The organism is Flavobacterium adhaerens, assembly GCF_040045115.1.
GTDB lineage: Bacteria > Bacteroidota > Bacteroidia > Flavobacteriales > Flavobacteriaceae > Flavobacterium > Flavobacterium adhaerens.
This window is the reverse complement of sequence record NZ_JBDLZX010000014.1, coordinates 1-57,671: the sequence shown is the minus strand read 5'-3', so window position 1 is coordinate 57,671 and position 57,671 is coordinate 1. Positions and strand designations below refer to the sequence as shown.

50 protein-coding genes and 1 pseudogene (1 of these 51 running past the window's edge) are annotated in these 57,671 nt (G+C 33.6%); 16 read left to right on the top strand and 35 right to left on the bottom strand.

What is annotated here, in order from left to right; all coding sequences use genetic code 11:
* The 8 genes from pyrG to pafA form a co-directional block, all read left to right on the top strand.
* A protein-coding gene (gene pyrG / locus ABEB18_RS15790; RefSeq protein WP_348800302.1) for a CTP synthase crosses the window boundary here: on the top strand, positions 1–1,215 show its 3' portion. Its footprint begins 399 nt before the window's first position; only the last 1,215 of its 1,614 coding nucleotides appear in the window; its start codon lies beyond the left edge, outside the window; it ends in the stop codon at positions 1,213–1,215.
* Between the two features lie 117 nt (positions 1,216–1,332).
* Positions 1,333–3,225: a membrane protein insertase YidC gene (yidC, locus tag ABEB18_RS15785; RefSeq protein WP_348800301.1), complete on the top strand. Its 1,893-nt coding sequence runs from the start codon at positions 1,333–1,335 to the stop codon at positions 3,223–3,225.
* A 145-nt stretch (positions 3,226–3,370) separates the two neighbouring features.
* Positions 3,371–4,084 carry a toxin-antitoxin system YwqK family antitoxin gene (locus ABEB18_RS15780; protein ID WP_348800300.1) on the top strand — a complete coding sequence of 238 codons (714 nt, stop codon included), beginning with the start codon at positions 3,371–3,373 and terminating at the stop codon, positions 4,082–4,084.
* Between the two features lie 209 nt (positions 4,085–4,293).
* Positions 4,294–5,481, top strand: coding sequence for a tRNA 2-thiouridine(34) synthase MnmA (gene mnmA, locus ABEB18_RS15775; RefSeq protein ID WP_348800299.1), 1,188 nt, complete (start codon positions 4,294–4,296; stop codon positions 5,479–5,481).
* Positions 5,482–5,505: 24 nt separating this feature from the next.
* Positions 5,506–7,113: a S8 family serine peptidase gene (locus ABEB18_RS15770; protein WP_348800298.1), complete on the top strand. Its 1,608-nt coding sequence runs from the start codon at positions 5,506–5,508 to the stop codon at positions 7,111–7,113.
* Positions 7,114–7,126: 13 nt separating this feature from the next.
* Entirely contained in the window at positions 7,127–8,071 is a 945-nt protein-coding gene (locus ABEB18_RS15765) for an NAD(P)H-dependent flavin oxidoreductase (RefSeq protein WP_348800297.1), read from the top strand.
* 35 nt (positions 8,072–8,106) lie between these two features.
* The gene (locus tag ABEB18_RS15760; protein ID WP_348800296.1) at positions 8,107–8,520 is read left to right on the top strand and encodes a hypothetical protein; all 414 of its coding nucleotides are present in this window, start codon (positions 8,107–8,109) and stop codon (positions 8,518–8,520) included.
* 239 nt (positions 8,521–8,759) lie between these two features.
* Positions 8,760–10,382, top strand: a complete 1,623-nt coding sequence (pafA, locus tag ABEB18_RS15755) for an alkaline phosphatase PafA (protein ID WP_348800295.1) — start codon at positions 8,760–8,762, stop codon at positions 10,380–10,382.
* Positions 10,383–10,636: 254 nt separating this feature from the next.
* Here the strand turns inward: pafA and lysA are convergent, their stop codons facing one another.
* The 3 genes from lysA to gltB all read right to left on the bottom strand — a co-directional run bounded on the left by lysA (position 10,637) and on the right by gltB (position 18,149).
* Positions 10,637–11,866: a diaminopimelate decarboxylase gene (gene lysA / locus ABEB18_RS15750; protein WP_348800294.1), complete on the bottom strand. Its 1,230-nt coding sequence runs from the start codon at positions 11,864–11,866 to the stop codon at positions 10,637–10,639.
* 297 nt (positions 11,867–12,163) lie between these two features.
* Positions 12,164–13,624, bottom strand: a complete 1,461-nt coding sequence (locus ABEB18_RS15745) for a glutamate synthase subunit beta (protein WP_348800293.1) — start codon at positions 13,622–13,624, stop codon at positions 12,164–12,166.
* Between the two features lie 4 nt (positions 13,625–13,628).
* Complete coding sequence (gene gltB, locus ABEB18_RS15740) at positions 13,629–18,149, bottom strand: glutamate synthase large subunit (protein WP_348800292.1); 4,521 nt, start codon at positions 18,147–18,149, stop codon at positions 13,629–13,631.
* Between the two features lie 411 nt (positions 18,150–18,560).
* Here gltB and sucC point away from each other — a divergent pair, with 411 nt between their 5' ends.
* Together sucC and ABEB18_RS15730 are read left to right on the top strand one after the other, a co-directional pair.
* Entirely contained in the window at positions 18,561–19,754 is a 1,194-nt protein-coding gene (sucC, locus tag ABEB18_RS15735; RefSeq protein ID WP_348800291.1) for an ADP-forming succinate--CoA ligase subunit beta, read from the top strand.
* Positions 19,755–20,843: 1,089 nt separating this feature from the next.
* A pseudogene (locus ABEB18_RS15730) lies at positions 20,844–21,041 on the top strand (LytTR family transcriptional regulator DNA-binding domain-containing protein); the annotation flags it as partial.
* Positions 21,042–21,064: 23 nt separating this feature from the next.
* Here the strand turns inward: ABEB18_RS15730 and ABEB18_RS15725 are convergent.
* Both ABEB18_RS15725 and ABEB18_RS15720 read right to left on the bottom strand, forming a co-directional pair.
* Entirely contained in the window at positions 21,065–22,255 is a 1,191-nt protein-coding gene (locus tag ABEB18_RS15725) for a thioredoxin family protein (RefSeq protein ID WP_348800289.1), read from the bottom strand.
* Between the two features lie 61 nt (positions 22,256–22,316).
* On the bottom strand, positions 22,317–22,877 hold the full coding sequence (locus ABEB18_RS15720; protein WP_348800288.1) for a 2'-5' RNA ligase family protein: 561 nt from the start codon (positions 22,875–22,877) through the stop codon (positions 22,317–22,319).
* A gap of 239 nt (positions 22,878–23,116) precedes the next feature.
* Here ABEB18_RS15720 and ABEB18_RS15715 point away from each other — a divergent pair, with 239 nt between their 5' ends.
* Genes ABEB18_RS15715 through ABEB18_RS15705 form a run of 3 tightly spaced genes read left to right on the top strand, consistent with a single transcriptional unit; the run spans position 23,117 to position 27,746 of the window.
* Entirely contained in the window at positions 23,117–25,294 is a 2,178-nt protein-coding gene (locus tag ABEB18_RS15715) for an HAD-IIB family hydrolase (RefSeq protein ID WP_348800287.1), read from the top strand.
* A gap of 8 nt (positions 25,295–25,302) precedes the next feature.
* Positions 25,303–26,799 (top strand): glycoside hydrolase family protein, encoded by a 1,497-nt coding sequence (locus tag ABEB18_RS15710; protein WP_348800286.1) that lies wholly within the window; start codon positions 25,303–25,305, stop codon positions 26,797–26,799.
* A 41-nt stretch (positions 26,800–26,840) separates the two neighbouring features.
* Complete coding sequence (locus ABEB18_RS15705) at positions 26,841–27,746, top strand: carbohydrate kinase family protein (protein WP_348800285.1); 906 nt, start codon at positions 26,841–26,843, stop codon at positions 27,744–27,746.
* Positions 27,747–27,808: 62 nt separating this feature from the next.
* Here the strand turns inward: ABEB18_RS15705 and ABEB18_RS15700 are convergent, their stop codons facing one another.
* The 28 genes from ABEB18_RS15700 to ABEB18_RS15565 all read right to left on the bottom strand — a co-directional run bounded on the left by ABEB18_RS15700 (position 27,809) and on the right by ABEB18_RS15565 (position 48,994).
* Positions 27,809–28,414 (bottom strand): hypothetical protein, encoded by a 606-nt coding sequence (locus tag ABEB18_RS15700; RefSeq protein WP_348800284.1) that lies wholly within the window; start codon positions 28,412–28,414, stop codon positions 27,809–27,811.
* A 49-nt stretch (positions 28,415–28,463) separates the two neighbouring features.
* Positions 28,464–28,952, bottom strand: a complete 489-nt coding sequence (locus ABEB18_RS15695; RefSeq protein ID WP_348800283.1) for a hypothetical protein — start codon at positions 28,950–28,952, stop codon at positions 28,464–28,466.
* Positions 28,953–29,192: 240 nt separating this feature from the next.
* Complete coding sequence (locus ABEB18_RS15690) at positions 29,193–29,420, bottom strand: helix-turn-helix domain-containing protein (protein ID WP_348800282.1); 228 nt, start codon at positions 29,418–29,420, stop codon at positions 29,193–29,195.
* A gap of 3 nt (positions 29,421–29,423) precedes the next feature.
* On the bottom strand, positions 29,424–29,960 hold the full coding sequence (locus tag ABEB18_RS15685) for a DUF2975 domain-containing protein (RefSeq protein WP_348800281.1): 537 nt from the start codon (positions 29,958–29,960) through the stop codon (positions 29,424–29,426).
* Positions 29,961–30,234: 274 nt separating this feature from the next.
* The gene (locus ABEB18_RS15680) at positions 30,235–30,633 is read right to left on the bottom strand and encodes a tautomerase family protein (RefSeq protein ID WP_348800280.1); all 399 of its coding nucleotides are present in this window, start codon (positions 30,631–30,633) and stop codon (positions 30,235–30,237) included.
* A 177-nt stretch (positions 30,634–30,810) separates the two neighbouring features.
* Positions 30,811–31,413: a methyltransferase family protein gene (locus ABEB18_RS15675; RefSeq protein WP_348800278.1), complete on the bottom strand. Its 603-nt coding sequence runs from the start codon at positions 31,411–31,413 to the stop codon at positions 30,811–30,813.
* Positions 31,414–31,604: 191 nt separating this feature from the next.
* Entirely contained in the window at positions 31,605–31,898 is a 294-nt protein-coding gene (locus ABEB18_RS15670; protein WP_348800277.1) for a type II toxin-antitoxin system RelE/ParE family toxin, read from the bottom strand.
* The gene (locus ABEB18_RS15665; RefSeq protein WP_348800276.1) at positions 31,891–32,142 is read right to left on the bottom strand and encodes a type II toxin-antitoxin system ParD family antitoxin; all 252 of its coding nucleotides are present in this window, start codon (positions 32,140–32,142) and stop codon (positions 31,891–31,893) included. The genes ABEB18_RS15670 and ABEB18_RS15665 overlap by 8 nt, the downstream gene beginning before the upstream one ends.
* 207 nt (positions 32,143–32,349) lie before the next feature.
* A complete protein-coding gene (locus ABEB18_RS15660; RefSeq protein WP_348800275.1) occupies positions 32,350–33,120 on the bottom strand; it encodes an HNH endonuclease in 771 nt (256 codons plus the stop codon).
* 197 nt (positions 33,121–33,317) lie between these two features.
* The gene (gene trpA / locus ABEB18_RS15655; protein ID WP_348800274.1) at positions 33,318–34,079 is read right to left on the bottom strand and encodes a tryptophan synthase subunit alpha; all 762 of its coding nucleotides are present in this window, start codon (positions 34,077–34,079) and stop codon (positions 33,318–33,320) included.
* Positions 34,080–34,151: 72 nt separating this feature from the next.
* Positions 34,152–34,472 (bottom strand): gamma-glutamylcyclotransferase family protein, encoded by a 321-nt coding sequence (locus tag ABEB18_RS15650; protein ID WP_348800273.1) that lies wholly within the window; start codon positions 34,470–34,472, stop codon positions 34,152–34,154.
* Positions 34,473–34,645: 173 nt separating this feature from the next.
* The gene (trpB, locus tag ABEB18_RS15645; RefSeq protein WP_348800272.1) at positions 34,646–35,827 is read right to left on the bottom strand and encodes a tryptophan synthase subunit beta; all 1,182 of its coding nucleotides are present in this window, start codon (positions 35,825–35,827) and stop codon (positions 34,646–34,648) included.
* Positions 35,828–35,839: 12 nt separating this feature from the next.
* On the bottom strand, positions 35,840–36,472 hold the full coding sequence (locus ABEB18_RS15640; RefSeq protein ID WP_348800270.1) for a phosphoribosylanthranilate isomerase: 633 nt from the start codon (positions 36,470–36,472) through the stop codon (positions 35,840–35,842).
* 74 nt (positions 36,473–36,546) lie between these two features.
* Complete coding sequence (trpC, locus tag ABEB18_RS15635) at positions 36,547–37,329, bottom strand: indole-3-glycerol phosphate synthase TrpC (RefSeq protein WP_348800269.1); 783 nt, start codon at positions 37,327–37,329, stop codon at positions 36,547–36,549.
* A 5-nt stretch (positions 37,330–37,334) separates the two neighbouring features.
* Complete coding sequence (locus ABEB18_RS15630) at positions 37,335–38,015, bottom strand: hypothetical protein (protein ID WP_348800268.1); 681 nt, start codon at positions 38,013–38,015, stop codon at positions 37,335–37,337.
* A gap of 4 nt (positions 38,016–38,019) precedes the next feature.
* The gene (gene trpD, locus ABEB18_RS15625; protein ID WP_348800266.1) at positions 38,020–39,015 is read right to left on the bottom strand and encodes an anthranilate phosphoribosyltransferase; all 996 of its coding nucleotides are present in this window, start codon (positions 39,013–39,015) and stop codon (positions 38,020–38,022) included.
* 93 nt (positions 39,016–39,108) lie between these two features.
* Entirely contained in the window at positions 39,109–39,516 is a 408-nt protein-coding gene (locus tag ABEB18_RS15620; protein ID WP_348800265.1) for a GNAT family N-acetyltransferase, read from the bottom strand.
* A 67-nt stretch (positions 39,517–39,583) separates the two neighbouring features.
* Entirely contained in the window at positions 39,584–40,426 is an 843-nt protein-coding gene (locus tag ABEB18_RS15615) for a c-type cytochrome (RefSeq protein ID WP_348800264.1), read from the bottom strand.
* Between the two features lie 36 nt (positions 40,427–40,462).
* A complete protein-coding gene (locus tag ABEB18_RS15610) occupies positions 40,463–41,029 on the bottom strand; it encodes an anthranilate synthase component II (protein ID WP_348800263.1) in 567 nt (188 codons plus the stop codon).
* Between the two features lie 89 nt (positions 41,030–41,118).
* Positions 41,119–41,565 (bottom strand): hypothetical protein, encoded by a 447-nt coding sequence (locus ABEB18_RS15605; RefSeq protein ID WP_348800262.1) that lies wholly within the window; start codon positions 41,563–41,565, stop codon positions 41,119–41,121.
* Positions 41,566–41,570: 5 nt separating this feature from the next.
* Positions 41,571–41,960 (bottom strand): tautomerase family protein, encoded by a 390-nt coding sequence (locus ABEB18_RS15600; RefSeq protein ID WP_348800261.1) that lies wholly within the window; start codon positions 41,958–41,960, stop codon positions 41,571–41,573.
* A 10-nt stretch (positions 41,961–41,970) separates the two neighbouring features.
* Complete coding sequence (locus ABEB18_RS15595) at positions 41,971–43,371, bottom strand: anthranilate synthase component I family protein (RefSeq protein WP_348800260.1); 1,401 nt, start codon at positions 43,369–43,371, stop codon at positions 41,971–41,973.
* Between the two features lie 275 nt (positions 43,372–43,646).
* The gene (locus ABEB18_RS15590) at positions 43,647–44,216 is read right to left on the bottom strand and encodes a YceI family protein (protein WP_348800259.1); all 570 of its coding nucleotides are present in this window, start codon (positions 44,214–44,216) and stop codon (positions 43,647–43,649) included.
* 256 nt (positions 44,217–44,472) lie between these two features.
* Positions 44,473–45,747: a beta-helix domain-containing protein gene (locus ABEB18_RS15585; protein ID WP_348800258.1), complete on the bottom strand. Its 1,275-nt coding sequence runs from the start codon at positions 45,745–45,747 to the stop codon at positions 44,473–44,475.
* 208 nt (positions 45,748–45,955) lie between these two features.
* Positions 45,956–46,522: a YceI family protein gene (locus ABEB18_RS15580; protein ID WP_348800256.1), complete on the bottom strand. Its 567-nt coding sequence runs from the start codon at positions 46,520–46,522 to the stop codon at positions 45,956–45,958.
* A 37-nt stretch (positions 46,523–46,559) separates the two neighbouring features.
* Positions 46,560–47,192 (bottom strand): NAD(P)H-dependent oxidoreductase, encoded by a 633-nt coding sequence (locus ABEB18_RS15575; protein ID WP_348800255.1) that lies wholly within the window; start codon positions 47,190–47,192, stop codon positions 46,560–46,562.
* Between the two features lie 9 nt (positions 47,193–47,201).
* Complete coding sequence (locus ABEB18_RS15570; RefSeq protein WP_348800254.1) at positions 47,202–47,657, bottom strand: MarR family winged helix-turn-helix transcriptional regulator; 456 nt, start codon at positions 47,655–47,657, stop codon at positions 47,202–47,204.
* A gap of 245 nt (positions 47,658–47,902) precedes the next feature.
* On the bottom strand, positions 47,903–48,994 hold the full coding sequence (locus ABEB18_RS15565; RefSeq protein WP_348800253.1) for a formylglycine-generating enzyme family protein: 1,092 nt from the start codon (positions 48,992–48,994) through the stop codon (positions 47,903–47,905).
* 371 nt (positions 48,995–49,365) lie between these two features.
* Here ABEB18_RS15565 and ABEB18_RS15560 point away from each other — a divergent pair, with 371 nt between their 5' ends.
* The 3 genes from ABEB18_RS15560 to ABEB18_RS15550 are packed head-to-tail and all read left to right on the top strand — an operon-like array spanning position 49,366 to position 56,112.
* Positions 49,366–51,858: a glycoside hydrolase family 95 protein gene (locus ABEB18_RS15560; RefSeq protein WP_348800252.1), complete on the top strand. Its 2,493-nt coding sequence runs from the start codon at positions 49,366–49,368 to the stop codon at positions 51,856–51,858.
* Positions 51,858–54,146 carry a glycoside hydrolase family 127 protein gene (locus ABEB18_RS15555; protein ID WP_348800251.1) on the top strand — a complete coding sequence of 763 codons (2,289 nt, stop codon included), beginning with the start codon at positions 51,858–51,860 and terminating at the stop codon, positions 54,144–54,146. Before ABEB18_RS15560 ends, ABEB18_RS15555 begins: the two co-directional genes overlap by 1 nt.
* 19 nt (positions 54,147–54,165) lie before the next feature.
* Positions 54,166–56,112 carry a glycoside hydrolase family 97 protein gene (locus ABEB18_RS15550; RefSeq protein ID WP_348800250.1) on the top strand — a complete coding sequence of 649 codons (1,947 nt, stop codon included), beginning with the start codon at positions 54,166–54,168 and terminating at the stop codon, positions 56,110–56,112.
* A gap of 26 nt (positions 56,113–56,138) precedes the next feature.
* Here ABEB18_RS15550 and ABEB18_RS15545 read toward each other — a convergent pair whose 3' ends face one another.
* Together ABEB18_RS15545 and ABEB18_RS15540 are read right to left on the bottom strand one after the other, a co-directional pair.
* A complete protein-coding gene (locus tag ABEB18_RS15545; protein WP_438861453.1) occupies positions 56,139–57,092 on the bottom strand; it encodes an ISAon1 family transposase in 954 nt (317 codons plus the stop codon).
* 19 nt (positions 57,093–57,111) lie between these two features.
* Positions 57,112–57,465 carry an ISAon1 family transposase N-terminal region protein gene (locus ABEB18_RS15540; RefSeq protein ID WP_348800247.1) on the bottom strand — a complete coding sequence of 118 codons (354 nt, stop codon included), beginning with the start codon at positions 57,463–57,465 and terminating at the stop codon, positions 57,112–57,114.
* Positions 57,466–57,671: the final 206 nt, after the last annotated feature.

The following is a 57,671-nucleotide window of genomic DNA, read 5'->3' as shown; positions in this document are numbered from 1 at the left end:
TCTGGTGATTATGATATTGTTATTACCGAAATAGGTGGAACAGTAGGTGATATTGAGTCTTTACCCTATATAGAATCGGTTCGTCAATTAGTTTGGGATTTAGGTGAAAACAATGCTATTGTGATTCATTTAACTTTAGTTCCTTATTTGGCTGCAGCTGGGGAGCTAAAAACAAAACCAACACAACATTCAGTGAAAGCTTTGATGGAAAGTGGTATAAAAGCTGATATCTTAGTTTGTAGAACAGAACATGAAATTTCTTCAGAAATCCGAAGCAAATTGGCTTTGTTTTGTAATGTAAAAAAAGAAGCGGTTATTCAGTCTATTGATGCTTCAACTATCTATGAAGTTCCTAATTTAATGATGGAAGAAGGTCTTGATGTAGTAGCATTGAGAAAATTAGATTTACCTAAAAAAGCGGCTCCAGATTTGAAAAATTGGAATACATTTTTACGTAGATTAAAACATCCAAAACATGTTGTAAATATCGGATTGGTTGGTAAATATGTAGAGATGCAAGATTGTTACAAATCAATTCTTGAAGCTTTCATTCATGCAGGTGCTGCAAATGAAACTAAAGTGAATGTGATTTCGGTTCATTCAGAATTTATAAATGCCGATAACGTTAAAGAAAAACTTTCTGGTTTAGATGCAGTTCTTGTTGCGCCAGGATTTGGCGAACGAGGAATAGAGGGTAAGATAGAAACGATTCGTTATGTTCGTGAAAACAATATACCGTTTTTCGGAATTTGTTTGGGAATGCAAATGTCAATTATCGAGTATTCTAGAAATGTTTTAGGTTTAGCCGATGCTAATTCAACTGAAATGAATAATGAAACTGCTAATCCAGTTGTGAATTTGATGGAAAGTCAAAAGAATGTTACCGATAAGGGAGGTACAATGAGACTTGGAGCTTGGAAATGCGATATTACTCCAGATTCATTGGCTCATAAAATTTACGGAAAAACATCTATTTCTGAACGTCACCGCCACCGTTACGAATACAATAGTCAATATGTAGCTCAGTTAGAGAAAGCAGGATTGATTTCATCAGGGGTTAATCCAGATACTGGTTTGGTCGAAATCGTAGAATTGGAGAATCATCCATTCTTTATTGGGGTACAATACCATCCGGAATATAAGAGTACTGTAGCAAATCCGCACCCAATTTTTGTGAGTTTTGTTGCCGCTGCGGTAAAAGGCAAAAAGAAGTAAAAAAAGTTTTCTAGAAAGATGTCTATCAATTGTGTAACATAGAAACGGGATTGATGACTAACAAAATCAGTTTCTGATTGAATATAACTCAGAACATAGATAAGAATAATAATTACAATGGAAGAAAAAAAATTAGACCTTAATTCGATCATAGGAATGCTATTGATTGCGGGTATATTCTTTTGGATGATGTACCAAAATAAACCTTCAGAGGCGCAAATTGCAGCTGAAAAGGCGAAGAAAGAATTGGTCGCAAAACAAGCTAAAGCAAAAGCAGCACAACAAATAACAGCTCCTACTGTAGCTGCAGTTGCTGGCGATTCTACTCAATTAGTGCAATTGCAAAAAACTTTGGGAGGATTTGCTTATTCAGCAACCTTGCCTTCAGCAAAAAACAATATCACAACCATCGAGAATGAGTTTGTACTTTTGAAAATTGCAAACAAAGGAGGTTATATCGTTGAAGCGACTTTAAAAAACTTTGAAAAATTTGAAAAAAAATCAGGTCAGTTAGTATCATTAATAAAAGATAATAATGCCGATTTAAATCTTCAATTGCAAACTACTGATAATAGAGTTTTGAATACTAAAGATTTGTATTTTGAACCTACATTGTCCAAAATTGGTGCTGACCAAGTTTTAGCAATGAAACTGAAAGCGGGTGCCAACGAATTTTTAGAATACAAATACATCTTGAAGCCAAACGATTATATGGTTGGTTTTGACGTTCGTTCTCAAGGTTTGAATAAAGTGCTAAATACAGCAAAACCATTGGATTTGCAGTGGAATTTAAAAACGTATAGATCTGAGAAAAGTATTTCGTACGAGAACCGTTTCACAGAAATCCGTTTTCAATATGAAGAGGGTAAAGATGACTATGTTGCTGATGGTACTGATAAAGAAGAAAATCCTGAAAAAGTGGATTATATAGCTTTCAAACAACATTTTTTTAGTGCTATTTTGTTGACCGATAAACCTTTTGAAAAAGCAATCTTAAAATCCAACAAATTAGTTTTAGACGAAACAAAAGACACTGTTTTTACAAAAGATTTTAAGGCTAGTGTACCATTAGCATTTCATAATGGAGAACTAGACTATAAAATGAGTTGGTATTTTGGTCCGACTGATTACACTACGTTGAAAGCTTACGACAAAGGAATTGAAAAAATTGTTCCACTTGGTTGGGGGATTTTTGGATGGATTAATAAGTTTATTTTCATTCCGTTATTTGGGTTTTTAAGCTCAACAATTGGATTGTCTTTAGGAATTGCAATCATTATTTTCACGATTATTATCAAAATTGGTATGTCGCCTATTACCTATAAGTCGTTCCTGTCTCAGGCTAAGATGAAAGTATTGCGTCCTGATATTACTGAGATTGGAGAGAAATTTAAGGATCCAATGAAAAAGCAACAGGAAACGATGAAGTTGTATTCTAAAGCGGGAGTGAATCCTATGGCAGGTTGTATTCCAGCCTTGATTCAGATTCCATTTATGTATGCTTCCTTCCAATTTTTTCCAGCTGCATTCGAATTGAGACAAAAAAGCTTCCTTTGGGCTGATGATTTATCTTCTTTTGATTCTGTAGCCAAGTTACCGTTCCATATCCCATTATACGGAGATCATATTAGTTTATTCCCTATTTTGGCAGCAATAGCCATTTTCTTTTATATGAAAATGACTTCAGGCGATCAGCAAATGGCAGCTCCACAACAAGAAGGAATGCCAGATATGGCCAAAATGATGAAAATCATGATTTATGTTTCACCATTAATGATGTTGATTTTCTTTAATAGTTATGGAGCTGGTTTGAGTTTGTACAACTTTATTTCAAACTTAATCACAATCGGAATTATGTTTGTAATCAAAAACTACATCGTAGATTCTGATAAAATACATGCTCAAATTCAAGAAAATAAATTAAAGGAGCCTAAAAAACCAAGCAAATTCCAACAACGTTTGCAAGAAGCAATGGAACAAGCAGAAGCTCAAAAAAAAGCAAAAAAATAATAATCTAAATACCAAAGAAAGCTCCTTAATTTAGGAGCTTTTTTGTTTAATTAGAGGATGTGTTGGTTTTGAATCATCTGTTTTTTAATTTTATGATGCCTAAGATTTTTGAGGCATTTTTTTTAGATACTTTAATTAGAATTATATGTCAACTATTTTTAGATTTTTAGCTCTTTTCTTCTTTGGTCAAATTGTGTTTTGTCAGTCAGCGAATAATCCTGTTGATCAGATGGGGAAAAAACATGGTGTTTGGAAAGGATTTTATAAAGAATCAGGAAGACAACGCTACGAGGGAACTTTTGAGCATGGCAAGGAAGTAGGTATTTTTAAATTTTTTGATGATACCAAAGCGCAATCGGTTATAGCGACAAGAACTTTTGAACCCAACAATAATTCGTGTTACACTATTTTTTATGATCAAAATAAAAATATTGTAAGCGAAGGAAAAGAGGTCAATAAATTGCGGGAAGGAGTTTGGAAATATTATCACAAAGCCTCAAAAGAGATCATGACTATCGAGAATTACAAAAATGGGAAACTTGATGGAACGAGAACGGTATATTATCCTAGTGGGAAAATTGTAGATGAAGTTGTTTATAAAAATGGTTTAAAAGAAGGTGTTTACAAAAAGTATTCTGAAAGTGGAATTGTCTTAGAGAATAGTTTTTTTAAAAATGGAGAGTATGATGGTGAAGCAGTTTATAAAGACCCGAATGATTTAGTTATTGCTAAAGGGATGTTCAAAAATGGTAAAAAAGTAGGGAAGTGGCAGTTTTTTGTAAATGGCAAATTGGAAAGTGAAGAGAATATGGACAAACCAAAAAAAATTGAATTGAAAAAAGATAGAGTAAAAAACTAATTTGTTTCCTTCAATCTATAGGAATATAATAATTAGTTAAGATTATTCTAATATTGTTTTAGTCGAATTATATTTAGTTTTTTCTAGATTAATTATTTGTAATTTTGCAAAAGTTTGAAGTTTTAAATATTCAATTTTAAAAAATAGAAAGCATAATATCAAGTTATGTTTATTATTCTCAAAGTATTGAGATAAAATATAGTCAAAATATGAAACGTGTAGTTGTTGGTCTTTCTGGTGGTGTAGATTCTAGTGTTGCAGCATATTTATTGCAACAACAAGGGTATGAAGTTATAGGTCTTTTTATGAAAAATTGGCATGATGATTCGGTGACCATTTCTAATGAATGTCCTTGGTTGGAAGATAGTAATGATGCTTTATTAGTTGCTCAAAAATTAGGGATTCCTTTTCAAACTGTAGATCTGAGCGAGCAATACAAAGAAAAGATTGTTGATTATATGTTCAACGAATACGAAAAAGGAAGAACGCCAAATCCTGATGTTCTTTGTAACCGCGAGATAAAATTCGATGTTTTCATGAAAATCGCTTTAAGTCTTGGAGCTGATTATGTTGCTACAGGACATTATTGCCGCAAAAGTGAAACCGAAGTTGATGGTAAAAAAGTGTATCAACTCCTTGCAGGTGTAGATGGTAATAAGGATCAATCGTATTTTTTATGTCAATTATCTCAAGAACAATTAGCGAAAGCGTTATTTCCTATTGGTGAATTGACAAAACCTGAAGTAAGAGAAATAGCATCCGAAATGGAATTGGTTACTGCCGAAAAAAAGGATTCACAAGGTTTATGTTTTATCGGGAAAGTACGTTTGCCCGAATTTTTGCAACAAAAATTACAACCTAAAGAGGGAATCATTATTCAAATTGATAAAAACGATTCTGTTTATACTGATAATTCACAAGAAGAATTATCTGCTGAAGGACAATTGGCATTTGATTCTAGAAAATTACCTTATACCACAACTATGGGAAAGGTCATGGGGAAACATCAAGGCGCTCATTATTTTACCGTTGGGCAACGAAAAGGCTTGAATGTAGGAGGTACTACCGATCCTTTATTTGTGATTGCTACCGATGTAGAAACCAACACAATTTATACAGGCTTGTCGAGTATGCACCCTGGATTGTTTAAAAAAGCATTGTTTATTGATAAATCCGAAGTACATTGGATTCGTGAAGATATGACTTTGACCGAAGGCGAAACTATGGAAGTGATGGCGCGTATCCGATACAGGCAGCCTTTACAAAAAGCTACCTTACATCAATTCGAAAAAGGGATGTATGTTTCATTTGATGAACCTCAATCAGCCATTACCGAAGGGCAATTCGTAGCTTGGTATATCGGAGATGAATTGGTTGGTTCTGGTGTTATTTCATAAAGTGTGATTTAATTTTAGTAAAGCATGAAGAAAATTTTATTTGGTATTGTATTTTTTTTGTGCTTTAAAGGGAGTTCTCAAGAAGACGCATGGGTATATTTTACTATAAAAAATAATACTCAAGCCTATTATGACAATCCATTGTCAATGCTTTCGCAAAGAGCAATAGATAGAAGGACGAAGCAAAATATTGCTTTTGATTCTAAAGATATCCCTATCGATAAAAGTTATATCAATCAGATACAAGCAGTTTCGGGTATTACGATTATGGCTCAATCTAAATGGTTGAATGCTTTGCATGTTCGTGGTTCACAAACGATTATTAACTCTTTGAAATCTTTCAATTTTGTCGATAGAATAGATTTTGCAAATAAAGCTCTCAATTCGACGGCAAAAAAGTCTTCTTTAGCCAAAAACAAATCCTTTACCAAAGTTCTCGAATCACAAGTAAATTTTAATTACGGGAACTCTAACAATCAAATCCAGATGCTTCAAGGCGATGTATTGCATCAAAACAATTATACAGGCTCTGGAAAAATCATTGCAATATTAGATGCTGGTTTTCCGGGTGTCGATTCGGCTGAACCTTTTCAAAAACTACGGGATAATGGCCAAATTTTAGGAGGTTATGATTTTGTGAGTCGGAGTTCTAATTTTTATACAGGAGATTCACACGGAACAATGGTGCTTTCGTGTATGGGAGGGTATAAAGACAATTCACTTGTAGGTACTGCGCCAGATGCTTCTTATTATTTGTTTAGAACTGAAAACGGAGCATCCGAAAATCCTGTAGAAGAATCCTATTGGGTTGAAGCAGCAGAGAAAGCTGATAGTCTTGGGGTAGATGTAATGAATACTTCGTTAGGATATTTTGAATATGATAATGCCAGTTATAGCCATACCTATTCTGAGATGAATGGTGAAACGACTTTTATTACTCGTGGGGCCGAAATTGCTTTTTCCCGTGGTATGATTGTAGTGGCCTCAGCAGGTAATGAGGGAAATACTTCTAATCCTTATATTGGTGCTCCAGCTGATGGTTTTTCGGTTCTTACAATTGGAGCTGTAAATGCATCCGAAACTGTAACAGATTTTAGCTCTATTGGTCCATCATTTGATGGAAGAATCAAACCAGATATTATGGCTCAAGGAAAATCGGTAGTTTTATCCGATGCTTCGGGGAACATTGGTGTAGCAGATGGGACTTCTTTTTCAAGCCCTATAATTGCTGGTTTGGTAGCTTGCTTGTGGCAAGCATTTCCTGATAAAACGAATTATGAAATTAAAGAAATGATTGTTAAATCTGCTGATAGATATGATATACCGACTAATCAATATGGTTATGGAATCCCAGATTTTAGTCAATCGTTGACGTTAGGATCGGATTATTTTTATGATAATGACTATTTTTTATTTCCAAATCCTACCAACGATGTAAGTACGGTTTATTTCGGGAACAGTTCGAATTCAGGAGTATTTACGGTTTATTCCATCTTAGGACAAAAAATATTAGAACAAACCCTCTCCAAGGAATTTTCTTCTATTTCGGTACAATCACTACAATCGGGTATTTATGTGTATGAAATTAAAATTAATGGCAAAAGTGCTAAGGGAAAACTAATCAAAAAATAATTCTTTTGTGTGTATGAATGCAATAACCAATCTCTTTAAAATCAAATATCCAATCATTCAAGGTGGAATGATTTGGAATAGCGGATATAAATTAGCCAGTGCCGTAAGTAATGCAGGAGGATTGGGGTTGATTGGCGCAGGTTCTATGTATCCCGAAGTGCTAAGAGAACATATTCAAAAATGTAAAGCAGCTACTGATAAACCATTTGGGGTTAATGTACCAATGCTTTATCCTAATATTGAAGAAATACTAAAGATTATTATTGAGGAAGGGGTTAAAATCGTTTTTACATCAGCAGGAAACCCGAAAACGTGGACTCCTTTTTTGAAAGAAAATGGTATAACTGTCGTACATGTTGTGAGCAGTTCTGTGTTTGCTTTAAAAGCGCAAGAAGCTGGAGTTGATGCTATAGTGGCCGAAGGTTTTGAAGCAGGAGGGCATAATGGAAGAGAGGAAACAACGACTCTTACTTTGATTCCGATGGTAAAGAACAAAATTTCAATTCCGTTAATTGCAGCAGGAGGAATAGCGACAGGTAGAGGGATGCTGGCTGTTATGGCTCTTGGTGCTGATGGTGTACAAGTAGGGAGTCGATTTGCAGCTTCATTAGAATCTTCTTCGCATGTCAATTTCAAACAAACTATTATCGAGGTTCAAGAGGGTGGAACTCAATTAACACTGAAAGAATTAGCGCCTGTTCGATTAATCAAGAATAAGTTTTATGAGGATCTTCAAGAACTATATAAAAAATGTCCAAGTAAGGAAGAATTGATTTCTTTATTAGGGCGTGCTAGAGCAAAGCGTGGCATGTTTGAAGGAGATTTGGCTGAGGGAGAATTAGAGATTGGTCAGATTGCTGGATTGATAACCGAAATATTGCCTGCCAAAGAAATAATTGATACTATGATTTCCGAATTTGAGTTGGCCAAAAAACAGGTCGTTTCATTTGATTTTTAAATTCATTACATTTGTTTTTAGTAAAATAATAAAGAATGAATAAGTTTAGAATTATAGTTTTGGTATTGTTTCTATTTCTGGGTTTAAATCAAGGATTTAGTCAGGCTTATAGATTTAAAACTACCGGATTAAGTGTTTCTGTAAAAGAAAAGAGTGGTAAATTTGGTAACTGGAGTGTCCTAAAACCTGTAGCTATTGTAGTCAATTTAGATACCCAAAAGAACAGAATTGTAATCTATTCTGAAGCCATTCAGTTATTTGATATTGTCGAGTATCTTCCTACTGAAGAAAATGATACCGATCTTATTTATCCATTTGTTTGTAAAGATAATAATGGAGAGAATTGCACACTTTCGTTTATCACTAGAAAAAAACAGGATAACCGAAAACAATTGTATGTTAAATATGAAGATAGGGTTCTTGCCTATAATATTGTCAATTACAATTAAACTTCTGTTTTTTTTATTGTGTACTCATTTCATATAAACTCTATTTTGTAATTGTATTTTGCAATCAAAATAATTAGGTTTTCTTTCGATTTATTTTTTTTAAACTTTTCGAGGCATAAGATAATTCCTTAAGGATTTGATATGTTTTCGTTGTTATAGCGTTATTATTTTGAATTAATAATTGCATTTTGTTTTTTTTACCTGATAAAGAGTATTTTTGTTTACCATTTAAATATAATATGAGAAAAATTATTTTGTTTTTAGTTAGTGCTTTTGCTATTCAGAGTCAAGCACAACAGCGACCAAAATTGGTTGTTGGAATTGTTGTAGATCAAATGAGAATGGAATATTTATATCGCTTTTCAGATGATTTTTCGACTAAGGGGTTCAAAAGATTAATGGGTGATGGTTTTACCTATCACAACATGAATTATAATTATGTACCTACGTTTACTGCTCCAGGGCATGCTTCTATTTATACAGGAACAACTCCCGCCGTGCACGGAATCATTGGGAACGATTGGTATGTTCGTTCTACTGGAAAGAATATGTATTGCACTGACGATCCTGGTGTAAAATCGTTGGTTGCTGGAGCTGAAAAAGAAGGGGCAATGTCTCCAAAAAATCTTCTGAGTACAACAATTACTGATGAATTGCGAATGGCAACAAACTTTACTGGGAAAGTAATAGGGGTGAGTATCAAAGATCGTGGAGCTATTTTGCCTGCTGGACATTTCGCCAACTGGGCATTTTGGAGCACAAAATCAGGAGAATTTATTTCGAGTAGTTTTTATGGAGATAAATTACCGGATTGGGTTACTCAATTCAATGCAGAGAAGAATTATATGAAATATATCGATAAAGGATGGAGTTTGTTAAAATCAATTGATACCTATAACGAAAGTTTACCTGACAATAATCCTTATGAAGGTAGTTTGGCAAAAGGTGTTGCTCCAGTATTTCCGTATGATTTGAAAAAGATTTACAAAGAGAGAGGAATGGAAGTTTTGAAAACTACACCCTTTGGTAATGATTTCTTGGCTGAATTAGCCATGCGAGCAATTGAGAAAGAAGAGTTGGGTAAAGATAATATTACTGATTTCTTAACTTTTAGTTTTTCTTCTACAGATTATGTTGGGCATACTTTTGGGCCACGTTCTATAGAAATTCAAGATACATATTTGCGTCTAGATCTTACAATTGCTACATTTTTGGATTATCTAGATACAACTGTTGGAAAAGATAATTACTTGGTTTTCTTAACTGCAGATCATGCAGTTGCTGAAAACGCAATTTATTTGAAAGATCGTAAACTAAATGTAAACAATATTCCTTCCAAAGAGATTTCGGAATCTTTGAAGAAGTTTTCAATGGATTCTTTCGGGGTCAATTTAGTTTTAAAGTATTCTAATTATAATGTTTTCTTGGATAGGGAAGTTATCAAACAAAAAGGATTAGAGTTAGCGAAAGTGAAACAAAGTTTCAAAGACTTTTTGATGGAACAGGTTTATGTGAAAAGAGTATATACACAAGAAGATATTTTGATGGGGTCTGCTCACGATTATTATTTGAATTTTATATTCAAGGGATATGACCCTAAACAAAGTGGTGATCTTGTAATTCTTGAAGGAACAGGGTATTTAGAAAGTTACGGATATGAAACAGGGACCACACACGGAACGCCAAATAGTTATGATACCAATGTTCCTTTACTTTTTTATGGTTGGAATGTCCCAAAAGGAGAATCGTATAAAAAAGAGAATATTACCGAAATAGCTCCAACACTTTCTAAAATGTTAAGTATTACTTTCCCGAATGGTACGGAATGTGAAGTTTTAGAAGATGTTTTACAAAAAAAATGAGATTAGTTTATTACTCTCGAAAAACCATTCGTTTTACGGATGGTTTTTTTTATTTCAAATAGGATGGTCTGTTTTGGAGTTGCTTAATCGTTAGTTTTAGAATTTGGTTTTGAAAAAATAACTCTTCAATTGATGGGTGCAGTTAAATGATTTTATAATACAAATTTTTTAGACAGTATGATTTTTAAGAAAGAACAAAAGGGAAAGTGCAAAAAAAATCCCGAAACTTTGAAGTAAGTTTCGGGATTGTTGTATTATGCTGTTACAGATTCAGTTAATTCTACTGGTAACGGAATTTGATTTTGAAGTAAGTCTTCAAATTTCTCATGAGCTCTGATTAGGTACCCTTTTCCATTCATCCATAAAACTTCTGCTGGTTTGTATCTAGAATTATAGTTTGAGGACATAGAGAAGCAATATGCTCCTGCATTTCTAAATGAAAGAATATCTCCTTCTTTGATTTCTGCAATTCTTCTATTGGTTGCAAAAGTATCAGTTTCGCAAATATACCCTACAACAGAGTAAAAACGCTCTTTGCCTTTTGGATTAGAAATGTTTTCAATAAAATGTTGTGAGCCATAAAACATTGGACGAATCAAGTGGTTGAAACCACTATCAATTCCAGCAAAAACAGTAGATGTCGTTTGTTTTACTACATTCACTTTTGCTAAAAAGAAACCAGCCTCACTTACTAAGAATTTTCCTGGTTCAAAGATTAATGTTAAATCTTTACCATATTCTGCACAGAAAGCATTGAATCTTTTTGATAGTTTTCTACCTAATTCATCAATGTCTGTAGCGATATCATCTTTTTTGTAAGGAACTTTAAAACCACTTCCAAAATCTAAAAATTCTAAATTTTTGAAATTTTTGGCAGCATCAAATAAAATCTCTGCCGCATATAAAAACACTTCAATATCCAAAATATCAGATCCTGTGTGCATGTGAATACCTGCAATGTTCATATTTGTGTTTTCAACAATACGAACTAAATGTGGTAATTGATGAACAGAAATTCCAAATTTACTGTCTATATGCCCTACAGAAATGTTGGCATTTCCACCAGCCATTACGTGTGGGTTAATACGAATGCAAACTGGGACATGTGGATGTTTTGCTCCAAATTGTTCTAATATAGATAAGTTGTCAATGTTTACTTGTACGCCCAATGCGTGCACCTCTTCAATTTCTTCAAGGGAAACACCATTTGGAGTGTAAAATATTTTTTCTGGCGCATAACCAGCATGTAATCCTAATTGAACTTCCTGAATAGAAACTGTATCCAATCCAGAGCCCATATCTCTTAATAATTGAAGAATAGCAACATTAGATAATGCCTTCATGGCATAATTGATGCGTAAATTAGGAACTTTAGAAAAAGCCTTGGTTAATCGATTATACTGGGATTGTATTTTCTCTGCATCATACACATAAAGTGGACTGCCAAATTGTTCTGCTAACTGTAGTAAATCGTTTGCTTGCATCTTGTTTATAATTTTTTACAAATTTATTATTCTTTAATATTACGACCAAACAAAAATAAGTTATTTAACAAAACATAACATTTTGTTTAAAAACAAACAAAAACTCTTGTTTACTGTTTTATTTTAACAATGTTTTAGAAATATAACTTTATTGTTTTTTTGATTATTGAAGAGTAGGTTGTGCTTAATAGATATATTTAGTGTTAAATATTTGGTTTTTTCTTCTTTTTTGTTTGATGAAAAAAGAAATCCCTTGAGAAATATCTTCTCAAGGGATTTTAAATTCTGTATTAGAAATTATAATGGAGGCAAATCTCCTCCTTCTTTAGTAGGAAGATTTGTGGTTCCCATTAAGAATAAATCTACTTGTCTAGCAGCCTCACGTCCTTCAGAGATGGCCCATACAATTAATGATTGTCCTCTTCTCATATCACCCGCAGTAAATATGTTGGGGATGTTTGTTTGGTATTTACCATATTCTGCTTTATAATTGCTTCTAGCATCAGTTGCAATACCTAATTGATCAGCCAATGTTTTCTCTGGACCTGTAAATCCTAAAGCCAATAATGCTAAATCACAAGGCCAGATTTTTTCAGAACCTTCAATTTCGATTAATTGAGGTGCTTTTCCTGGAACAATTTTCCACTCTACGTTTACAGTTTTAAGAGCAGTTAATTTTCCATTTGCATCTTTGATGAATTCTTTGGTATTAATTAACCAGTTTCTGTCACATCCTTCTTTGTGTGAAGTAGATGTTTTCAACTGTAAAGGCCAGAAAGGCCAAGGTGTTGTCTCACTTCTTCCGATAGGCGGTTTAGGCATAATCTCGAAGTTGGTTACTGATTTTGCACCATGACGGTTTGAAGTACCAACACAGTCAGAACCAGTATCTCCTCCACCAATTACGATTACATCTTTTCCAGTAGCTAAAACTTGATTCTCTATTTTTTCTCCAAAAACAACTTTTGTTTGTTGTGTTAAGAAATCCATTGCCTGAACCACACCATCAGCATCGGCACCTGGAGTTGGTAAACCTCTCCTTTGAGTTGCTCCGCCACAAAGTACGATTGAATCGAATGCTTTTAAATCTTCAATATCATAGTTTACACCAACATTGGTATTTACTTTGAAAGTGATTCCTTCTGCTTCAAGGATTGCGACACGTCTGTCGATAATTTCCTTTTCTAATTTGAAATTTGGAATACCATAACGTAATAATCCACCGATTGCATTATCTCTTTCAAAAACAGTAACTGTGTGTCCTGCTCTATTTAATTGTTGTGCAGCTGCTAAACCAGCAGGACCTGAACCAACAATAGCGATTGTTTTTCCAGTTCTTGTTTTTGGTGGCTGAGGTTTAATCCATCCTTCTTGGAAGGCACGCTCCACAATATTTTTCTCAATATTTTCAATAGAGATTGGATCGTTAATAATCCCTAATACACATGCTTTTTCACATGGTGCTGGGCATAAACGTCCAGTAAACTCAGGGAAATTATTAGTTGAATGTAGTATCCAAGAGGCTTTTTGCCATTCACCTTGGTGTACCATGTGGTTGAAATCAGGGATTAAATTCCCTAACGGGCATCCACTGTGGCAAAATGGAATACCACAATCCATACAACGAGATCCTTGTTTAGTAATTTCAGCTTCACTCAAGGGAACTGTAAATTCTTTATAATGTCCTACACGCTCTTGTACTGCTGTGTATGATTCATCTTGTCTTTCGAATTCTTTAAAACCTGTAACTTTTCCCATTGTATTATGCTGTTAATTCTTCTACCATTTGTACCTCAGTTTCCATACGCTTAAGCGCTTTTTTGTATTCTGTAGGCATTACTTTTACAAAATTTTCTAGGCTTGCTTCCCAATTACTTAATAGTTCGATACCTTTTGTACTTTGTGTGTACTCAACATGTCTTTCTATTAAAGTTTTTAATTCATCGGCTTCTTGTCCTTCTACTTTTTCGAATTCGATAGTTTCAGTGTTACATAAGCCGTTTGTGAATTTGTCTTGAGGATCGTAGATATAAGCGATACCACCACTCATACCGGCAGCAAAGTTTCTTCCAGTTTTACCTAGAACGATTACTTTTCCACCTGTCATGTATTCACAACCGTGATCTCCCACACCTTCAACGACAGCTGTGGCTCCTGAGTTACGAACAGCAAAACGCTCTCCTGCAATACCGTTGATGAATGCTTCTCCTTCAATTGCTCCAAATAAACAAACGTTACCAACGATAATATTTTCAGAAGCTACAAAGGTAGCTTGAGCAGGCTTTTTAATAATTAATTTAGCTCCAGACAATCCTTTTCCTAAATAATCATTTGTGTTTCCTTCAACAGAGAATGTTAACCCGTGTGCACTAAATGCTCCGAAACTTTGTCCTGCTGAGCCTTTGAAGTTTACATTTAAAGTATCTTCAGGAAGTCCTAGGTGTCCGTATATTTTAGAAATTTCGTTACTAAGAATAGCTCCTACAGAACGGTCTGTGTTTTTGATAGAATATTCTAAAGTTGTTTTTTCTTTTCTGTATAAAGCACGGTGAGAATCTTTTAAGATTTGGAAATCCATAACATCATCCAATCCATGTTCTTGACTCTCAGTATTGCGAACTGTCATATTTTTGTATGAATCAGGTCTGTGTAGGATAGAAGATAAATCCAACCCTCTTGCTTTATAATGTGTAATGGCTTTGTTAGAATTGATTTTGTGTGTTTGACCAATCATTTCTTCTAAAGTTCTGAATCCAAGTTGCGCCATTATACCCCTTAACTCTTCTGCAACATAGTAGAAGAAGTTAATTACGTGCTCAGGAGTTCCTTTGAAGTTTTTGCGTAATTCTTTATCTTGAGTTGCAATACCTACAGGGCAAGTGTTTAAATGACATTTGCGCATCATAATACAACCAGAAGCAACTAGGGGAGCAGTAGCGAAACCAAACTCTTCAGCACCTAGTAAAGCAGCAATGGCTACGTCACGTCCTGTTTTTAATTGGCCGTCACATTCTACAACGATACGGCTTCTTAAGTTGTTTAATACTAAAGTCTGTTGTGCTTCGGCTAATCCAAGCTCCCAAGGAAGACCTGCATGTTTCAATGAAGTCAATGGAGAAGCTCCAGTACCACCGTCATATCCAGCGATTAATACAACATCAGCTTTTGCTTTAGCAACACCCGCTGCAATGGTTCCAACTCCAACTTCAGAAACTAATTTTACGTTGATACGTGCTTCTCTGTTAGCATTTTTCAAATCGAAGATTAATTGAGCTAAATCTTCAATAGAGTAAATATCATGGTGTGGTGGAGGTGAAATCAATCCTACGAAAGGAGTTGAGTTACGAGCGGCTGCAATCCAAGGTAATACTTTGTCACCAGGTAATTGTCCTCCTTCTCCTGGTTTTGCACCCTGAGCCATTTTAATTTGAATCTCTTTTGCGTTGGTCAAGTAGTGAGAAGTTACTCCAAAACGTCCAGAAGCTACTTGTTTGATAGCGGAGTTACGGCTGTCCCCATTTACATCTGGTTGAAAACGTGTTCTATCTTCTCCTCCTTCACCTGAATTGGATTTTCCTCCAATACGGTTCATGGCAATAGCTAAATTTTCGTGCGCTTCTCTTGAAATAGATCCGTAAGACATTGCACCTGTTTTGAAACGTTTTACAATGGCAGTCCATGGTTCTACTTCGTCTAATGGAATAGGGTCTAAATTGTCGAATTCAAATAAACCACGAATTGTCATTAAACTTTCAGCTTGATCGTTTACCGCTTTTGAATAGGCATCATAACTAGCTTGATCACTTAAACGTACCGCTTGCTGTAATTTTGAAATGGTTGTTGGGTTAAACATGTGTTTTTCCCCATTACGTCTCCATCTGTATTCTCCTCCAATATTAAGTCCTAAACGGTTTGGAATTAACACATCTGGATAAGCGTAGTTGTATCTTTCACTAATTTCTTTTTCAATTTCGTATAATCCGATACCTTCAATTCTTGAAGCAGTGTATGGGAAATATTTTTCAACAAATTTAGAGTTGAAACCAACAATCTCAAAAATTTGAGACCCTCTATAAGAGTGTAAAGTTGAGATTCCAATTTTGTTCATGATTTTTAATAAACCAGAACCAATGGCTTTGTTGAAGTTGTTAACCGCTTTTTCTTCGCTAATTCCAGTAATAAAACCTTCTTGTACTTGAACGCGAATGATTTCGTTAACCATATAAGGGTTAATAGCACTTGCTCCGTAACCAAATAAAGTAGCAAAATGATGTGGTTCACGAGGTTCAGCAGATTCGATAATGATATCGAAGTAAGAACGCTTACGCAAACGGTTCATTTGATGATTAACATAAGAACAAGCTAATAGAGCTGGAATTGGCGCAAATTCTTTATTTACACCTCTGTCTGAAAGGATGATAATATTTGTTCCTCTGTCAACTGCTTTACTAATTTGAGTAATGATATCTTCCAAAGCATTTTCCAAACCATTCAAACCTTTGCTCTTAGGATATAAGATTTCAAAAGTTTCTGCTTTGAAATGTTCGTTTTCAATATTTCTGATTTTTTCTAAGTCATCGTTAGAAATAACTGGATTTTGAATTCTTAATTTTCTGCATTGTTTGCTAGAAATATCAAAAATATTTCTGTCTTGTCCTAAATTCAAAGCTATATCCGTAACAATTTCTTCACGAATACCATCCAAAGGAGGGTTGGTTACTTGAGCAAATAATTGTTTGAAATAGTTAGGAATTAATTGAGGTCTGTCTGATAATACAGCAAGTGGAGTATCAGTACCCATAGATCCCAAGGCTTCTTTTCCGTCTTGAGCCATAGGTGTTATCATATCTTGGATATCTTCTAAGGTATAATTGAATAGACGCTCTCTTGTTTTTAAATCGATAGTTTCTATAGGGCAAACTTTGGTTGTAACTGGAACGTTTCTTAGGTGCAAACGTTGCTCCTCTAACCATTTTTGATAAGGTCTTTCAGAAACAATTTTACTTTTAATCTCTTCATCATTAACGATGCGACCTTCATTCATGTCCACTAAGAACATTTTTCCAGGCTCTAATCTACCGTGGCTTTCTACATCTTCGGGATCAATATTTACAACCCCAATTTCTGATGCCATAATCAATTTGCCACTCTTAGTTACAGTATAGCGAGAAGGTCTCAATCCGTTACGATCAAGTAAAGCACCTACATAGTCTCCATCGCAAAAAGGAACTGAAGCTGGACCATCCCATGGCTCCATAATACAAGCGTTGTATTCATAGAACGCTTTTCTTTCTTCTGACATGGTTTTGTGTTTTTCCCATGCTTCAGGAATCATCATCATCATTACTTCTGGTAATGATCTTCCTGTATGTGTCAATAATTCAACGACCATATCCATAGAAGCCGAATCGGATTTTCCTGGAAGAATGATTGGAAATAGTTTTTCGATTTGTGAACCAAATACATCACTTTTCATGATTTCTTCACGAACACGCATTCTACTAACGTTTCCTCTTAGCGTGTTGATCTCTCCATTTTGACACATAAATCTAAATGGTTGAGATAATTCCCAAGTAGGCATTGTATTGGTAGAGAAACGTTGGTGTACCAACGCTAGACGTGTTACCAAATCAGATTGTTGTAAGTCGGTATAGTATGGCCCGATATCTTCAGGCATGATAATACCTTTATATATTAAGGTAGTTGTAGATAAACTCGGTACATAAAAATATGCACTTTGTGAAATTTTAGAATTTAGAATAGTGTGTTCTGTAATTTTACGAGCAGCATATAATTTAGCTTTAAAAGTAGCTTCGTCAATGTCTATTGTTGCAGGTTTTCCAACAAAAATTTGCTCTATTGATGGCTCAGATGCTAATGCTATTTGACCTAATTGAGTAGAATCAACAGGAACCTCTCTCCATCCTAAAACGGTAAGTCCTTGTTCTTTAATTTCTTTTTCAAATGTGTCTTTACAAAATGTATGCTGGTTTTTTACTTTAGGTAAAAAAACCATTCCTACAGCATATTCACGGGGTGCAGGTAGTTTGAAATCACAAACTCTATTAAAATATTCGTGGGGAATGTCAATCAAAAGTCCAGCTCCATCTCCCGTTTTTCCGTCAGCACTAACACCTCCACGGTGCTCTAGCTTTACTAGAATTTCTAATGCATCATGTATAATTTGATTTGTTTTTTCACCTTTTAGGTTGCAGATAAAACCAGCTCCACAGTTTTCATGCTCGAATTCTGGCAAATAAAGGCCTTGTTTTTTAATTCTCATGCTTGATATTTTTTTTTACAAAATTAAAGATTTCATAACATATAACGAGTGAATCTCTTCGATTGGCCATATTTTTGTTATAAAACTAAAAAAGTAATGTATAATTGATAATAATGCGGAATTTTTAGATATCAATTATTATATTATCAATAAATATATTTTTGAATTCTAAAAAGAAGCAAATTTTGTAATAAATGTATTATTTTATAATTTATGAGCGTGTATTTTAACAAAATTACCAATATTTTTGATATTTTATTTTACGGAGTTCTTATTTAAACTCAATAAACGCATTTTTTAACTTTTTATATCTTTTAAGTATGATTAAAAAAGTTCTAATTAAATTTTAATTTCCTATTTTTGTGCCACTTTTAACTAAAATAAATTTTTAGAATCAGTCAAATATATATTATGAATATACACGAATATCAAGGGAAAGAGATTTTAGCTAGCTATGGAGTACGCGTACAACGTGGTATTATAGCTAATAGTCCAGTAGAAGCAGTAGCTGCTGCTAAACAATTAACTGCCGAAACAGGTACAAGCTGGTATGTTGTAAAAGCACAAATTCACGCAGGTGGACGTGGAAAAGGTGGTGGAGTTAAACTTGCTAAAGGGCTTGATAAAGTAGAAGGAATTGCTAGCGAAATTATCGGAATGCAATTAGTAACACCTCAAACTTCTGCTGAAGGTAAAAAAGTACATAAAGTTTTAATTGCTGAGGATGTTTATTATCCAGGTGAAAGTGAAACTTCTGAGTTTTATGTTTCAGTTCTTTTAAACAGAGCTACAGGACGCAATATGATTATGTATTCTACAGAAGGTGGAATGGATATCGAAGAAGTAGCAGAACACACTCCACACTTAATCTTTACTGAAGAAATTGATCCAACTGTTGGATTGCAAGGATTCCAAGCTAGAAGAGTAGCCTTCAACTTAGGTCTTTCTGGAAATGCTTTCAAAGAAATGGTGAAATTCATCGATGCATTATACAAAGCTTACATTGGTTCGGATGCTTCTATGTTTGAAATCAACCCTGTATTAAAAACGTCTGATGATAAAATTTTGGCTGTAGATGCTAAAGTTAACATCGATGATAATGCTTTATACAGACAAAAAGCTTATGCTGAAATGCGTGATATTCTTGAAGAAAATCCAATCGAAGTTGAAGCTAAAGAAGTAGGGTTGAATTATGTAGATCTTGACGGTACTGTAGGATGTATGGTTAACGGAGCAGGTCTTGCAATGGCAACTATGGATTTGATTAAATATGCAGGTTTTGAACCGGCTAACTTCCTTGATGTTGGAGGTACTGCCGATGCAAAACGTGTAGAAACAGCTTTCCGTATTATCTTAAAAGATCCTAACGTAAAAGCAATTTTGATTAACATTTTTGGTGGTATCGTTCGTTGCGATCGTGTTGCTCAAGGTGTTGTTGACGCATACAAAAACATGGGAGATGCTATTAAAGTGCCAATCATTGTTCGTTTACAAGGAACTAATGCTGAGATTGCAAAAGAATTAATTGATAATTCAGGTATGCCAATTTTATCTGCGGTTCAATTCCAAGAAGCTGCAGATCAAGTTCAGGCTGCCCTTTCTTAATCTAAGATTATTTAAGTTTTATATAGATCGAAATCCTGAGTGAAAACTCAGGATTTTTTTTAGTTATAAATTTTGCTTAAAAATGTTTTTTGATGTCTTTATGTTTTATTAAACATTGTAAATCATTTAATATGTGCTAACTTTAGCTGTGTAATAATTTTTTCGTTTCCAGTTTTATTGATTTTAAGGAAATGAATAAGATGCATATAAATCAAAATCGATTACTTGGTTTGGTTGTTTTTGTCTAGATTCTTTATTGTTTTTAATGAGTTTGTGCATGAAAAAGAAATTAAAAATAGCATCCAAAAATGTTCACGAATATTTACATCGTGAACCATCCTATATTCATCCTCGATTGAAATTTATTCCTAATGTAATTATTAATGCTGTCAGTTTTGTGATAGCTGTTACCATAATAAGTGTTATTATTTATTTCATATTTCGTTTTTTAATTAAAGCTTTCTATCATTTATAGTTTTTTTATTTTCTTATAAAACTATATTTCGTATTGTTTTCACAGTTGTATTTGCTGAAAAATCTCCCCATTTGTTAATAGTTTGTTTTATCCTCAAAAATGGGATATTGCTAATAATTGCTTTTCAGTTATGTATATATGTTTAAAAATATTTTAATGAATAATTATTAGAATATTTGCCTAATATTGAATATTTACTAATTTTGCATCACAATAAAGGTTTGATTTTGATGATTTATTAATTCAAATAATATTTTTTGAGTTATGTTGTTATAAATCAATACATTTTTTTCTAAAAATAGGGATATGAACCTTTATTAAATTAATTTTAAAATAGATTTTAATCAAAAGTTGATTAAATCAAATAATACAATGTAAAAAAATAATTTTGAATTAGTAAGCGAATTTTTTTTTAGATTAAACCGTTACCTCTTTGTTATTCAAGAAGTAACGGTTTTTTGTTTTAAGAAGTTTTGGTAAAGTAAATTAATAAATCCTAAAATTGTATAGTTTTAGGAAATCCATATCTTCATTTTTTTTAATGAAGAATCCTAAAAATTCATTTTTGTAAATGAGGAACCAGTTGCTTACTATGTTTTTGAAATTATGTAAAGTTATTTACTGCTAAGAAAACATATTTGGCTTCGATTACAACTGCCGAATTAGAACATTGTTTATCAGACAATTTTATTCGTATTCATAAGTCGTACGTCGTTGTAATTGATAAAATTGATGATGCCGAAAAAGATTTTATTATTTCAAAAAAAAGCCTGCTAAGAGTAATTTCTTGCAGGTTTTTTTGTTTTAATTGAAGCCAGTTTGCAATTTATAAAGGTTATTTTATTCCCAAATCAGTATAAAGCTGATCTATTTCTTTGGTGTTCCAACCCATTGCAACAATAATATTTTTGGCTTTTCGGGCATTATCTATTGCTAATTTTTTGTTGCCAATTTTAGCATATAGTCGTGCTAATAAAATGGTGTTTTCGGCAGAATTATTCAACTCAACAGAACGTTTTGCCCAGTAAATGGATTTTGATAGCGCTTCTTGATCTGTGATATGATCTACATAAATTTTCGATATACTATTAAGGGTAGAATAGTCATTCCAAGCCCACTTTTCTACAGATTCTAAAGTGGTTTGCTGGTAGTTCTTCCAGCTTTTTAAGGCTTCAAACATTTGCAAATCATTTTTAAAAACCAATGAGTCTATTTTTGCTAGATTAATATTTTTGGCAACGATTCTATTTTTAGAATACGAAATAGAATCCAGATTATTCATATCCTGAGCCAATGTTTTGTTTACCACACTCACGATTTTGGCTTCTACTCTTTTTGTTGAGGAAACTTTAGCAAAACTGCTTTGGTTTTTTAGAATTACCTCAAATGCAGTCGAGTTTAAGTCGTTGGCACCATAAGCCATAATTTTCCAATTGATAGGTGTAAAAAGTTGATCTTTGTTTTGAGTTGCCAGATATTTGGAAGTTACTTCATCACTTTTGCCAGCATCAACACTTTTTTTCAATGGATATAAATACAGAAGGCATTTTTCCGCATTGCTGGAATCGGTGTTAAATTGTTTTTCCAAAAAGGGCAATTGTGTATCAGGATTCAAAGCCTTTTTTCCTTCGGCAATAAAATCTTCATTTGTAAATTCGCCTCCAGTACTGTATAGATGAGTTTCATTTTCATCCAAAAACAAAAAGACTGGAAAGGATTTTATCTTATATTTTTTCATCATTTCTTTCCCAGCGGGACTTTCATAATTTACCATCGCATTAATAAAATTATTGTTGTAAAATGTAATAACGGCTGGATCTTTCAAAACCGTACTTTTCATTTTGTTGCAATGCGAACACCAATCTGCATAAACCATTACAAAGACCATTTTTTGGGAAGATTTAGATTTTTCTAATGTCAACTTTAAATCATCTTGAATAAAATTGATGCTTGTATTTTGTGCTTTTATTGTTGTCGTTAGGAGAAATACAATGATGATACAGATACTTTTTAGAGTCTTTTTCATTTTAGGAATTGTTCTGTTTTAAGAAGGCAATTTACTGCTTTTTGATGAAAGTTGATGGGAATTAAAAAAGACTTCCCTGTATAGATTGTTCCTTTGTATTGCCATTGAAAAGAAATTTATGTGTTGCGACAAACTGTTTTTTTTGTTCGTCAAATTGTCTTAAAACAACACTGTTGCAATCGTAGTGCAAATCTATTTTGGTAAAAAATGCAACTGCTTTTTCTAAATTTTCAGGGCTTAATCTTCTGGCAATGGTGAGGTGAGGATTGTCGCTTTTTTTCATATTATGCAAACGAAGCGATTTGTTAAAATGCTTCATAATGTGTTTCAAATCTATTTTTGATTGGTTATCAGGTGCAATAAAAAAAGCTCCATTGGGAAAAGAACCAAATTCATTCATACGAACATTGATGGGGTGCAATGTCTCGCAAAGTTTGATAATTTGTTTCTTGATTACTTCTATGATTTCATCGGTAGCGGTAAATTCGCAAATGGTTATGTGACCAACAGAATTTTTACTATTGAACCAACCTACTTCGGTCGCCAATTGTTCTTTCATTGTTTTAACCAGAACAAGAATTTCTTCGGGTGGATGAATGACAAGTGAATATAGATTTTCCATAGGAAATTGTTTTTCGATGTAAAAATAAAAATTTAGACAGTAGAATAATTATTGATAAAAAAAATCAGCAATAATGATGGTTTGTTAACAGTTGATTTAATTTTAGTTTGAGATATAAAGAGTCTTCTTTTATTGATTTAGGACTCAAAATATAGCTTTCAAATGTTATAATATTCACAAAACTGCCAATTTAGTGGTGTGTTTTTTGTAAATTAAATTTTTAAACAATAATAAACACAATGAAAAGAATAAGAATTTCACTAATTAATATACATGGATTATTGAAAGGTTCTGGTCTTGAAATTGGTAGAGATGCTGATAATGGAGGACAAACAAAATATGTTATGGAACTCGCTGAGTTTTTATCTCAGCACAAAGATGTAGAACATGTTCATTTATTTACAAGACTTATTGATGACCCACTAGTTTCTCCTGAATATGCAGCTCCAATCGAAATTATCAACAGTAAGTTTGATATCAGACGAATTCCTTTCTTAGGAAAAAAATACAAATCCAAAGAACAGTTGTGGGAGGGGCTAGATACCTTTGTAAACGGTATTGTACAGCACATAAAATTGTATGATATTTTTCCAGACTGGGTACACTCTCATTATGCAGATGCAGGTTATGTTGCCACAGAATTAGCTACAATACTCAATATTCCTTTTGCTCATACAGGTCATTCTTTGGGCTTTTATAAAAAACAAAAATTATTAGAAAAAGGAAAAACAGAAGCCGAATTAGACAAACAATTTAAATTTAAACAAAGGATTGCTGCAGAAGAAAGAACTTTAGAATTATCTGAATTTATAGTCACTTCTACAGAACAAGAAATTGAAACTTACAAAGCTTACAAAAATTTTGGATTGGCAAAATATCATGCCATTTCTCCAGGGATAGATACTCGAAAATTTTTACCCTATTACCTTCAGGATTCTGCTGAGGATAAAAATAGGGAAGAAGGACAACGCAAATATTGGGTGTGCGAGTCGATTTCTAAGTTTTTAACTAATCCTCATAAACCAATTATTTTGGCATTGTCAAGACCGGATCGTCATAAAAATCTTCATACACTGATTGATGTTTACGGAAAAGACAAAGAATTGCAAAGTATTGCGAATCTGGTCATTTTTGCTGGAATTAGAAAGGATATTATAAAAATGCCAGAATCAGAAAAAGATGTCCTTACCGATTTACTACTTCTTATGGACAAGTATGATTTGTATGGCAAAATGGCTATTCCTAAAAAACACGATGTAGAGAATGAGGTTTCTATCATTTACAGATATGCAGCCGAAAAGAGAGGTGTTTTCGTAAACTTAGCGCTTCATGAAAATTTTGGATTAACCGTTATTGAATCGGCTTGTTCTGGACTTCCTGTTGTGGTTACCAAAAACGGTGGCCCATCCGAGATTATTCCAGCCTGTCTCAATGGTGAATTGGTCAATCCGCAAGATGAACATCAAATAAAAAAGGCTTTGTTGAATATTTTAACTGATGAGAATAAATGGAAATTTTACTCTAATAACGGAGCTATCAATATTCATAAGTTTTATAGTTGGGTAAATCATGTAGATCAATATGTTGCTATTATTAATGAAAATCTATCCCTTTCATCTGGTATAGGAATCAAGAAAAAACAGTATCCCAACATCAATATCGATCGCTTAAAAAGAAATATCGAAAACTTACTCGTTTCGGACATAGATGGGACACTCATCGAACCCAAAATGAATAACCCAGGACTAACAGAACTGAAATCGTATTTAATCAATCGAAATGAGAAAATGGCTTTTGCATTGGCCTCTGGAAGAAATTTGGAATTGGTAAAAAAAGTTATTGCTGAAGAAAAACTTCCAGTACCTGATTTTGTAATTTGTTCTGTTGGAACCGAAATATATTATACCAATGGAGATGATTATGTTTTGGATAAAGGATGGGCCACATTCCTCTCTGGAAGATGGAAAAGAGAAGATGTTGTAAATAGATTAAGTGAAATAAATTGGATTAGACTTCAAGAAGACGAAGCTCAAAATCCCTATAAAATATCATATTATTATGAAAATGAACATTACGATCACAATCAATTAATGCAAGCATTAGGAACTGGATGGTACAAAATCAATATTATTCCAAGCCATGGAAAATATCTTGATTTTATCCCCAAAAGAGCATCCAAAGGTAATGCGATAAAATTTCTTTGTCATAAATGGTCTATTCCAATGTCTAAAGTTATTGCAGCTGGCGACTCTGGTAATGATATTGATATGTTTAGAGGTGCCATAAAAGGGATTATTGTTGGGAATAGAAGTGTAGAATTGGCAGATTATAAAACAACCAAGAGTATTTATGTAGCCAAAAAAGTAGCTTCCGAAGGAATTTTAGAAGGCTTGAAACATTATAATGTAATTAAATAAATTTTGGTATGTATTCAGGATCAGGGTTTAGTAATTGGGAAATAGGAGATGTAGATGTATTTATTGATGAAAACGGAATTCATCATTTATTTCATTTAATAATTCCCAATCACGATTATATTGCGCATGCAGTGTCTAAGGATGGTCTTTCTTGGCATAGAGTAAAAAACGCTTTGTGGGTTGGTGATCCCGGTGAATGGGATGATGACATGCTGTGGACAATGCATATTAGTAAAATGTCTGAAAGTGAAGGTTACGAATTATATTATACAGGACTTAAACGTCAGGATAAAGGAGGCGAACAAAAAATAGGCAGAGCATATTCTTCTGATTTGATTCATTGGACAAAAGAAAATTTATTTGGTTCACCACTAAGAAGCGAAGCGCCACATTATGAAAGCGCTTCAAACAATCCAAGAAAATGGATAAGTTTTAGAGATCCTTTTAAGTATCATTTTGATGGAGATGATTATTTATTGATTTGCGCTCGAAGCGCATCTGGCCCCACAAACAGAAGAGGTTGTATTGGATTGGCCAAAAAAGAGAAAGACGGTTTTACGTTGCTAAAACCTCTGCACATTCCGTACGTATATGATGATGTTGAATGTCCTTGTGTTGTAGAGATTAAAGGGATTTTTTATTTGATAGGTTCCATTCGGGAAGACGTAAAAGTACGGTATTGGTCCTCGACCGATTTTAGAGGTGAGTATTTTGCATTTCACAATAATTTACTTTTGCCACAAGGCAATTATGCTGCTCGAATTGTACATGATGGGAGTCATTTTCTAGTTTATAATTTTTATTTCGCAGGAGGAAATGTTAATACACATCGTGTAATTCCTCCGCCAAAGCAATTGGATGTTGATGAAAGCGGAAGATTGTTACTAAAATCATATCATCATTGGGAAAGATTGCATAGAAAAACAATTTTTCAAAAAGAATTTCCGCAGCCTCTACCTATTTTGAGAAACCCAACTGCAAGTTCCTCTTTAGGAGAAAAATGGGTGTTTGGATGCAGAAGTGGTTATGAAATTTTTTGTTTTGAAAAACCATCAAATGATTTTGTCTGGGAAGGCAAATTGGCTGTCGAGGGTATGGGAAAAACAGGTTTTGTTATTGAATGCGATACAGAAGGATCAGGTTATTTTATTTCGATAGATTTTGTTAACGGATATGTTCAATTTAGGGCTTGGGGATTTAATGAAAAGGACATTAAAAATAATTTTGTGTTCGAAAATGTTCAAACCAACCAATATGATATTCAGGAGGAAAAAGAGATTTATTTCAAGATTATTCGCTATGGGAATTATTACGAACTTTCTATTAATGGTGTGGTAAAAATTACATTATTAGATTTTAAATATAATGAAGGAAAAATAGGTGTTTACATTTGCTCGGCGGTAGTATCGGTAAGTGAATCAAAAATTCATATTTTGCCTGAACCCAAAAATGAATATGCTTCATCAGATCCTGACAAACATTTAAAAGCGTATTTTAAACAATAGTAAGGGAGTTTAACGACTAATTTGTATAAATTAATTTTAATATGACTAAAGAAAAAAAACTAAAAGCAGTATCGTATGGCGAAGTGCTTTGGGATGTTTTTGAGAATGAAAAAAAAATTGGAGGAGCTCCATTGAATGTTGCATTGCGTATGAAATCATTAGGAGGCGATGTTGCTATGATAAGTTGTGTGGGGAACGATGCTGATGGCGAGGCTATAATAGAGCATATTCAAAATGTAGGACTCGATACCAGTACCATTAGCAAGACTCATGAGTTTCCTACTGGATTGGTCCAGGTCACTTTAAACGAGAGTGGTTCGGCTAGTTATGTAATCAATTACCCATCGGCTTGGGACAAAATTGTTTTGACAGAGATTGCCAGACAAAAAGTCCAGGAAGCAGATGTGCTTATTTTTGGGAGTTTGGTTTGTCGCGATGCTGTTTCGAGAACAACATTAGAGCAATTACTAGAAAGTAATGTTTACAAAGTTTTTGATGTCAATTTGAGAAAACCCAATTATACTTATGCAATAATCGAAAAACTGATGCTAACAGCCGATTTTATTAAGCTCAATGACGAAGAAATAATCGAGATTACAAGTGCCATGCATTCACCTTTTGCAAGTATAGAGGAGAATATGGTTTTTATATCTCAACTAGCCAATAATAAAGCGGTTTGCGTTACCAAAGGAAAAGACGGAGCTTCTTTATTATGGAAAGGTAAAATGTATTACAGCAAGGGATACCCGATCACCGTAGTAGATACCGTTGGGGCTGGCGATTCTTTTCTGGCAACACTAATCACATCGTTACTGACCGATGTTGATCCTCAGGAAGCAATACATTTGGCATGCGCAATGGGAGCCTTGGTTGCAGGTTCTGCTGGAGCTAATCCCGAAATTTCTAGTGAAACTATATATGATTTTATGCAAAAGAATACTCACTAAATGTTTCTAATTCGTTCAACTTTTTTATTTATTTAATGTTGAATGATTGTCTCAAAAAACATTTAGATTGGTCTATAGTGTGTTTTCCCATATTTCATTAATAACTTTTCGAATTGAGAGTTTAGTTTATTTTTGCCAAATTGAGCCGAACAATATTTAATATTGGGAAGTTGAATTAGAAACTCTAAATCCTCTGGTGTTTGTGGAGTCTCAATAATATTGATTTCTTCTAGGTTGGGAACAAAAGCTAGATTTTCAATATTGGTCAATTTTTTGCAATTCATAATTCTGATGCTTTTTAAATTTTGACAATTGGACAAATCAGGAAACTTTTCGAGCTTGGATAGATACAACAAATCGAGTTCTTGTATTTGTTTTAATGATCCTAGAAAGGATAATTGATTGTGGTTTTTAATGTTGTTTAAAAATACCCGTTCTAATGTTTCTATTGTAGCCATTGCCTCAAAATTTTCGGTATGAATACCGTAAAAATCAACTGCTTTAAGTTTGTTGAGAATTTGCAAAAAGTCTAAATTCTTGTTTTTTGTATGCCACAATCCTATTTCGGTGCTGTTTTTGTGTTTCTTGATTTGTTCAATTTCGTGTTCATCCAAACGTTTATAAATGATAATTTTATTCCCTTTAACTTTATGAAATCCTTCTTCCATGATTTTTTAGAAAAAAAAACTTCTACTCAATAGAGCAGAAGTCTTAGGTTTAATTATTGGTGGGTTGAACTTTTTTGAATTCTTCATCTTCTTCATCTTCTTCTTTGCTTGGCATAATTCCGTAAAGGATAAGACCAGCAACTATGAGTAAAATTATTTTCCCGCCATAACGAGTGTAAAATCCTAATTGAAGCAGACTTTCTTTATCTAATTTGTTTTCCTTTATAATTTCGGAAAGCTGTTGGTCTGTTAACTCATAATAAAAATCGGTATCTTTTTTGGCCAAAACTAATTTTGGTTCTTGGGTGATCCAAATTGGAAAAATCCAGGCAATATTATATTCCTGATGCAGTGTTGCTAGATCTAGATAATCTTTAGAGCCTTGAACAGTCAAATATTTATCCTCGTTGGGTAAATCGGCTACGATTTCTATTTTATCAATTTTGCCAAAAGGGATTCTCGCTTTTGCAGACATCACAATAGTTGTTCCTATGATGATTAATGAGGTAAAAAGCACTTTTTTTGTAAAACGTTTCATTCTTGATTAATTTGGTTATTAAATAATTACAAAATCATTAAGAGATTTGTCTTACAAAATAAATTTAATCCTAGTGTAAAAGCGTCATTATATTTAGTGATTTTACAAAACCTTGCTTTTTGGTTTGGTGAAAATAGTGTTGTTTTTCATTTTATACCGCATTGCAAAAGCCGATGTGATCGAGTACCAGTGGGATACAAATAGAGATAGAAGTTTTTAGTGTTGGTTTTTGATAGGAACTTATTGATTTACTGCTATAGTATCATCATTTTTATATTCTAAAATATCAGCAGGTTGACAGTCTAACGCTTTACAAATAGATTCCAAAGTGCTAAAACGAATTGCCTTTGCTTTTCCAGTTTTTAAGATAGAAAGGTTAGATAATGTCAAATCAACTCTTTCTGAAAGTTCATTCAGTGAGATTTTGCGTTTTGCCATCATCACATCTAGGTTTACAATTATAGGCATGGTTTAAACTGTTAAATCGTTCTCGTTTTGAATAGCTACTCCTTTTTTGAAAATTGTTGCAATGACATGAATTACAGCCCACATCAATATAAAAGCTTCACTATCAACCCAAAATTGGTTTAAGTTTTCAGGAACAAATCCGTAATACTGCAATTTTTTAGTTATTTGTATGGCAATATAACTTAAAAGTCCTATTGAAAGTGTGTAATAACTAATGTATGAAATTTGTCTAGCTACAAATGTGTTAAACGGTTTTGACTTATCCATTGTATGCATTAGTCTGATAACGGTGTAAAATAAAATAGTTTTTAGAATTGAAATGAGTAGTATAAAACTATAAACACCAAAAAAAGCTAACTTACTTTCGTTATACATTTTAATTAGATCCAACTTTTGATATAGATTTTGGATGATTTCAGGCTTATATAAACTGAAGAAAAAATTTACTATTAGGCCACCTGCTTCAATAGATAAGGCTACAAAAATGAGCCAAGCCAATCCATATAAACACCAGAATACGAAATTGTTTGTCTTTGACATGATTGATAGATTTAAAATTGAATCGTAAAAATAATAAAAATTTATTGATAAACAATAAAAATATATTTAAATTCAATTTTTTTAAATTTCAATGTGTTTGTCATTTAGTATAAGAGTTACACTCCATCAGTTACTAGCGAAGCTTTCTACTCGATTAACTGTAGGCTTTTTCAATTGTTAAGTTTCGACCAATTCCAAAACATATAATGTCCTTCTCTTTCTTCAACTTTGAATAATTGAACACATTTTAAAGTGTTATATATGTTTGATACTTTCATTTATTTAAATGCTTTGGTTCTTGAGTTTCTCCATTTCCAAACGACCAATTTTGTTTACCGTCATTTTCGAGAAGAACAATGATGATGTTGTTTTTGGTAACAGCTGTCGTGTTGGTTATTCGATCGGCTATTTCTCTATATAAACCTTTCTTTTGTTCCAATGTCCGACCTTGTCCAGCTATAATTTGAATATAAACTATGTCGGATGTGTGTGTAATGCCCAAATAAGTTTCTGGAAATTTTATTTGTTGTGGCTCTAGTTCTTCAATAATATGAAAATAGTCATCTTGTGGAATATTAAATTCTTGAACCAAAGAATTATGTATAGATTTTGAAATTTCATCCTTGGTTTCTTGTGAAAACTTCTTAGGTAAACTTATTCGTACAAATGGCATATAGTGATTTTTAAGTGTTGTTTTTTAGCCTGACCGCTAACGTGCCGCGTATTGGCGATGGGCGGGATTTTTAGCATTGAACTTTAATCGAAGAATGAAAGCTGAATTTTGCACTTCCGTTGATGCGAAGCCGTTCAGCCCGACTATTGGCAATCCGATATTAGCGGTTCGACTTTTTCAGATCAGTCGTCTTACTTTTTGTTTATAGCTTAAATATTCTTGTCCGTGTTCTTTGGACAAAAATTCTTCTTCAAGTCGGATTTGTATTTGAATAAGAACGTAACCTAAAATCAAAAACAATGCTGTCAATGCGTTTGGTGTTGTCAAGAAAAGTCCGACTAAACTTAAAATCATTCCGAAGAATATCGGGTTTCGTGAAATCGCAAAAAGTCCGTTTGTTATCAATTCTGTTTTTGTGTCCGTGTCAATGCCAATACGCCAAGAATTTTTCATATGTCGTTGTGCAATTACTGTCCACACCAATGAAATGAAAAGAATTACAAGTCCGACATATTTTATTGCCTGACCGTCAAGTTGCGTGATTGGTAAAAACTTGTCGTGCCAAGTTGGAAACAAAGCATAGGCAACAACATAAACAAACATTGCTATCAATGTCAGTTTGAAGTAAAGTCCAATAAGTCCGTAAGCACTATCGTCTTTGGGTAAAACAAGTGGATTTTTGCCAATTCGTTTTGCTACTACAAGCGATTTCAAAACGAAAGCAACTCCAAAATAAACAATGAAGTAAATCGGTAAAATTACTCTTAAAAGTTCTGTCATCTATTTCTCCTTATTTCTGTTCAACTGTTTGTCGTTGGTGGGTCGTCCTAAGCTGACCACTAACGGTCTTGCGCTACAAGTGGTTTGCGGGTTACGAAGCAGAGTGTTTTCTGCTAAACGAAAATAGTGTTTAAAAACGGTAATTCCACTAAATCCGCAAATCGAATGTAACGGCTGTTATGTGAGGTCCCTTATAGTCTGCTTTTTAAATCCATCATTCCGTGAAGAATTCTTATGATTTCTATCTCGTTCTTTGATATAATTGAGTAGAAGATAATATGTTCACCTGATTTAAAACCTAATATTCCTTTCGTTACTATATCATAGTTTCTACCAAGTTCTGGATTATTTGCTAAATCATAACACGATGCTATAAGTAAATCATAATACTTTTCAGCTTGCATTTCAGACCAAGTTTCGACTGTATAATACCAAATTTCAGATAAGTCATCAACAGCTTTATTTGTTAAAAAATATTTAGCCATTTGATTTTTTTCTTCCTTTTAAAAGGTCAAGATGTTTTTTAGCATCAAAATCTACTGCACGCCCGCTTTCAATTCCGTCATTGATAGCTTTTCTTAAAGCTACAATTTTATTTTCCTCCTCTTCTAAAAGGCGAAGACCGGCTCTGACAACTTCACTTGCGTTATTGAACCTTCCGTCATTTATACTGTGTTCAATAAAACTTTCGAAATGATTACCAAGCGATATAGAAGTATTTCGTCCCATAATTTTTTTTTCTGCTAAGTTACCAAAAAATGGTAACTTTTCAAATTATCACGGATTTTTTTGGAAACTCTCCTAACGTTAGGCCGCTACAAGCGGTTTGCGGGTTTTGAAACTGAGTATTTTCTGTTAAATTATAAATTTTCTAAGCGAAACGCCAATTCCACAAAATCTTGCATCTTGTGTAACGGCGGTTAACAGTAGCCTTTCTTATCCATCTAGAATTGATAAACTCAAGTCGACATCATTAAATTTCTTGACTAATTTAAAACTTTTGAAGTGCTCTTTTTTTGCTTCACTAGTTTTTTTTAAATAATTGTCAAAAGCAATTTCCCAATGTCTTGAAGTTGCAATTCCAAAAACATGACCTAAAATTTCAAATTCAAAGAAACAGGGTTCTTTAACTAAGTATTTAAACTTTGAGTCATCTTCTAAAAATAATTTTGGTGTTTTTGCCCAATCTTTTGTCATCATAATTATTCCATGTTTGCGTTGAAAATAAAAAACAGGATAATCACCTAAATCATAACGACTAAACTCTCTTATAAAATCATATTTTTCATCGTGTCCATCTTTATTTTGTCTTTCAGTTTCTTCAAGAAACATTTTGTATAATCCTTTTTTAAATTGTCTTGAGATTTTTTCTTGAAAAAAGCTATGATGTTTGTAACTAGCTTTTAAAGAAAATTTATTCTTCACAAAATCAACATTAAAATAAATTGATGAGAATCTTGGCATTGCTTTATTTTTTCCGATTTGATTATCTGCGAGTAAGAACCTTGCTCTAGAAATATTAAAAGTTTCTTTAATTACAGTTTCAATAGGAGGTAATTTGTTATTATAACTACCAAAAAATAAATTGCATTTATCACAGACATTTTGGCAAATGCTTTTCCCACCAAGTGTTTGAGGAATTGTATGAGCGATTTTTTTAAATTCTACATTCTGTTCTGTCTTAGAACACCAAATACATTTTTTCACACAGTTTGTTTAAGGTTACTGTTAACTTGTTTTTTTCGAACTTCATTACAAATAACATTCGTATTCAGTTAGTATTACGTAACGTAAGTTTCTTTTTTGTTGCTAAAATATGAAAATTCAGCTATGAATTTTATTCAGAAAAAAACTATATTTAAATCAATTTTAAATACCGTTTTAATTTTACTGGGAAATAAGTTTTATCGAATTGCTTTTACAAAATCAGCAATTTTACCAGTTCCTTCTTCGCATAAATGTTTGATAAAAGCACTACCGATGATGGCGCCTTTGGCATATTGAGTCGCTTGGTTGAAGGTCTCGGCATTGTTGATTCCGAAGCCTACAATTTGAGGATTTTTTAGGTTCATATCGGCGATACGCTTGAAATATTCTTCTTGAGTGTTTCCGAAACCAGATTGTGAACCTGTAACACTTGCTGAACTCACCATATAGATGAATCCGCTAGAAACACTGTCGATAAAACGAATGCGCTCGTCTGATGTTTGTGGTGTAATCAGGAAAATATTAATTAATCCATATTTGTCAAAAGTAGCTTTGTAGTCTTCTGCATAAACATCTACGGGTAAGTCAGGAATGATTAAGCCGTCGATGCCAATTTCGGCACATTTTTTACAGAAATTTTCCACGCCGTATTGTAACATTGGGTTGAAATAGCCCATAATTACTAACGGAATATTTACGGTTTTACGAATTTCCTTTAATTGGTCAAACAAAATTTGTGTGGTCATTCCGTTCTCTAAAGCGGTAGTTGAACTTGCTTGGATGGTTGGTCCATCGGCCAATGGATCGCTAAAAGGCAACCCGATTTCAATCATGTCGATTCCGTTTTTTTCCAAGTCCTGAATAATTTGTACGGTGTCGTTCAAATTGGGGTATCCAGCCGAAAAGTAGATGGAAAGTATTTTTTTGTCTTCTTGTGTTTTTTGAGTTATCCTGTTCATTGTAATGAGTTTTGTTTTTTCCTATCCGATTCTATACATCGTTTAGGGATTTAAAATCGTAGCTTTTTGTAGTTAAATGTTTTCTATATAAATCCATGCAACAGTTCCAGATTTCAAAGTTATTTGAAGCCTTTGATAAGCATTCGATTCAAACTGATCTGCTTTGGCTAAATCTAGTTCGGAAATAGAATAAACAATGCCTTTTATACTGTCTGAGGGATTGTCGCTTGGAACGGCTACAAAATAGTCTTCTATTCCAAATTCTTCTTCTATTTTTAGATCTTTTAATGTATATCCTAGAAGTTGGTCAGGTGTTCCGCTAAGAACTCTATTGAAAACTTGCTTTTGAATTTCTTTTGATTGTAATGTTCCGTAAGAGAATATCTGTTCCATATTACTTTTCTAGTTTTGTTTGATAATACTACTTTTTAGACTACGATTATTTTTGTTTTTGTTACCTAAAGGTATTTGTACTCTGTGTGTTAGGGGTGGTAGTGGAGCTCTCCCGATTTTTCATCGGGAAGCGGGAACGTACAGCCTAGTCCGCCACGGCGGAAACGCCCAAATTATATTTTGAAATATTCGATGTAATTATTTAAATCTTTGTCGCCACGACCCGAAAGACAGATTACCACCACATCTTCGGGTTTGAACTTTTTGTCGTTTAAGACCGCCAAGGCGTGTGAGGATTCTATTGCTGGAATAATTCCTTCGAGTTTGCAAAGTTCTAATCCTGCATTCATAGCCTCGTCATCCGTAACGGAGAAAAACTCTGCACGACCGGATTCTGCCAAATGAGCGTGCATTGGTCCAACTCCTGGGTAATCTAATCCTGCCGAAATCGAATAGGGCTCTGTGATTTGACCATCGGGAGTTTGCATTAACAAAGTTTTGCAACCGTGAATGATTCCGACTTTTCCCAATTTGCTGGTTGCGGCACTGTGTCCAGAATTGACTCCTTTTCCTGCGGCTTCGACAGCGATAATGCCCACCTCAGGCTCGTGCAAAAAGTGGTAAAAAGTCCCGGCAGCGTTACTTCCACCGCCGATACAAGCGACTACATAATCCGGGTTTTCACGTCTTTCTTTTTCGTTTAATTGCCATTTGATTTCTTCAGAAATTACGCTTTGAAAACGGGTTACCATATCTGGGTAAGGATGAGGTCCTATGGCCGAACCGATGATATAATGGGTGTCGACGGGGTTGTTAATCCAATCGCGAATGGCTTCGTTTGTAGCGTCTTTTAAAGTTCTAGAACCTGAAAGGGCAGGACGAACTTCGGCGCCAAGCATTTTCATTCTCGCTACGTTGGGAGCTTGACGGGCAATGTCTATTTCGCCCATATACACCACACATTCTATTCCCATTAAGGCACAAACAGTGGCGGTTGCTACTCCGTGCTGTCCAGCTCCAGTTTCGGCAATGATGCGTTTTTTGCCTAGTTTTTTGGCAACCAAAATCTGTCCAATTGTATTGTTGATTTTGTGCGCTCCAGTATGATTCAAATCTTCTCTTTTGAGATAGATTTTGGTGTTGTATTTTTCGGATAATCTTTTGGCAAAATACAACGGACTAGGTCGTCCTACGTAATCTTTTAATAATTGGTCGAATTCGGCTTTGAATTCTGGTTGGGCTGTGATTTCTAAATATTGTTGGCGTAATTCTTCGACATTTGGATATAACATTTCGGGAATGTAAGCTCCTCCAAATTGACCATAATAGCCTTTTTCATTTACGTTGTATGACATTTTTATATTTTTTTATTTGTTATCGCGTAGGGACAATGCACAAATTGTCCGCACAAGATTGATTTTTTTTAATCCAGGTTCGATTTCCAATTTGCTGTTTACATCTATGGCATAAATCGGTAAATTGGTTTTCAAAATTTCTGATACGGCTTCCATTTCTTCGATTCCGATTCCGCCACTCAGGAAGAATGGTTTTGTCGAAGGGTATTTTTGTAAAACTCTCCAATCAAAAGTGGTTCCGTTTCCACCAGGCAATTTTCCTTTGGTGTCAAAAAGGAAATAATCGCAAACTGGTTCGTAAGATTCCAAAACGCTGAAATCAAAATTTTCGTCGGCCGAAAACACTTTGATAATTTCGATCGAAGTTCCAAATTTAGCTTTTAATTCCATACAAAAAGCAACCGATTCCTGTCCGTGTAGCTGAATGGCTTGTAAATCGTATTTTATTACTTTTTCGGCTATTACTGAAATAGTTTCATTGACAAAAACTCCTGTTTTTTTGATAGATTTTGGCAATTCGGGCATTTCTCCATCAAAATATCGGGCAGATTTTGACCAAAATATAAATCCCATATAATCGGGTAGGAGCGAGCCTACTTCGAGCATATTGTCGGGGTATTTCATGCCACAGATTTTGAGTTTCATTCTTTTATTTTTTTACCGCAAATTCCGCAAATTTTCACAAATTGAATTCGTGTTAATCTGTGAAATCTGTATTTTTATTTTAACTGATTAATAAATTCTGTTGCTGCTTTTCCGGCATTGTTGGTTTTCATGAAGTTTTCTCCAATCAGGAATCCTTTGTAGCCATAAGGTTTCAATTCGTTGATGGCTTCAATAGATGAGATGCCGCTTTCAGAAACTTTTACGAAATCGTTCGGAATTTTGTCGGCTAATTCTTTGCTGAAATCCAAACTTACTTCAAAAGTTTTCAGGTTTCGGTTATTTACACCAATCATGTTCAAGCTTGGCATAATGGATTTTTCCAATTCTTCTAAATTATGAACTTCCAATAATACTTCTAGTCCTAAGCTTTTGGCAAATTCCGATAAGGATTTGATTTCGTCACGGGTCAAAACGGCTGCAATCAATAAAATCAAATCGGCTCCGTGGGCTTTGGCTTCGAGGATTTGGTATTCATCTACAATGAATTCTTTTCGCAAAAGTGGAATGTTTACCGAAGCTCTTGCCAGCAATAAATCGTCTAAAGAACCACCAAAATATTTCCCGTCTGTCAAAACCGAAATCCCGCAAGCACCGGCACTTTCGTAGCCTTTTACCACTTCTTCAACAGTGAAATTGTTGTTTATGATGGATTTGGAAGGTGAACGGCGTTTGTGTTCGGCAATAATTCCTGAGTTACTGTTTCTTAAATTAGTACTTAGAGAAATGATTTTTTTACCAAAAAATACCGAAGCTTCCAACTGTGATACTGGAATGATTGATTTTTTGAGTTCGACTTCTCTTTTTTTGTCAATTATAATTCTGTCTAAAATATTCATTTTGTTTATTTTCTTTTAATGACTAACATTTGGTTTCCATTTTTCTGAAATTCATAGTCAGAAGTTTCAATCTTTATATCGAAATCCGTTTTAAAATGGGTAATTATATCATCTAAAACTTCTGATTTCGTAGCGTTTAAATTCAATATTGGAAATATTCTTATTTCTTTGCTGATTCGCAACATTTCGGTAATTGATTTGATATGAAAATCCAATCCCAGTTGCGAATACAGAATTAGAAAATGAGAGCTTAAACCCAAATCAAATTCCAGTGCTTCGTATTTTGTTGAATTTGGCAATTCGTGGTGAACATGTCGTTGTTGTTCTTTTCCTAATTCAAAATCATTAATAAAATTAGTCATCGCGCCCATGCGAATTTTTTCTAATTCTGCCACATTTTTGATGTTTTTCCAAACGAATTTATCCTGATTCGTTCGCATTTGTTCCATAACGGTTTCTTTGGTTTCATCAATTCGTTGCCTTAATTCCGCTTTTGAAAACTGATAAATAGGGTCTAATGAAATTACTTTTTTACCAAGTTGTGTCATCTCCGCATTGAAACTTGCCGGGCCATCGCCAAAACTGATTATTTTGCTGTTTAAATCAGAATCCGTTAGTTTAAAAATTTTAGTGTATTCTTCTAAATTTCGCCCCCAAGGGACTACGTTTTTTAATTCGAAAGTCATGACTTTAATTTCTACTTAATTCTTTCAATTTATTCAAAGCTAAAAGTGCTTTTCCTGAGAGTAAACTTTCCTTAGCCAATTCAAAACTTTCTAATATCGGATTACCATTTACTGTTGCAATTGCAAGAGCCGCATTGGCACAAACAACATTGTTTTGGGCTTCAGTGCCTTTTCCGGAAATGATATCCATAAACATTTGAGCCGATTCTTCGATGGTTTTTCCGCCTTCGATTTCGCTTTGCAATAATTGGCGAACTCCAAAATCACTTGGGCTTAGCATCATTTCTTTACTTTGGGTAATGATTTTTGTTGCTCCTGTTAAGGAAACTTCGTCGTATCCGTCCAATGAGTGCAAAATGGTGAAGTTACTGTCGGTATTTTGATACAGATAACCATACATTCTAGCCAGTTCCAAATTGAAAACGCCCAGTAATTGGTTTTTGGGGAATGATGGATTTATCATTGGTCCAAGAACATTGAAAAAGGTTCTCATCCCTAATTCTTTTCGGATAGGGCCTACATTTTTCATGGCGGGATGAAAAAGAGGAGCATGCAGAATACATATTCCAGCTTGATCCACACATTTTTCCAAAAAATCTTTGTCGTTGCTGAATTTGATTCCTAGATTTTCCATGACATTACTCGAACCCGAAATGGAAGAAACTCCGTAATTACCATGTTTTGTTACTTTTATTCCTGCTCCGGCAGTGATGAAAGATGCCAAAGTCGAAATATTGAAAGTGTCTTTTCCGTCACCACCAGTACCCACTAAATCGATAGTGTTATAGGCCGATAAATCGATACGGACGCACAATTCCAAAAGAGCTTCACGAAAACCTGCTAATTCATCCAGGCTTATGCTTCGCATCATGTAAACGGTTAAAAACGCTGCAATCTGACTAGGATTATAGCTCCCGTTGGAGATGTTTACCAAAACGTTTTTAGCTTCCTCTTCAGAAAGGACTTCGTGGTTTATTAATCGGTTTAATATGTTTTTCATTTTTTTAAGTTGCTGAGATTCTAAGTTGCTAAGTTTTTACTTCAAACTGTGACTAATTACTATTCACTAATCACTAATCACTAATTACTTTTATTAATGTTCATTGCCTTGATAAATCCACATGGGTTCTGTATTTCCGGCGCGTTCAAAACCATTTTTTTTATAAAAATCTACTGCTTTCCCATCGGCGGTGAGCATTTGCATGTGGAAATGACTGTATTTCTCCTGCATTTTGTCAACAATCATTTTTCCGATTCCTTTTCCCTGATATTCCGGAAGCACCAATAAATGCGGATAATAAACCGTTAAATGTCCATCCGAAATGGCATTTCCAAGACCAACTAATTTTTTGTCTTCCCAAGCTGTGATTAAAGTTTCGGAATTCATCAAACCATTGTATAATTGCGTTGGTTTATTAGCTGAACTCCAATTATTGGCTTTGTAAAGAGCCAGTATATCTTCAATATTTATTTCTCTTGTATCGGAAATTGTTATGCTCATTTTTTTTTAAGTTGCTAAGATTCTAAGTTGTAGAGTTGCTAAGTTTTTTAAAACTAATTACTATTCACTAATTACTATTTACTTTTTTCTTTTCGGACATGTATTTCAAATAATCCACAATTTCCTGAGATTCCTGTTTCGTAATTCCCAGTGCCGGCATTTTGACTTTGTTTCTGAAAGAAGCCGGATTTACGATATAATCTACCAATTCATTTTCTTTCCAATATTCGGTTACACTTTTGGGATAATTCAATTCAGGGCCCATTGTGCCTCCAATTCCGTTTATCGAGTGACAAGTGATACAATGTTTTTGATATAAATTAAAACCTGTTTCTACTTTTTTATTATTCGTTGGGAACAGCTCTTTGTTCGATTTGTTTAGCGGTTCCAAATGAATTTTTATCAAATTATAAGGCCATTTGTATTCCTGATTATCTGTTGGAACAGAGGTGTACACCAAATAGAAAGGATTGGCATCCATCTCATTTCCATTTTTGATAATTTTTTCCCAGTTCACACCTTTTGGAGCATCAATATCTTTGAAAGCTAAAAAAGGGTTAGTGTTTAAAAACAATTCCAAAGGCATTTCGGGTTTGTAACCATCAATACATTCAAATACTATTTTGGTGTTTTTGATGTCGATTTTGTTTAAATCAATTTCATTTTTAACCAATAAAGAAGCACTTATAGCTTGATATTTCTTGGTTTTATGATATACGGGATCATTAATAACAGTTATAACAGTATCTTTTCCTAATTTATTTTTTGATTGCAAATCCACTAAATCCAACACTGTTTCCGGTTGAGAAATAGTTGTAACTTCTATTTTTTGCTCCTTTTTTTCGTTGCAGGAAAAAAGAACAAAAGCAGAAATACAAATAAGTATAATATGGATTTTGCCTGTTTTCATATTTTATACTGCTTACTAAAAACTAAATACTGAAGACTAACTATTTACCCAATTCTCTAACATTTTTTTTCCGTTAGGAGTTAGAACACTTTCTGGATGAAATTGTACCCCACGCACATCGTATGTTTTGTGACGTAAGGACATTACTTGTCCGTTTTCATCAAAAGATGTGGCTTCTAAAGCTTCAGGTAAATCAGCATTTACTACCCATGAATGGTAACGGCCTACTTCGAATTCGTTTTCTAAACCGTCAAATAAGTGTTCGTCTTTGACTGATGTTTTTACTTTTGTGGCCACACCATGATATACTTTATCTAAGTTGGCAAGTGTTCCACCATACACTTCTCCTATGGCTTGTTGTCCTAAACAAACTCCAAGAATGCTTTTGGTAGCGCCGTATTTTGCAATAACGGGTTTCAGTAAGCCTGCCTCATCGGGAATTCCAGGGCCTGGCGAAAGTAAAATTTTGTCAAAATGAGCTATTTCGTCTATCTCAAATTCATCGTTTCGGTAAACGGTCACTTCACAATCCAAATCTTCCAGATAATGAACCAGATTGTAAGTGAAACTATCGTAATTATCTATAACTAATATTTTTTTCATTTTTTTTATAATTGAAAAATTGAAAGATTTAAAGATTGGAAAGTTAGTTTGTGACAATCTTTAAATTCTTAAATTATTAAATCTTTAAATTAATTTTCTCGAACGTATTTTTCAACGATTATTCTATCGATGCCTAATTTTTCTATTTTTTCGACTCCTTTTTGTGTCAGAGTGTCATTGTTAATTTGGACTACAAATTCAAATTTGTTATTTTCCCAGTCTCGATTGTTGAAAAACTCTAAGTTTTCGGTATAAATACTGTCTTTCAAAGTGTATTTTCCACCGCCAGCAAAGAAAACGGCCATACTGTCTTTTCCATTTTTCAAATCGTGATTAAAAAAAGCAAAATGGGTTTTGTTTATAATTTTAATCATTTTTGTTTTTGGATTGAATGTAGAAAAAGTTGAATCATTTTCGATTGTTTCAGCAGATATTAGACGCCAAGTTCCTTCTAACGGAATTGCATTTGTTTCTTTTTTAGATTCACAAGCAGCCAAAGCAATTATTGAGAGAGCAATGAGTATGGATTTTTTCATAATATTTATACATTAACTTTATAATTCAACAATAATTCATCACCACTTTTTCCTCTAATTCCCCAATTGTACATGGGTGTTTCAAATATCGTGATTTCGACATCAATAGAAGTAATGGCAAGTTGTTTTTCAAATTTTTCAAAAAGCAACTGGTATAATTTCTTTTTTGATTCGATACTTCTTCCTTCAAAAGCATTAATTTCAATGATAGTATGTTTTGTGGTTCTTCCTTCAAAATAAAAGAAACTATCTTCGTCTATATAAATAAACCGATGTGCTTTTTTTTCTTTAGGAAATTGAAAAGCTTCAAACATACATTCGCTAATAATTTCGGAGACTTTTTCTCTGATTGGATGCAGTTCTTTTCGGATACCAAAAATTTTAATCTGTCCCATTTTTAATTTTTTAGATGGTTTCTGCCAATTCTAATGCGGTATTCAATGCTCTAAGTTTGTTATATACTTCTTGCATTTCGCTTTCCTCATCTGAGCTTGCCACAATACCAGCTCCAGCTTGATAGTGTAATTGATGGTTTTTGCTCAAAAAAGTACGAATCATTATGGCGTGATTAAAATTACCTTCAAAATCCATAACTCCAATAGCTCCTCCGTAGAAATTACGGTTGGTTTTTTCGTAGTCTTCTATCAATTGCATGGCTCTATGTTTGGGAGCACCACTCAAAGTTCCAGCCGGAAAAGTATCGGCAACCACCTGCATTGTAGTCGCTTTATCGTGCAAATGTCCGGTTACTTTAGAAACTAAGTGAATAACATGTGAGAAAAACTGAACTTCTCGGTATTTTTCTACTTCAACGTTGTGTCCATTTCTGCTCAAATCATTTCGAGCTAAATCAACCAACATCACGTGTTCACTGTTCTCTTTTTTGTCTTCGGATAATTTTTTGGCCAATTCAGCATCTTTTTCATCGTCGCCTGTTCTTCTAAAAGTTCCTGCAATAGGATGTATTTCGGCTTTGCGATTTTTTACGATAATTTGGGCTTCTGGAGAAGAACCAAAAATTTTAAAATCGCCATAATCAAAGAAAAATAGGTAAGGAGAAGGGTTGATGCTTCTCAAAGCTCTGTAAACATTAAATTCATCTCCTTTGAAACCTTGTGTAAATCGTCTGGATAAAACCAATTGAAAAACATCGCCTCTATGACAGTGTTTTTTTGCCAAAGCTACATTGTGTTTGAATTCTTCGTCAGTTAAATTTGACGAGCCTTCGCCTTCTTTTGTGAATTTATAAGAAGCGATGTTTCGAGATTGCATTAATTGTTCGATCTCCGAAATATTATTTTTTCCGTCTAAACTATGACAAAAAATGTACGCTTCGTTTTTGAAGTGATTGATGGCTATGATGTTTTGATACACGGCATAATAGGCATCTGGGATTTGAGTTGTTGCGTCTTTTTTGGAAATGGTAACTTTCTCAAAATAACGTACAGCATCATACGAAAGATAGCCAAATAAGCCATTGTTGATAAACTTAAAATTGTTTTTGTTGGATTGAAATTGTGCCGAAAAATCTTGAATGATTTTAGGAATATTAGTGTTTGATTCGATAATTATCGATTCTGAAACACCATCTGGATATGTTTTAGATATGGTTTCGTTTTCGATTTTGATAGTAGCAATTGGATTACAGCAGATGTACGAAAAACTGTTGTCGTTTCCGTGGTAATCGCTACTTTCCAAAAGTAAACTGTTTGGGTATTTGTCTCTTATCTTGAAGTAGATACTAACCGGAGTGATCGTATCGGCTAGTATTTGTTTGTAATTAGTTTGCAGTTTATAGGTTTTCATATTTAATATTGCTTGTTGTTCTTTGTTTGATTTTTTCAATAAAAAAAAGGCCTGTCGTGATGACAAGCCTTTTTTTATTTTATAGTTTACAAATAATACTATAGGAGCTTACTTCACGACGTTTGACGTAAATTGTTCCACCACCAAGTATTGTTTGTTATTGTTCTCATAATGCGTTTGTTGTTTTGCAAATATATAAATGATATTTGTTCTACCAAAGATATCGAAATAAAAAAAAAGATTTTTTTTTGAGTTTTTTGTTAAATGATAGCTATTTAAAAGACTAAAACAACATTGAATTCAAATTCATCATAAATCGTTTTATCGCCAAGATCATCAAAATAGCTTCCAGAACCGTATTTAATATCATATTTAGTTCTATTGACTTTTACAGATGCTGTTGCTTTGTTTTTATCTACAACAGCTAAATGAAATTGTACAGGGTTTGTAATCCCTTTGATGGTCAAATCGGCATTTACAAGATATTTGTTGTTTCCTTCACTTGCTACGTTTTTAAAAAGTAATGTAGCTGTAGTAAAATTAGCTGTATTAAAGAAGTCTTCGGACTTTAAATGTCCTTCTAGTTTTTGTTTAGAACTTCCGGTTTGATCTGTATTAGACAATGTTTTCATGTCTGCGGTAAAACTTCCTCCAGAAATTTTTCGATCTTTAAAAATGAGGTATCCATCTTTAAAATTAATAGTTCCTACATGTTCACCTGTAATTTTTTCTCCTTCCCAGTTGATAATACTTTTGGTGATATCAATTTTATTGGTTTGAGCCATTCCTGCTTGAAAAGCAAATAGAATACATACAATAAGACTAAGTGATTTAAGGTTTTTCATATGGCTATAATTTAAATTAATAAATGATAAATATATTCGTAGATTTAAATAACACGAAATCGATTGAAATATAGAATTTGAGTTGGGTGTTTCAATTATAAACTACATAAAGTTAGTTTAAAAAAATGTATTTATGAGTTTTCTAAGAAGTTTTTTTAATAATTGTATTACTATTTTAGAGCATTATTTTGCAATAAAGAAGCCTGTCTATTTTTGACAGGCTTCTTACAGATTAAAAAAAATATTTGCAACGTACTTACTTGGATACGATTGGATTTGTATTTCGAGTTCTTAAATCGGGATATTCCTTCATATCAGAATTAATAAACAATTCGGTTTTGGTTAATTTTGTTACATCTATAGCGAAAGTATCACTATTATACCAATTTGCAAGTTCTCGATTGAAAATGGTGTTTTCGCTAAGAACAACCCCATTGCAGCGGTTTACTTGCATTCCTTGAATGTTTATTTTTTCTAAGTTGGTCGGTAATGTGATGATTTTGTTTTCTAGAAGAACACAGCAGCTAAAACCATCAACCAAACTATTATTAATATTAAGGTAACTGTTGTCTCGTATATAAACTGCTTCTCGAACTAACCCTTGGTTGTTATCTTCGGTATTGGTTAAGGTTATATTTGAAGCCGTTATTTTTGTTAGTTTTTTACTCATATCAGCATTTGTAATTACGTCATAGGAGTCTATTTCGAAGCATCGTGATCCTGATCTGTCGGATGAGAATGGATTACGTATGGCAACACTATTTGAAATGGTGCATTGTACTCCTTGGGTAAAATCAAAATCATCATCGGTAGCTCTAAACGAAATCAAGTGGTTGAAATTTACTTCACCTCCATAAGCTTCAAAAGAATCATCGTTTGAAAAGCTAATTTGTATAAAATCAAACTTGGTTCCGTTTCCTACACCCGCTAGTGACAATCCGTTTAGTTCTTTAAGTGCGTTTATTTTGTGTCCAGAGTATTCAATACGAACATATTTTAAAATCCCAGAATTGCTATTGACATCATTTCCACCATAAAAACTAATATCCGACTCTAAGTTGAAATCTAGATTGTTGACTCCACCAACTTTGTTAATTGGTGCTTCTCCTAAAATGATGATTCCGCCCCAATCTCCAGGTCTTCTGTAGGTTGGATTGCTATTGGATGTAAAAACGATTGGTTCAGTAGCTGTTCCTTCGGCTATTATTTTGCATCCTTTGGTAATGACAAGAGTACCGCAGGATTCTTTTTCTCCACGAATAACAGTTCCAGGTTCTATAGATAAAACCGCTTTATTGGTTATATATACAGTTCCAACAAGTTTGTATGTATTGTTTTTGGTTAGTTTTAAATCTTTGTCTATGATTCCTACCAGCGTTTGTGAAGTAGGTTTGTAAACAGTGGTCGAAGGCGAAAAGTTAGTCCAATTTGCAAACCAGTTGGTGTCTGCAGTAATTCCTTTTGTTTGTTGTGCATTAAGCGGGGAAATAGATAATAAAATAATAATGACGACAAGTAGTTTTGATTTCATAACGCTAATTGTTGCAGGTTTTAATATTAAATTTTAAGGTCTATCAAAATTACCATAACAATCTATTGGAGTGATTTTCTAAACGTTATCGATACGTCATTATAAGGTTACTAGAGTTTTTGAAAAGTTTATTTGGGTTGTATTTTGTATTAAAAAAAAATACCCTCAACAATAAAGTTGAGGGTACTTTTCATAAATAAACTCTAAATTAAAATGATAAGTTTACAGTAAGTTCAAAATCATCGTAGATTGCTTTGTCTCCAATGCTTTCGAAGAATGATTTAGAATTGTATTTAATGTCATATTTTGTACGATCTACATTGAAAGTTGTAGTTGCAGTATTTCCTTTTACAGTAATGTCAAAAGTTACAGGTTTAGTAATTCCTTTGATTGTCAAATCAGCAGTTACTGTATAAACGTTGTTTCCTTTGTTTGCAATGGTTTTGAAAACTAAAGTTGAAGTTGGGAATTTATCAGTTCCAAAAAAGTCATCTGCTTTTAAGTGACCGTTTAGTTTTCCTTGGTATTCACCGGTGATGTCTGTAGCTGTTAATGAATTCATATCAACTGTAAATGATCCTCCAGTTAATGCATTTTTTTTGAATACTAAAGCACCACTTTTAAAAGCTACGGTTCCAGAGTGTTGCCCTGTTACTTTTTTCCCAACCCAGTTGATGTTACTTTTTGCTACATCAATTTTTTTTGTTTGTGCATTTACGGCTACAGTAGATAAGGCTACTACGAATGCTAAGGCAATTGTTTTTAAATTTTTCATTTTGTGTTTGTTTTAAATTGATTTTAAATAGTAATTATTATAATGTGATAAATAATTCTTCTTGTGATTTTCTAACTTTTTTGTTAAACTGAGTTGCGTCTTCCTTATGACGGTAACCAACAGTTGCAATAAGTGAAGCATTAAGATTGAGTTTGTCTAAACCTAAAATTTCGTTTACTTGATCTGGTACAAAACCTTCCATTGGTGTTACATCTATTTTTAATTCAGCAGCTGCATTTAGTAAATTTCCAAGAGCCAAATAGGTTTGTTTTGATGTCCAAATATTTTTTACAGCTGGATCCAAAGTCGAAATTTTAGATTTCATAAAGTCACCATAACCTGTCAAAGATTCAATTGGCGTATCTCTTGTAAGACTTATTGATTTTAAAAAATTATCGATAGCTTCGTCACCAATATTTGTTTCGTTAGCAAAGATAAATAAATGTGAAGCATCTACAATTTGCGATTGTCCCCAAGCTGCTGGTTGTAGTTTTGCTCTCAATTCAGGATTTTCTACAATGATTACTTTGTAAGGTTGTAAACCATATGATGAGGAACTCAAACGGATGGCTTCTTTTAATGTGTTTAGATCTTCGTTTGAGATTTTTTTGGTAGCATCAAATTTCTTTGTGGCGTATCTCCAATTTTGATTGTTTAAGAAGTTGCTCATAATTTGTAATTATTTGTTTCTGTATTTTTCTAATAAGTTGTTCAATAGAATTTGTTCTTCTGGATTTAATTTTCGAGCAAATGATTCTTCCATTTCATTTACTTTAGGATCTAATTCTGTCAGTAAATCTAAACCTTTTTGTGTGATTAAAACCTCTATTTTTCTTCTGTTTTCTGGACATACATTTCGTGTAACCAAATCTTTTAATAATAATTTATCAACCAATCGGGTAGTATTACTTGTTTTGGCCAACATTCGTTCTTGTATGATACACATATTGGCTGGATGTCCTTTTTGGCCTCTTAATATTCGTAAAACATTAAATTGTTCACTCGAAATATCGTAAGGTTTTATAATTTCATTAAAACATTCGGTTAACACGTTTACAGTGTACATTAAATTCAAAACGATTTTTTTGGGTTTACTGTATGCAATTGTACTTTTTAATTCATCTTCAATCTTCATAGCTTCTGATGTTTTATTTGTTGGTACAAATGTAACACTTTTTATATTTGTATATACAAATGTTTAGGTTAATTATTTGTTAACAAATCCTCGAGTTGTTGAATAAGTTTGTGTAAACTACTGTTTTTATTGGTGAAAAAGTTTGTTTGAGAATAAAGTAACGGCCAATAAGTGTTTCAATAAGTTCAGCATTTTTATTAGTAATGATTTAAAAAAATAAAAATGCTGAATAAAACTGTTTACGACTATTTTTTATCCTGAACACATCTAAAACCAATATGCGAAGCGCCTGAGTCATAAGAAGTTCCTCTACGTGCAGCAGGACGAAAGTTAGAACAATAATTATCAGTGCAAAGAAAAGAACCACCTTTTGTTACTCTTTTGATAGCATAAGGTTCGCTAGGATCGTACCATTTTTCAGGTCCTTTTGGATTATCAAGTGTTTTGCTTTTGTCAATTTTTTTATAATAGTCAGAATCGTACCAATCGGCACACCATTCCCAAACGTTTCCAATCATATCATATAAGCCATATCCATTTGCAGGAAATGTTTTAACAGGAGATGAGGTTTGATAACCATCCTCTGCAATACCACCTTCTGGAAATTTTCCCTGAAAAGTGTTTGCCATATTTTTGCCATCACATTTAAAATCATCTCCCCATGCATAGCGTTTTTGGGCTAATCCTCCACGTGCTGCAAATTCCCATTCGGCTTCTGTTGGAAGTCTTTTTCCTGCCCATTTGCAATATGCTAATGCATCATCATAAGCAATATGAACAACTGGATAATTCATTCGATCTTTAATATTACTTTTTGGACCTTCTGGATGTTTCCAATCAGCTCCTGGTACAAATTGCCACCATTGAAAAATATCATCTTTTGTAACTCTATAATTTGGAGGGCTAAATACTAAAGAGGCAGGAACAAAATCCTTTTCGTCTGGTTTTGGAGTACCTGGTGGGGTTTGCTTTTTTAGTTGTTCCCAGTCTGGTTTTCTTTCGGCTACGGTTTTATAATTGGTAGCATCTACGAATTTTTTGAATTCAGTATTAGTAACTTCGGTTATATCCATAAAAAAACCATTTACACGAACAGGATGAGATGGTTTTTCTGGAGCATAAGCTTCGTTCTCATCTGTACCCATCATAAATTCGCCACCCGGAATCCAGACCATGCCTTCTGGTGCTTTAACATTTGAAGCAAAACGAGAAGGTGTTTTTTCACAAGTCAAAGTATTGGATTCAGTTGTGTTATCTGAAATGTCCTTTTTGGGATTATTGTCTTGTTGTTTGCATGAACTGATACATATTACTAGAAAAATTATTAAAAATCTCATTGTTTTAATTTTAGGGTTCTTTACGGTGTTATGGTCTAAGTTGAGCTGTTAGCAAGATGTGGCTACTGATAACAAATATAAAATTTTAGTTTTTGTTTGGCAAGAGTATTACAACAAAGAGTAAGAGTTAACTTTAATATAATTTAGTTCTTTACTTTTTACTGTTCATATTTTTTTTTTTTTAATAATATAATGATAGAATTTCCTGATTAGTCTTTATATGTTGTGTGGGGGGCTTTCTGATGAGGTCGAATTGTAACTAAAAAGAATTTATTGTTTGATTTTAAAACACAACCGATTGCATTTTATTTTTAATTGCATATATTTGTTTTTAAATGTATTTTTAACACTTAAAAAACAATGGCAGACTTATGAGTTTATTTTGTATCACCAATATTGGAAAAATAAGAACCTGGATTTTACTTTTCTTGCTTTTTAGCCCTTTTTTTTTAGAGGGTCAAAATGCCTCTAATATCAAACTATGGTACAATAAGCCCTCTGGAAATGTTTGGGAAAATGCGCTTCCTATAGGTAATGGTTTTCAAGCTGCAATGGTTTATGGTAATGTTGAGAATGAAATCTTTCAGTTAAATGAGAGTACAGTTTGGAGCGGAAGTCCGAATAGAAATGACAATCCCGAAGCTAAAGATGCTTTGAACGAAATTAGAAATCTAATTTTTAAAGGAGAATATAAAGCAGCTCAAAAATTGACAAATGAAAAAGTGATAACCAAAAAATCACATGGTCAAATGTTTTTGCCAGTTGGGAATTTGGAGTTGAACTTTATAAATCAACAGAATTATACAAATTATTATCGAGAATTAGATATAGAAAAAGCTATAGCCAAAACAACTTATACAGTAGATAATGTTCATTTTACAAGAGAGATTTTTACTTCTTTACCAGATAGAGTTATGGTAATAAAGTTGTCCGCTGATAAACCACAAAAGTTGACTTTTTCCGCTCGGTTTACTACTCAACATATTATGCAAAAAAATAGTGTAAATGGAAATAACGAATTGTCACTTTGGGGCAATACCAATAGTCATGAAGGAGTGGAAGGAAAAGTAAAATTTAATGCTCTTGCAAGATTTAAAGTTGATGGAGGCAAAGTAAACCATACTGATAATTCGATTCAGATAGATAAGGCTAATTCTGTAGTTATTTATGTATCTATTGCAACTAATTTTATTAATTATAATGACATAAGTGGTAATGAATTTCAGCAAGCTAAAACTTTTTTAGATAAAGCTTACACCAAGAGTTTTGATAAATTGAAAACAGCACATATTAGTAAATATCAGCACTATTTTAAGAGAGTGAAATTAGATTTAGGGACAACAGCAGCAGCTCAAATGCCGACAGATGAGCGATTGAATAATTTTAGAAATACTTCAGATCCTTCTTTTGTTACTTTATATTATCAATATGGTAGATATCTATTAATATCTTCTTCTCAGCCTGGTGGTCAGCCCGATAATCTTCAAGGAATATGGAATGGCAGTATGAAACCTGCTTGGGATAGTAAATACACTATTAATATTAATACCGAAATGAATTATTGGCCTGCTGAGAAAACTAATCTTTCCGAGATGCATGAACCGCTTTTGAAAATGATTCAAGAACTCTCTGAAACGGGTAAGGAAACAGCAAAAGTAATGTATGGAGCCAAAGGTTGGATGGCACATCATAATACTGATATTTGGCGTATTAATGGGGCTGTTGATGGAGCCACTTGGGGTGTTTGGAACGCTGGTGGCGGTTGGTTAAGTCAGCACATTTGGGAGCATTATCTTTATACTGGTGATAAATCTTACCTCGAATCTGTGTATCCTGTTTTAAAAGGAGCAGCCGATTTTTATAAAGATTTTTTGGTAAAAGATCCTACTACTAATTGGTTAGTTGTTGCTCCAGGGAATTCTCCCGAAAATGCTCCAAAAGCACATCAAGGTTCGTCTATAACTGCTGGATCGACAATGGATAATCAAATCGTTTTTGATGTATTTAGTACCGCAATTAGAGCGTCTGATATTTTAGGTAAGGATAAAGCATTTGCCGATAGTTTGAAAGTGATGCGAAATAGTTTACCACCCATGCAAATCGGGAAATACAATCAATTGCAAGAATGGTTAGATGATGTTGATGATCCTAAAGACCATCACCGTCATATTTCACATTTATACGGTTTGTATCCTTCAAACCAAATTTCACCTTATCGCACACCAAAACTTTTTGCTGCAGCCAAGAATACATTGTTGCAAAGAGGAGATGTATCGACAGGTTGGAGTATGGGGTGGAAGGTAAACTGGTGGGCCAAAATGCAGGATGGGAATCATGCCTATGCTTTAATTCAAAATCAATTGACTCCTCTTGGAGTAAATATAGACGGTGGCGGAACTTATAATAATCTTTTTGATGCTCATCCTCCATTTCAAATAGATGGTAATTTTGGATGTACTTCCGGAATTACCGAAATGATAATGCAAAGTTCAGATGAAGCTTTGCATCTTTTGCCAGCATTGCCAGATGCTTTGCAAAGTGGTTCGATTAGTGGACTCAGAGCTAGAGGCGGTTTTGAAATTACAAACTTGCAGTGGAAAGACGGAAAAATAATTTCAGTGAGTATTCACTCTAATTTAGGTGGAAACCTTAGACTAAGAACTCCAAATCAATTGCAAGCCAAAGACAATAAGAATTTAAAAAAAGCTTCTGGGACGAATCCGAATGTATTTTATCAAGTTAATGAAACAGCTCAACCAATTATTGCTAAAGAATCAACTATAGAACCTTTGCTCGTTAGCCCAACTTTTTTATATGATTTTGCAACTCAAAAAAATAATACTTACACTTTTACCAATCAATAATGAAAAATAGAATTTTAGTAAATCTAGTGATGCTTTTCTTAGCATTCCCGGCTCTTGCCCAAATGCAAACTTTTAAATTAAACCAAGTAAGACTTACGGACGGCCCGTTTAAAAATGCCCAAGATGTCGATTTGAAATACATTCTCGAATTGCATCCAGACAAACTTTTGGCTCCTTATCTTATCGATGCAGGGTTGCCAACAAAAGAGGATCGTTATGGTAACTGGGAAAGTTCTGGGTTAGATGGTCATATTGCAGGTCATTATTTATCGGCTTTAGCGATGATGTATGAAGCTACTGGAAATATTGAGCTAAAGAATCGTCTTGATTATATGATTGATGAGTTGATTCGTTGTCAAGAAAAAAATGGAAATGGTTATGTTGGAGGTATTCCGCAAGGAAAAGTTTTTTGGGACAGAATTCATAAAGGAGATATAGACGGTAGCGGATTTGGGTTGAATAATACTTGGGTACCTTTATATAATATTCACAAACTCTTTGCGGGTTTAAATGATGCCTACCAATATACAGGTAATGAAAAAGCTAAAGAGGTTCTTGTGAAATTAGGGGATTGGTTTATCGAACTTATTCGCCCACTTTCTGATGATCAAATCCAAAATATATTAAAAACAGAACACGGAGGTTTGAATGAATCTTTTGCAGATTTATTCATCATTACCCATGACAAAAAGTATCTTGAAACAGCACAAAAAATTTCTCAAAAAAGTTTCCTTGAACCTTTATTACATCAACATGATGAGTTAACAGGATTGCATGCTAATACTCAGATACCAAAAGTTCTTGGGTTTGAAAAAATTTCAACAATTTCAGATAAAAAAGACTGGTTAAATGCGGCAGAATTTTTTTGGAATAATGTTACTCAAAAGCGAAGTGTTGCTTTTGGAGGCAATAGTGTTGCAGAACATTTCAATCCAGTGGATGACTTTAGTGGTATGTTAAAATCAAATCAAGGACCTGAAACGTGTAATTCTTATAATATGTTGCGTTTGAGTAAAGCATTATTTTTGAAGAAAAGTGATATTAGCTATCTTGATTTTTACGAAAGAACACTTTATAATCATATTTTGTCTAGTCAGCATCCCGAAAAAGGTGGTTTTGTATATTTTACCCCTATTCGCCCTAATCATTATAGAGTTTATTCACAACCTAGTACGAGTATGTGGTGTTGTGTAGGGTCTGGCATAGAAAATCATACCAAATATGGCGAACTCATTTATAGTCATTCTGATACTGATGTTTTTGTCAATTTGTTTATTTCTTCAACTTTAAATTGGGAAGAGAAAGGTTTAGTTTTGGAACAAACAACAAAATTCCCTTACCAAAATCAATCGGAGTATCTTTTAAACCTAAAAAAAACATCTGAATTTGCAATTAATATTCGCCAGCCTAAATGGGCAGAAAGTTTTGAAGTCTTTGTAAACGGAAAGCTACAACCCAATTCAAATTCAAATCAAAATTCCTCACATTATTTTTCAATCAAAAGAAAATGGAAGTCTAAAGATAAGATTAGCGTAAGATTTAAAACGACAATACATTTAGAAAATTTACCCGATGATTCAAATTGGGTAGCATTTGTTGATGGCCCAATAGTGTTAGCTGCAAAAACTTCGACCGAAGATTTGACTGGACTTTTTGCTGATGATAGTCGAATGGGGCATGTAGCTAGTGGGAAATATTTTCCGCTAGATAAAGCATATGCATTAGTTGGCGAAAAAGATAGCTATTTGGCAAAAGCCAAAGAAATAGGTAAACTTCATTATCGATTGGATTCTTTAGAATTACAACCTTTTTTTGAAGTACATGATAGTCGCTATCAAATGTATTTTCAAACTTATACAAAAGATGAGTTTGTTAAAAAAAATGAATTATTACAGCAACAAGAGAAAGAAGCTTTGGCTCTAGAAGCTAAAACAATTGATAAAATAAATTGCGGAGAACAGCAACCAGAAGTCGATCACCTTTATAAAGGAGAGAAAAGTAATTCTGGTTATGATGAAGGCAAATTTTGGAGAAATACTAGCTCTTATATTTCATATCAATTAACTAATAAAAATTTGCAAGGAAAGTTGCTTGAAATAAGTGTTTTAGATGAATCTAAGTTTGATAATGTAAATTTTTTGATCAATGATAAAAAAGTTGATTTTGATATTAAAGACAGTAAAATTATTCAGTTTAAAGTCGATAAAACAGAAGTTGTCAATTTGAAAATACAATCAAAAGAAAACAAACCAACTCCTAGATTTTATCAAATTCGAATTGTTAAGTAATATTTAAATTAAAAAATATATGAAAAAAATATTTTGTACGCTTTTGTTTTTAGCCAGTTTTTTTGTGATAAAAGCTCAATCTAAAATTAGTAGTCCCGATGGTAAATTAGAAGTTTCAGTTTCGGTAATTGAGGGTAAACCTGTCTATAATGTTTTTTATAACGGGAAATTGTTTATCGAAAAATCTCCACTCGGAATGAAAACAAATATCGGAGATTTTACTTCAGGATTAACTCTAGAAACGGATGTAAAAGAATCAAAGATTGATGAAAATTACGAATTACCCAATATAAAACAAAGTAAAGTTCATTATCAGGCAAATCAAGCTATATTCTCATTAACAAAAGAAGGTAAGAGAGCTATAGATGTAATTTTTAGGGTGAGTAATAACAATGTAGGTTTCAAGTACAAAGTGCAACCACAAAACGAAACTTTTTCTTGTGTAGTTCAAGAAGAAGCATCAGGTTTTATATTGCCACAAGGTTCAACTACTTTTCTTTCTGCACAAAGTGATGCAATGGTGGGTTATGCTCGAACTATGCCTAGTTATGAAATCCCGTATATACTTGATGCTGCAATGGGTGAAAATGGTAGAGGGAATGGTTATACTTTTCCTTGTCTTTTTAAATTGAAAGATAACAAAGGGTGGATTTTGCTTTCAGAAACTGGGGTTGATAGCCAATATTGCGCTAGTCGATTGCTAGGAAATAGTAATGGTCTTTATACTGTTGGATTCCCTATGGTTGGAGAAAATAATAGCAATGGAACAACTTCTCCAGGAATAACATTACCAGGCGAAACACCTTGGAGAACGATTACAATTGGTGAAACACTGGCTCCAATTGTTGAAACTACGATCCCATTTGATTTGGTAAAACCGAAGTATGAAGCTTCTCAGGAATATCAATTTACAAAAGGCTCTTGGAGTTGGATCATGAAGATGGATAACAATACTACTTTTCCTGTTCAAAAAGAGTATATCGATTTTAGTAATGCTATGGGGTACCAAACGATTTTGGTTGATGCACTTTGGGATACACAAATTGGAAAAGAAAAAATCGAAGAGTTAGCAAAATATGGTGCCACAAAAGGTGTTGGATTGTATTTGTGGTACAATTCTAATGGATACTGGAATGATGCTCCGCAAGGCCCTAAAGGAATGATGAATACTTCTTTTATTCGTCGAAAAGAAATGGAGTGGATGAAAAGTATAGGAATCAAAGGAATCAAAGTAGATTTTTTTGGCGGCGATAAACAGGTTACGATGCAATTGTATGAAGAGATCCTTGCCGATGCTAATGATTTTGGAATTATGGTAATTTTTCATGGGTGTACTTTGCCACGCGGTTGGGAGCGTATGTATCCTAATTATGCCTCTAGTGAAGCGGTTTTGGCGAGCGAAAATTTGCACTTTGGTCAAGGGAGTTGCGATAATGAAGCTCTTAATGCAACAATTCACCCATTCGTGCGAAATACTGTTGGGAGCATGGATTTTGGAGGAAGTGCTTTGAATAAATTTTACAATTCAGATAATATTCCAAATAAAGGATCAAAGCGAATTACTTCAGATGTTTTTGCATTGGCTACAGCTGTATTGTTTCAGAGTGGAGTTCAACATTTTGCATTGGCACCAAATAACCTGACTGATGCTCCTCATTGGGCAATTGATTTTATGAAAAAGGTTCCCACGACTTGGGATGAAGTTCGTTATCTCGGTGGATATCCAGGAAAATATGTACTAATGGCTCGTCGAAAAGGAGATAAGTGGTATGTTGCGGGTGTAAATGCTCAAAAAGAGACGCTCAAAATAAAAGTAAAATTAGCAATGTTTAATCCTGGAACACAGGTTCAACAATTTACTGATGATACTCAATTAAAAGGAAGTGTGAAAACAGTTAAGATTAAAAAAAATCAAGAAATTGAATTGTCTATTCCTAACAATGGTGGAGTTTTAATTGTGAATTAATCTGGATCAAGTCCAAAACTTGGGGATTAGGCAAATAATCTAGTTAAGCGATATAAGAAGAATTCTGTATTTCTAACTCCTCTAAAGTGGTTTCTGAAGTTTTTTATTTTAGCATTAAAGGATTCAGCAGATGCATTTGTACTTCTTTTGTCAAAGTAATTCAAAATACCCCGGTAGTTTATCATTATTGTATTTACAACGATATTAAAACTTTTAAACCCTGATTTTTCAACTTGGTCATACCAATGCGCAAGTTTTGTCATTGCTATATTTTTATCGTTATTATTATTGTAAATACTACGGAGTTGTTGATTTAGACTATAGGCTTTTTTGATATCTGGATAAAGTTCAAAAAGCAGTGTTGCTCTTTCTTGTTGTGATCTGGTCCATTTGCTTTTACATTTATACAATAAATATCGACTTCTTGCCAATAATTGCTTTTTTGTATCCCCATTACTCAGTGTGTCCGGAATGAATTTGATTTGGTTTTCCTTCGCTTTTTTTAATTGGATAGTTTCGTTGTCCATTTCAATCCAACGATGACTAATACGGAGCTCTTGAAGTGCTTCCAATGCTAATTTTTGCACATGAAACCTGTCGATTACCTGAGTTGCGTTTGTGAAACATTTTTTAGCAATAAGTTTCATCGAATTGGCCATATCTAAGGTGATTTCTGTTACGGTTCTTCTTAGTTTTTCGTCAATTCTTCGAATGTGTTCTATAACGGTTTCTGCTTTAGTTCCGGCAATTAAAGCCACAATGCTTCCTTTTTTACCTTTTGCTTTTTTACTGGTTAATACAGTGTATAGCTCACCGTTGGTAAGGGCAACTTCATCAAGAGAAAGGTATGGAGAGATATTTTTAGGAAATATCAACCACTCTTTTGCATGTGGTTTTTCGTTCCATTGTTTAAAGTCGCTGAGTTTGTTTTTGTATTGACGCAAAAGTTTTTTTCCACTAACACCAAAGAATCCACCAATTGTGGTACAGTCGGTTGCTTTAGTATCGATTAATGTCTTTTAAAAAAGCTGCAAAGTCACTCGTTATTCGAGTTCCTTTAGCAACCAAATTCCAATCACGTTGTAGAATTTCTCCTGATAACTTGTTAGTCCATCTGCGTCTTTTTATGTGGAGATAGACGTGTTTTCCTCTCAGAGGGAAATCCTGGATGGTTATTTCATTTAAGAATCCTTTGGAAACCAACTGAAGATGGTTGAACTCTTCAGGAATACGGGCTTTTTCTTCAAAATAAATATGAAGGGTTTCTTCTAATGTTTGTGTTCTAACTAATTCGAAATGCTCGATTAGAAATTCTGGGAGAACTAGTTTTAATAACTCTATATAACTATCCAATTTCTATGATTTTGGATGCAAATATCTGTATTATTTTATTTCCTCCCCAACTTTTGTGATTGATCCATTAATCTAACTAAAACTTAATTTGAGAGCAAAAAAAAAAGTCCTAATGAAAATTAGGACTTTTTTGTGGGGAGAGCAGGATTCGAACCTGCGAAGTTTTCACAGCAGATTTACAGTCTGCCCTCGTTGGCCGCTTGAGT

Bases quoted from the DNA above. Each gene is read 5' to 3' on its own strand.
- trpD (WP_348800266.1), bottom strand. From the start codon at position 39,015: ATGAAAAACATATTAAACCGATTAATAAACCACGAAGTCCTTTCTGAA.
- ABEB18_RS15705 (WP_348800285.1), top strand. From the start codon at position 26,841: ATGACTAAAGAAAAAAAACTAAAAGCAGTATCGTATGGCGAAGTGCTT.
- ABEB18_RS15680 (WP_348800280.1), bottom strand. From the start codon at position 30,633: ATGCCATTTGTACGAATAAGTTTACCTAAGAAGTTTTCACAAGAAACC.
- ABEB18_RS15650 (WP_348800273.1), bottom strand. From the start codon at position 34,472: ATGGAACAGATATTCTCTTACGGAACATTACAATCAAAAGAAATTCAA.
- ABEB18_RS15600 (WP_348800261.1), bottom strand. From the start codon at position 41,960: ATGGGACAGATTAAAATTTTTGGTATCCGAAAAGAACTGCATCCAATC.
- ABEB18_RS15700 (WP_348800284.1), bottom strand. From the start codon at position 28,414: ATGGAAGAAGGATTTCATAAAGTTAAAGGGAATAAAATTATCATTTAT.
- ABEB18_RS15615 (WP_348800264.1), bottom strand. From the start codon at position 40,426: ATGAAAACAGGCAAAATCCATATTATACTTATTTGTATTTCTGCTTTT.
- mnmA (WP_348800299.1), top strand. From the start codon at position 4,294: ATGAAACGTGTAGTTGTTGGTCTTTCTGGTGGTGTAGATTCTAGTGTT.
- ABEB18_RS15620 (WP_348800265.1), bottom strand. From the start codon at position 39,516: ATGAGCATAACAATTTCCGATACAAGAGAAATAAATATTGAAGATATA.
- ABEB18_RS15565 (WP_348800253.1), bottom strand. From the start codon at position 48,994: ATGAGATTTTTAATAATTTTTCTAGTAATATGTATCAGTTCATGCAAA.
- ABEB18_RS15585 (WP_348800258.1), bottom strand. From the start codon at position 45,747: ATGAAATCAAAACTACTTGTCGTCATTATTATTTTATTATCTATTTCC.
- ABEB18_RS15605 (WP_348800262.1), bottom strand. From the start codon at position 41,565: ATGAAAAAATCCATACTCATTGCTCTCTCAATAATTGCTTTGGCTGCT.
- ABEB18_RS15550 (WP_348800250.1), top strand. From the start codon at position 54,166: ATGAAAAAAATATTTTGTACGCTTTTGTTTTTAGCCAGTTTTTTTGTG.
- ABEB18_RS15610 (WP_348800263.1), bottom strand. From the start codon at position 41,029: ATGAAAAAAATATTAGTTATAGATAATTACGATAGTTTCACTTACAAT.
- ABEB18_RS15695 (WP_348800283.1), bottom strand. From the start codon at position 28,952: ATGAAACGTTTTACAAAAAAAGTGCTTTTTACCTCATTAATCATCATA.
- ABEB18_RS15720 (WP_348800288.1), bottom strand. From the start codon at position 22,877: ATGGAAAATCTATATTCACTTGTCATTCATCCACCCGAAGAAATTCTT.
- ABEB18_RS15725 (WP_348800289.1), bottom strand. From the start codon at position 22,255: ATGAAAAAGACTCTAAAAAGTATCTGTATCATCATTGTATTTCTCCTA.
- trpA (WP_348800274.1), bottom strand. From the start codon at position 34,079: ATGAACAGGATAACTCAAAAAACACAAGAAGACAAAAAAATACTTTCC.
- trpB (WP_348800272.1), bottom strand. From the start codon at position 35,827: ATGTCATACAACGTAAATGAAAAAGGCTATTATGGTCAATTTGGAGGA.
- ABEB18_RS15760 (WP_348800296.1), top strand. From the start codon at position 8,107: ATGAATAAGTTTAGAATTATAGTTTTGGTATTGTTTCTATTTCTGGGT.
- ABEB18_RS15690 (WP_348800282.1), bottom strand. From the start codon at position 29,420: ATGCCTATAATTGTAAACCTAGATGTGATGATGGCAAAACGCAAAATC.
- ABEB18_RS15710 (WP_348800286.1), top strand. From the start codon at position 25,303: ATGTATTCAGGATCAGGGTTTAGTAATTGGGAAATAGGAGATGTAGAT.
- ABEB18_RS15630 (WP_348800268.1), bottom strand. From the start codon at position 38,015: ATGACTTTCGAATTAAAAAACGTAGTCCCTTGGGGGCGAAATTTAGAA.
- ABEB18_RS15560 (WP_348800252.1), top strand. From the start codon at position 49,366: ATGAGTTTATTTTGTATCACCAATATTGGAAAAATAAGAACCTGGATT.
- pafA (WP_348800295.1), top strand. From the start codon at position 8,760: ATGAGAAAAATTATTTTGTTTTTAGTTAGTGCTTTTGCTATTCAGAGT.
- ABEB18_RS15595 (WP_348800260.1), bottom strand. From the start codon at position 43,371: ATGAAAACCTATAAACTGCAAACTAATTACAAACAAATACTAGCCGAT.
- gltB (WP_348800292.1), bottom strand. From the start codon at position 18,149: ATGAGAATTAAAAAACAAGGCCTTTATTTGCCAGAATTCGAGCATGAA.
- ABEB18_RS15745 (WP_348800293.1), bottom strand. From the start codon at position 13,624: ATGGGAAAAGTTACAGGTTTTAAAGAATTCGAAAGACAAGATGAATCA.
- ABEB18_RS15555 (WP_348800251.1), top strand. From the start codon at position 51,858: ATGAAAAATAGAATTTTAGTAAATCTAGTGATGCTTTTCTTAGCATTC.
- ABEB18_RS15715 (WP_348800287.1), top strand. From the start codon at position 23,117: ATGAAAAGAATAAGAATTTCACTAATTAATATACATGGATTATTGAAA.
- ABEB18_RS15765 (WP_348800297.1), top strand. From the start codon at position 7,127: ATGAATGCAATAACCAATCTCTTTAAAATCAAATATCCAATCATTCAA.
- ABEB18_RS15590 (WP_348800259.1), bottom strand. From the start codon at position 44,216: ATGAAAAACCTTAAATCACTTAGTCTTATTGTATGTATTCTATTTGCT.
- ABEB18_RS15675 (WP_348800278.1), bottom strand. From the start codon at position 31,413: ATGACAGAACTTTTAAGAGTAATTTTACCGATTTACTTCATTGTTTAT.
- yidC (WP_348800301.1), top strand. From the start codon at position 1,333: ATGGAAGAAAAAAAATTAGACCTTAATTCGATCATAGGAATGCTATTG.
- ABEB18_RS15670 (WP_348800277.1), bottom strand. From the start codon at position 31,898: ATGGCTAAATATTTTTTAACAAATAAAGCTGTTGATGACTTATCTGAA.
- sucC (WP_348800291.1), top strand. From the start codon at position 18,561: ATGAATATACACGAATATCAAGGGAAAGAGATTTTAGCTAGCTATGGA.
- ABEB18_RS15640 (WP_348800270.1), bottom strand. From the start codon at position 36,472: ATGAAACTCAAAATCTGTGGCATGAAATACCCCGACAATATGCTCGAA.
- ABEB18_RS15780 (WP_348800300.1), top strand. From the start codon at position 3,371: ATGTCAACTATTTTTAGATTTTTAGCTCTTTTCTTCTTTGGTCAAATT.
- ABEB18_RS15570 (WP_348800254.1), bottom strand. From the start codon at position 47,657: ATGAAGATTGAAGATGAATTAAAAAGTACAATTGCATACAGTAAACCC.
- lysA (WP_348800294.1), bottom strand. From the start codon at position 11,866: ATGCAAGCAAACGATTTACTACAGTTAGCAGAACAATTTGGCAGTCCA.
- ABEB18_RS15665 (WP_348800276.1), bottom strand. From the start codon at position 32,142: ATGGGACGAAATACTTCTATATCGCTTGGTAATCATTTCGAAAGTTTT.
- ABEB18_RS15685 (WP_348800281.1), bottom strand. From the start codon at position 29,960: ATGTCAAAGACAAACAATTTCGTATTCTGGTGTTTATATGGATTGGCT.
- ABEB18_RS15575 (WP_348800255.1), bottom strand. From the start codon at position 47,192: ATGAGCAACTTCTTAAACAATCAAAATTGGAGATACGCCACAAAGAAA.
- ABEB18_RS15770 (WP_348800298.1), top strand. From the start codon at position 5,506: ATGAAGAAAATTTTATTTGGTATTGTATTTTTTTTGTGCTTTAAAGGG.
- trpC (WP_348800269.1), bottom strand. From the start codon at position 37,329: ATGAATATTTTAGACAGAATTATAATTGACAAAAAAAGAGAAGTCGAA.
- ABEB18_RS15580 (WP_348800256.1), bottom strand. From the start codon at position 46,522: ATGAAAAATTTAAAAACAATTGCCTTAGCATTCGTAGTAGCCTTATCT.